The 56,557-nt window shown below is 65.3% G+C and carries 51 protein-coding genes and 1 tRNA gene; 34 read left to right on the forward strand and 18 right to left on the reverse strand.

The window, feature by feature from the left end; all coding sequences use genetic code 11:
• From E8F12_RS15320 to E8F12_RS15335, 4 genes are all read right to left on the reverse strand, one after another.
• A partial coding sequence (locus E8F12_RS15320) for a collagen-like protein (protein WP_280326101.1) occupies positions 1-583 on the reverse strand: 583 nt, incomplete at its 3' end.
• Complete coding sequence (locus E8F12_RS15325; protein WP_280326102.1) at positions 576-854, reverse strand: DUF1145 domain-containing protein; 279 nt, start codon at positions 852-854, stop codon at positions 576-578. The genes E8F12_RS15320 and E8F12_RS15325, both read right to left, overlap by 8 nt.
• Before the next feature lie 121 nt (positions 855-975).
• On the reverse strand, positions 976-1,704 hold the full coding sequence (locus E8F12_RS15330; RefSeq protein WP_280326103.1) for an OmpA family protein: 729 nt from the start codon (positions 1,702-1,704) through the stop codon (positions 976-978).
• A 93-nt stretch (positions 1,705-1,797) separates the two neighbouring features.
• Complete coding sequence (locus E8F12_RS15335) at positions 1,798-2,493, reverse strand: OmpA family protein (RefSeq protein ID WP_280326104.1); 696 nt, start codon at positions 2,491-2,493, stop codon at positions 1,798-1,800.
• Positions 2,494-2,623: 130 nt separating this feature from the next.
• On the opposite strand from E8F12_RS15335, the gene E8F12_RS15340 reads away from it, so the two are divergent.
• Both E8F12_RS15340 and E8F12_RS15345 read left to right on the forward strand, forming a co-directional pair.
• On the forward strand, positions 2,624-3,121 hold the full coding sequence (locus tag E8F12_RS15340; protein ID WP_280326105.1) for a DUF6231 family protein: 498 nt from the start codon (positions 2,624-2,626) through the stop codon (positions 3,119-3,121).
• 3 nt (positions 3,122-3,124) lie between these two features.
• Positions 3,125-3,595: a YchJ family protein gene (locus E8F12_RS15345; RefSeq protein ID WP_280326106.1), complete on the forward strand. Its 471-nt coding sequence runs from the start codon at positions 3,125-3,127 to the stop codon at positions 3,593-3,595.
• Positions 3,596-3,637: 42 nt separating this feature from the next.
• On the opposite strand, the gene E8F12_RS15350 is transcribed toward E8F12_RS15345, so the two are convergent.
• On the reverse strand, positions 3,638-4,201 hold the full coding sequence (locus E8F12_RS15350) for a hypothetical protein (protein ID WP_280326107.1): 564 nt from the start codon (positions 4,199-4,201) through the stop codon (positions 3,638-3,640).
• 114 nt (positions 4,202-4,315) lie between these two features.
• Here E8F12_RS15350 and E8F12_RS15355 point away from each other — a divergent pair, with 114 nt between their 5' ends.
• From E8F12_RS15355 to nadE, 6 genes are all read left to right on the forward strand, one after another.
• A complete protein-coding gene (locus tag E8F12_RS15355) occupies positions 4,316-4,816 on the forward strand; it encodes an LEA type 2 family protein (protein ID WP_280326108.1) in 501 nt (166 codons plus the stop codon).
• Between the two features lie 7 nt (positions 4,817-4,823).
• Positions 4,824-5,015: an SEC-C metal-binding domain-containing protein gene (locus E8F12_RS15360; protein ID WP_280326109.1), complete on the forward strand. Its 192-nt coding sequence runs from the start codon at positions 4,824-4,826 to the stop codon at positions 5,013-5,015.
• Positions 5,016-5,095: 80 nt separating this feature from the next.
• Positions 5,096-5,743, forward strand: a complete 648-nt coding sequence (locus E8F12_RS15365; RefSeq protein ID WP_280326110.1) for a glutathione binding-like protein — start codon at positions 5,096-5,098, stop codon at positions 5,741-5,743.
• A gap of 82 nt (positions 5,744-5,825) precedes the next feature.
• Entirely contained in the window at positions 5,826-8,366 is a 2,541-nt protein-coding gene (locus tag E8F12_RS15370) for a penicillin acylase family protein (protein WP_280326111.1), read from the forward strand.
• 320 nt (positions 8,367-8,686) lie between these two features.
• Complete coding sequence (gene pncB / locus E8F12_RS15375; RefSeq protein WP_280326112.1) at positions 8,687-9,892, forward strand: nicotinate phosphoribosyltransferase; 1,206 nt, start codon at positions 8,687-8,689, stop codon at positions 9,890-9,892.
• A 9-nt stretch (positions 9,893-9,901) separates the two neighbouring features.
• Positions 9,902-10,732: an ammonia-dependent NAD(+) synthetase gene (gene nadE, locus E8F12_RS15380; RefSeq protein ID WP_280326113.1), complete on the forward strand. Its 831-nt coding sequence runs from the start codon at positions 9,902-9,904 to the stop codon at positions 10,730-10,732.
• 186 nt (positions 10,733-10,918) lie between these two features.
• Here the strand turns inward: nadE and dcd are convergent, their stop codons facing one another.
• On the reverse strand, positions 10,919-11,485 hold the full coding sequence (gene dcd / locus E8F12_RS15385; protein ID WP_280326114.1) for a dCTP deaminase: 567 nt from the start codon (positions 11,483-11,485) through the stop codon (positions 10,919-10,921).
• 90 nt (positions 11,486-11,575) lie between these two features.
• Complete coding sequence (apbC, locus tag E8F12_RS15390) at positions 11,576-12,670, reverse strand: iron-sulfur cluster carrier protein ApbC (protein WP_280326115.1); 1,095 nt, start codon at positions 12,668-12,670, stop codon at positions 11,576-11,578.
• A 289-nt stretch (positions 12,671-12,959) separates the two neighbouring features.
• On the opposite strand from apbC, the gene metG reads away from it, so the two are divergent.
• From metG to E8F12_RS15430, 8 genes are all read left to right on the forward strand, one after another.
• A complete protein-coding gene (gene metG, locus E8F12_RS15395) occupies positions 12,960-14,993 on the forward strand; it encodes a methionine--tRNA ligase (RefSeq protein ID WP_280326116.1) in 2,034 nt (677 codons plus the stop codon).
• Positions 14,994-15,228: 235 nt separating this feature from the next.
• Positions 15,229-15,783 carry an Rnf-Nqr domain containing protein gene (locus E8F12_RS15400; protein WP_280326117.1) on the forward strand — a complete coding sequence of 185 codons (555 nt, stop codon included), beginning with the start codon at positions 15,229-15,231 and terminating at the stop codon, positions 15,781-15,783.
• The gene (gene rsxB, locus E8F12_RS15405; protein WP_280326118.1) at positions 15,780-17,138 is read left to right on the forward strand and encodes an electron transport complex subunit RsxB; all 1,359 of its coding nucleotides are present in this window, start codon (positions 15,780-15,782) and stop codon (positions 17,136-17,138) included. The genes E8F12_RS15400 and rsxB overlap by 4 nt, the downstream gene beginning before the upstream one ends.
• A gap of 33 nt (positions 17,139-17,171) precedes the next feature.
• Positions 17,172-18,179: an RnfABCDGE type electron transport complex subunit D gene (locus E8F12_RS15410; protein ID WP_280326119.1), complete on the forward strand. Its 1,008-nt coding sequence runs from the start codon at positions 17,172-17,174 to the stop codon at positions 18,177-18,179.
• Positions 18,176-18,793 carry an RnfABCDGE type electron transport complex subunit G gene (locus E8F12_RS15415; protein ID WP_280326120.1) on the forward strand — a complete coding sequence of 206 codons (618 nt, stop codon included), beginning with the start codon at positions 18,176-18,178 and terminating at the stop codon, positions 18,791-18,793. The genes E8F12_RS15410 and E8F12_RS15415 overlap by 4 nt, the downstream gene beginning before the upstream one ends.
• Entirely contained in the window at positions 18,790-19,362 is a 573-nt protein-coding gene (locus tag E8F12_RS15420; protein ID WP_280326121.1) for an Rnf-Nqr domain containing protein, read from the forward strand. Before E8F12_RS15415 ends, E8F12_RS15420 begins: the two co-directional genes overlap by 4 nt.
• Entirely contained in the window at positions 19,359-19,997 is a 639-nt protein-coding gene (nth, locus tag E8F12_RS15425; RefSeq protein WP_280326122.1) for an endonuclease III, read from the forward strand. Before E8F12_RS15420 ends, nth begins: the two co-directional genes overlap by 4 nt.
• Positions 19,998-20,105: 108 nt before the next feature.
• Positions 20,106-20,285, forward strand: coding sequence for a hypothetical protein (locus tag E8F12_RS15430; RefSeq protein ID WP_280326123.1), 180 nt, complete (start codon positions 20,106-20,108; stop codon positions 20,283-20,285).
• Positions 20,286-20,543: 258 nt separating this feature from the next.
• On the opposite strand, the gene E8F12_RS15435 is transcribed toward E8F12_RS15430, so the two are convergent.
• From E8F12_RS15435 to E8F12_RS15450, 4 genes are all read right to left on the reverse strand, one after another.
• A complete protein-coding gene (locus E8F12_RS15435) occupies positions 20,544-21,857 on the reverse strand; it encodes an FAD-binding oxidoreductase (protein ID WP_280326124.1) in 1,314 nt (437 codons plus the stop codon).
• A 110-nt stretch (positions 21,858-21,967) separates the two neighbouring features.
• Positions 21,968-23,347 (reverse strand): glutamine synthetase family protein, encoded by a 1,380-nt coding sequence (locus tag E8F12_RS15440; protein WP_280326125.1) that lies wholly within the window; start codon positions 23,345-23,347, stop codon positions 21,968-21,970.
• Between the two features lie 565 nt (positions 23,348-23,912).
• On the reverse strand, positions 23,913-24,545 hold the full coding sequence (locus E8F12_RS15445) for a response regulator transcription factor (RefSeq protein ID WP_280326126.1): 633 nt from the start codon (positions 24,543-24,545) through the stop codon (positions 23,913-23,915).
• Between the two features lie 24 nt (positions 24,546-24,569).
• On the reverse strand, positions 24,570-26,822 hold the full coding sequence (locus E8F12_RS15450; RefSeq protein ID WP_280326127.1) for a PAS domain S-box protein: 2,253 nt from the start codon (positions 26,820-26,822) through the stop codon (positions 24,570-24,572).
• A gap of 206 nt (positions 26,823-27,028) precedes the next feature.
• On the opposite strand from E8F12_RS15450, the gene E8F12_RS15455 reads away from it, so the two are divergent.
• From E8F12_RS15455 to E8F12_RS15470, 4 genes are all read left to right on the forward strand, one after another.
• On the forward strand, positions 27,029-28,651 hold the full coding sequence (locus E8F12_RS15455) for an acyl-CoA synthetase (protein WP_280326128.1): 1,623 nt from the start codon (positions 27,029-27,031) through the stop codon (positions 28,649-28,651).
• 118 nt (positions 28,652-28,769) lie between these two features.
• On the forward strand, positions 28,770-29,099 hold the full coding sequence (locus tag E8F12_RS15460; protein ID WP_280326129.1) for a DUF485 domain-containing protein: 330 nt from the start codon (positions 28,770-28,772) through the stop codon (positions 29,097-29,099).
• Complete coding sequence (locus E8F12_RS15465; RefSeq protein WP_280326130.1) at positions 29,096-30,754, forward strand: cation acetate symporter; 1,659 nt, start codon at positions 29,096-29,098, stop codon at positions 30,752-30,754. The genes E8F12_RS15460 and E8F12_RS15465 overlap by 4 nt, the downstream gene beginning before the upstream one ends.
• A 149-nt stretch (positions 30,755-30,903) precedes the next feature.
• Positions 30,904-32,166: an OprD family porin gene (locus E8F12_RS15470; RefSeq protein ID WP_280326131.1), complete on the forward strand. Its 1,263-nt coding sequence runs from the start codon at positions 30,904-30,906 to the stop codon at positions 32,164-32,166.
• Between the two features lie 138 nt (positions 32,167-32,304).
• Here E8F12_RS15470 and E8F12_RS15475 read toward each other — a convergent pair whose 3' ends face one another.
• From E8F12_RS15475 to pcsA, 3 genes are all read right to left on the reverse strand, one after another.
• Positions 32,305-32,724: a cupin domain-containing protein gene (locus tag E8F12_RS15475; RefSeq protein WP_280326132.1), complete on the reverse strand. Its 420-nt coding sequence runs from the start codon at positions 32,722-32,724 to the stop codon at positions 32,305-32,307.
• Positions 32,725-32,731: 7 nt separating this feature from the next.
• Positions 32,732-33,172 (reverse strand): carboxymuconolactone decarboxylase family protein, encoded by a 441-nt coding sequence (locus E8F12_RS15480; RefSeq protein WP_280326133.1) that lies wholly within the window; start codon positions 33,170-33,172, stop codon positions 32,732-32,734.
• Between the two features lie 150 nt (positions 33,173-33,322).
• Entirely contained in the window at positions 33,323-34,045 is a 723-nt protein-coding gene (gene pcsA / locus E8F12_RS15485; RefSeq protein WP_280326134.1) for a phosphatidylcholine synthase, read from the reverse strand.
• Between the two features lie 263 nt (positions 34,046-34,308).
• On the opposite strand from pcsA, the gene E8F12_RS15490 reads away from it, so the two are divergent.
• The 6 genes from E8F12_RS15490 (at position 34,309) to E8F12_RS15515 (ending at position 37,904) form a co-directional block, all read left to right on the forward strand.
• Positions 34,309-34,521, forward strand: coding sequence for a cysteine-rich CWC family protein (locus tag E8F12_RS15490; protein WP_280326135.1), 213 nt, complete (start codon positions 34,309-34,311; stop codon positions 34,519-34,521).
• Complete coding sequence (locus E8F12_RS15495; protein WP_280326136.1) at positions 34,521-35,213, forward strand: pseudouridine synthase; 693 nt, start codon at positions 34,521-34,523, stop codon at positions 35,211-35,213. Before E8F12_RS15490 ends, E8F12_RS15495 begins: the two co-directional genes overlap by 1 nt.
• Before the next feature lie 397 nt (positions 35,214-35,610).
• On the forward strand, positions 35,611-36,495 hold the full coding sequence (locus E8F12_RS15500) for an alpha/beta hydrolase (RefSeq protein ID WP_280326137.1): 885 nt from the start codon (positions 35,611-35,613) through the stop codon (positions 36,493-36,495).
• Positions 36,496-36,592: 97 nt separating this feature from the next.
• Positions 36,593-36,666 (forward strand) — tRNA-Gly (locus E8F12_RS15505).
• A gap of 110 nt (positions 36,667-36,776) precedes the next feature.
• Positions 36,777-37,064 (forward strand): hypothetical protein, encoded by a 288-nt coding sequence (locus E8F12_RS15510; protein WP_280326138.1) that lies wholly within the window; start codon positions 36,777-36,779, stop codon positions 37,062-37,064.
• Positions 37,065-37,322: 258 nt separating this feature from the next.
• The gene (locus E8F12_RS15515) at positions 37,323-37,904 is read left to right on the forward strand and encodes an HD domain-containing protein (RefSeq protein WP_280326139.1); all 582 of its coding nucleotides are present in this window, start codon (positions 37,323-37,325) and stop codon (positions 37,902-37,904) included.
• Positions 37,905-38,026: 122 nt separating this feature from the next.
• Here E8F12_RS15515 and E8F12_RS15520 read toward each other — a convergent pair whose 3' ends face one another.
• The gene (locus E8F12_RS15520) at positions 38,027-38,488 is read right to left on the reverse strand and encodes an Lrp/AsnC family transcriptional regulator (protein ID WP_280326140.1); all 462 of its coding nucleotides are present in this window, start codon (positions 38,486-38,488) and stop codon (positions 38,027-38,029) included.
• 305 nt (positions 38,489-38,793) lie between these two features.
• On the opposite strand from E8F12_RS15520, the gene E8F12_RS15525 reads away from it, so the two are divergent.
• From E8F12_RS15525 to lpdA, 4 genes are read left to right on the forward strand one after another with little or no spacing between them, the layout of a single operon-like run.
• Positions 38,794-40,026: a 3-methyl-2-oxobutanoate dehydrogenase (2-methylpropanoyl-transferring) subunit alpha gene (locus tag E8F12_RS15525; RefSeq protein ID WP_280326141.1), complete on the forward strand. Its 1,233-nt coding sequence runs from the start codon at positions 38,794-38,796 to the stop codon at positions 40,024-40,026.
• On the forward strand, positions 40,023-41,075 hold the full coding sequence (locus tag E8F12_RS15530; protein WP_280326142.1) for an alpha-ketoacid dehydrogenase subunit beta: 1,053 nt from the start codon (positions 40,023-40,025) through the stop codon (positions 41,073-41,075). The genes E8F12_RS15525 and E8F12_RS15530 overlap by 4 nt, the downstream gene beginning before the upstream one ends.
• On the forward strand, positions 41,076-42,377 hold the full coding sequence (locus E8F12_RS15535) for a dihydrolipoamide acetyltransferase family protein (protein WP_280326143.1): 1,302 nt from the start codon (positions 41,076-41,078) through the stop codon (positions 42,375-42,377).
• Between the two features lie 2 nt (positions 42,378-42,379).
• Complete coding sequence (gene lpdA, locus E8F12_RS15540; protein WP_280326144.1) at positions 42,380-43,777, forward strand: dihydrolipoyl dehydrogenase; 1,398 nt, start codon at positions 42,380-42,382, stop codon at positions 43,775-43,777.
• A gap of 751 nt (positions 43,778-44,528) precedes the next feature.
• Here the strand turns inward: lpdA and E8F12_RS15545 are convergent.
• Entirely contained in the window at positions 44,529-44,735 is a 207-nt protein-coding gene (locus tag E8F12_RS15545) for a hypothetical protein (protein ID WP_280326145.1), read from the reverse strand.
• A 462-nt stretch (positions 44,736-45,197) separates the two neighbouring features.
• Here E8F12_RS15545 and E8F12_RS15550 point away from each other — a divergent pair, with 462 nt between their 5' ends.
• The 4 genes from E8F12_RS15550 (at position 45,198) to E8F12_RS15565 (ending at position 55,137) form a co-directional block, all read left to right on the forward strand.
• On the forward strand, positions 45,198-45,494 hold the full coding sequence (locus tag E8F12_RS15550; RefSeq protein WP_280326146.1) for a hypothetical protein: 297 nt from the start codon (positions 45,198-45,200) through the stop codon (positions 45,492-45,494).
• Between the two features lie 150 nt (positions 45,495-45,644).
• Positions 45,645-45,860 carry a CsbD family protein gene (locus E8F12_RS15555; RefSeq protein ID WP_280326147.1) on the forward strand — a complete coding sequence of 72 codons (216 nt, stop codon included), beginning with the start codon at positions 45,645-45,647 and terminating at the stop codon, positions 45,858-45,860.
• Positions 45,861-45,905: 45 nt separating this feature from the next.
• Positions 45,906-46,142, forward strand: coding sequence for a hypothetical protein (locus E8F12_RS15560; protein WP_280326148.1), 237 nt, complete (start codon positions 45,906-45,908; stop codon positions 46,140-46,142).
• Positions 46,143-46,425: 283 nt separating this feature from the next.
• Positions 46,426-55,137 carry a glycoside hydrolase family 94 protein gene (locus E8F12_RS15565; protein WP_280326149.1) on the forward strand — a complete coding sequence of 2,904 codons (8,712 nt, stop codon included), beginning with the start codon at positions 46,426-46,428 and terminating at the stop codon, positions 55,135-55,137.
• Between the two features lie 186 nt (positions 55,138-55,323).
• Here E8F12_RS15565 and E8F12_RS15570 read toward each other — a convergent pair whose 3' ends face one another.
• Together E8F12_RS15570 and E8F12_RS15575 are read right to left on the reverse strand one after the other, a co-directional pair.
• A complete protein-coding gene (locus E8F12_RS15570; protein WP_280326150.1) occupies positions 55,324-55,476 on the reverse strand; it encodes a lmo0937 family membrane protein in 153 nt (50 codons plus the stop codon).
• Between the two features lie 202 nt (positions 55,477-55,678).
• Entirely contained in the window at positions 55,679-56,401 is a 723-nt protein-coding gene (locus tag E8F12_RS15575) for a Crp/Fnr family transcriptional regulator (RefSeq protein WP_280326151.1), read from the reverse strand.
• Positions 56,402-56,557: the final 156 nt, after the last annotated feature.

Consider the following 56,557-nt stretch of genomic DNA (forward strand, 5'->3'; position numbering starts at 1 on the left):
CGCGCAGCAATTCCACCGGGAAGGTTGCAGGCACCTCCAGGCGCACCTGGCCACCGGCGCCGCCGGTCTGGCCGTCGCCACCGGGCTGGCCGTCCCAACCGCGGCTGGCCTGCCCCCACAAGCAGCCGGCGGCATCGCCGTCGGCGCCGTCCAGCCCCGGGTGACCCGGTGCACCAATGCCGCCGCGCACGTCCAGGGTCATCTCGCTGACCTGGACATTCACCAGGCGCAGGCTGATATCGCGGCCAGGGGTGGCCGGCCTGGACGAGCTGCCGGACAAGCCGGACGCGGTGATATGGCTGCCGGTGCCGATCGCGCCGCTTTCCACTTCCAGGCGAAAGCCTTGCTCGGATGGTGCGATGCCGAGGCGCGCCTCGCGCCCCATGCGCAGCTCACCGATACGCAGTTCGGTGACGCCGGCCGGGATCAGCAGGGTCGCGTAGTCGGCGACCTCGACCTGGTCGAGGCTCAGGCTGCCGGACCTGGATGGCAGTTTGAGGAAGCTGTGGGCGTCCACCTTCACCTGGCCCCCGGCAAGAGCCATAGGCGCGATCAGGGCCGCCAGCAGGCAGAGCTTACGCATGGCCAGCCCCCTTGGCGCCGTGGCGCGGCAGGCTGAGCAGGTGGAGTACCCCGAATAGCAGCAGCTGCAGACGATCCCGCCAGGGATTGGCCCGCCCACGCAGCAGCGAGTTGAACAGCAGGATTTCGAACAGGTGCACCAGGATCAGCAGGATACCGGCACCGTTGAGCAGCATTTCGAATGGCCTGGCGAAAGGCGACAACAGATTGACGATCACCACCAGCCAGAACATCAGGGCAACCAGCTTGCCCAGCCCCATGAATAAGCGCATGCCTCCCCCTAGCATTTTTTAGTTTTGCGGAACATACGCCGAAGCCCGTCGGCGCACCAGAGCATGGCTGGGAAACGCGCGGGGTCGGGGGCAGTGCCTGCACATCGATCGGAACTTTCGGTCAGCGGTCGACCTGTATTTCCACCCTGCGGTTCTTTGCGCGACCTTCATCCGATTCGTTGTCCGCCACCGCCTGGCTTTCACCCATGCCCTGAGTGCTCAGCTTGTCGGCCGGAACACCCTGGCTCGCCAGGAAGTCCGCGACGCTTTGCGCCCGACGTTCCGACAGACCCTGGTTGTATTGGTCGGAGCCGACGTTGTCGGTATGGCCGATCACCTTGGCGCCCACCAGGCTGGCACTGACCAGGCGATTGGCGATGTCCGCCAACTGATCCTTGGCCGAAGAGGTGAGCTCCGCCGAATCGAAGGCGAAGAGTACATTGCCCATGTCGCTGAGCACTATCACCTCATCCTGGGAGGGCGGCGCTTCGGCGGCCAGCGCCTGGGGATAGGTGCGCTCCGGGCAGCCATTGACGTTGACCTGAGTGTTCCGCGGGGTATTGGGGCAGGTATCGCGGCGATCGAAAACACCGTCGTCGTCGGCATCGCCGTCCTGTGCGTAGCAGATCAGGCCACCGGCTATGGCACCTGCCGCAGCGCCACCCGCCGCCCAAGCCGAGCTTTCGATGGCACCCAGGCCTCCGCCGGCCAGGCCTCCGATCAGGCTGCAAACGGGCCAATTCCCCTGGTTGACCACTGCACCGCCATCGCTGGAAGTAGATGCGCAGCCAGAAAGGAAACTACTGACCAGAAGAAAGGAAATCGCAACCCGGGGAAGGTGGGTGCTCATAATGGGTTCTCCTGTGTCTCCGGCCAAGCCGGTAAGCAGGAGTAAAGACCCGGGCCCCACGGCGCACAAGACGTGCGCCGTGGGTGCCTGGGATCAACGGTCGATCTGGATTTCCACGCGGCGGTTCATCGCGCGGCCGTCTTTGGTGGAATTGTCGGCCACCGGTTGGCTTTCACCTGCACCACCGACACTGACGATGCTGGAAGCCGGGATACCGTTGCTAACCAGGTAGTCGGCTACCGCTTGCGCACGGCGTTCCGAGAGTTTCTGGTTGTAGGCGTCGGCGCCGACACTGTCGGTATGACCGGTGATGGTCAGCCTGGCGTCCGGAGCTTCGTTCTTCAGGCGGCTGACGACGGTATCCAGCTTGGTTTCGTCGGCCGGGTCGAGTTTGGCGGAGTCGAATGCGAACAGCAGGTCGCGGACGACGATGGTTTCCTGTTCGACCACTACCACTTCTTCTACCACAGGTTCTTCAGCCTTGAGCGGGCAGCCATCGGCATCGACCTGGGTGCCGGGCGGTGTGCCTGGGCACTTGTCGCGGCTATCGAATACGCCATCACCGTCCTCGTCGCCATCCCCGTGTACCCAGCAGTAGGCAGCCGCCGTGCCTGCGCCGATCAGGGCGCCCCAGCCGGCGTAGGTGCTGCTTTCGATCGCACCCAGTCCCGCACCTACGACACCCCCTACTGCCGCGCACTTGGGCCAGTCGGTCTTCTGCAGGCCGGAGCAACCGGTCAACAGGCTGGTCACCAATATCAGGGGTAAAGCTGTCCGTGTAATGCTCATAAGCGAGTCTCCTCTTAGAATCGGCCCATCCCGACAAATAGGGAGTAAAGACGCCAGCCCCGGAAACCGCCAGCACTAGGCCATGACCCGCCTTCAAGCTAGTCTTGAACAACTTGTTCGAGGATTTTCGATGACTGACAGCTTCTCAATGCGCACTCCCCAACAGGCCCTCGCCGCCCTGCTCGAGCGCTACACCCCGCAAAGCCTGCTCCTGGTCGGCAACAGCCCGCTCCCGGCGCTCGAAGCCTTCGCCGCCGCGCACCCGCAAAGCCAGGTGGTACAGGTGCCCGCCGGCCCCCTGCCCACGGAGCAGGCCGCGCGCCGCTTCGACCTGGCGCTGCTGGCGGACTGCCTGGAACACCTGCCCAAGCGCACCGGCCTGCAACTGCTGGGCGGCATCCGCAACCTCAACGCCAGCCGGGTGGCGGTATTGGCGGACCTCAACGCCTGTGGCTGGCAGGACACCGACTTCTTCGCCCTGGCCCTGCAGGCGAGTGAACGCTTCCGTCGCGACGAGCAGACCCTGACCCTATTCACCTACGACCTGCGCGAGTACAAGCAGGTCCCCGACTGGCTGAACGCGAAGTTCTGGGCCAACCCGGAAAACTTCGGCAAGTACTGGTGGTAAGCCATGAGCACTGCGATCTGTCCCTGCGGTAGCGGCAATCTCCTCGAGCTTTGCTGCGGTCGTCATCACGCCGGCCACGCCGCCGCCAGCGCCGAAGCACTGATGCGTTCGCGCTACAGCGCCTACGTACTTGGGTTGGTGGACTACCTGGTGGAAACCACCCTGCCCGCCCAGCGCACCGGCCTCGACATGGAGGCGATCCGCGCCTGGAGCCTGTCGAGCACCTGGCTCGGGCTCGAGGTGGAAGGCCATGAACTGCTCGGCGGCCAGCCCGAGCACGCCTTCGTCACCTTCACCGCGCGCTGGCATGACCAGGGCGGCGAGCACAGCCACCGTGAGCGTTCCGCCTTCGTCCAGGCGGATGGCCGCTGGTACTTTCTCGACCCGACCGTTCCGCTCGATGCCGGACGCAACGACGCCTGTCCCTGCGGCAGCGGATTGAAGTTCAAGAAATGCTGCGCCAGCTACTTCTGAAGCAGAGATGACAAGGCCCGCATGTTGCGGGCCTCTTTCTATCTACCTGCTCTCTTCCAGGCTCAGGTGGGAAATGTCCGGCGGCGGCCCCGCCGGTGGCGTCTTCGCCTGTCCCATGTCGCTGCCAGCGGGTGCCAGGCTGAGGCTGGAAAGGTCGAATCGCGGCGGCGGCGTTTCCGGCCTGGCGTCCTGCAGGTCGGCGCCGACCGGGGCGATGCCGAAGTCCGGTGCATCCACCCCGACGAATGCGGCCATGTATTCATCGCGAGGCACCACCTTCAACCTGCCTGGCGCGTCGACGCGTGCCGGCGCCTGGGCCGGCGCGGCCTGGGGTTCGGGCTCCGGCGGTGGCGCCAGCTCGACCTCTTCTATCACCGGCTCCATCGACACAACCTCGACCAGCGCGCCAGCGCGCTCCAGGGTCGAGCGGTATTTTTCCGCGGCGGCTTCATCCAGGTTGTTCTTGAGAATCACGCGCCGCCCGGAGAAGAGCATGGCGATGCGCTGGGCGTCGGCCTGGAACAGCTTCGCCAGATTGGCCTGCACCAGCTCCCGCTGCGCCCCGGGAACCAGCTTCCCGGAAAAGGCAATCTCGTAACGACCCATTGGTCACACTCCTGTCCGAATTGACGAGCAGTATGGCGCAGGTTTTTTTCGGCCCACAACAGGTTGCGGCCGAGCACTTGCTTGTTACACTGAAGCGTCACTTGGAGTATTGCAATGTTTTACCAGGCGCAAACGATAAGAATTCTCAGCCTACTGTTTTTCTTTGCCCTTCCCTTTTCGGGCCTCAGTGGATGCTCCACCTGGATCAGCGGCAGTTTCCAGGATCCCGATGTGCGCCTGCTGAAGGTGGATGTGGTACGCGCCAAATTGCTGGAGCAGCAGTTCGTGCTGCGTTTTCGCATCGACAATCCCAACGATGTCAGCCTGCCGGTGCGCGGACTGGTCTACACCGTCCACCTCAACGACGTGAAACTCGCCTCCGGCGAATCCAGCACCTGGTTCACCGTGCCCGCCCATGGCAGCGAGACGTTCGAGGTACCGGTGCGCACCAACCTCTGGCGGCACATGAAGTACATCGTCAAACTCCTGGAAAAACCCGACGAGCCCATCAAGTACCGCCTCCAGGGCGAGGTGAAAACCGGGTTGATGTTCGGCAAGAGCGTGCACCTCAGCCGCAATGGCGAGATAATCCCCGGCAGTTACATCCCGGAGTAGAACCTTCATGAGTCAAGAACCCCACGTACATGGTCCGGACTGCAATCACGACCATGACCACGATCACCACCACGTGCATGGCCCGCACTGCAACCACGGCCACCAGGAGCCGGTGCGCAACCCGCTGAAGGAAGTGGGCCGCAACGATCCCTGCCCCTGCGGCAGCCAGAAGAAATTCAAGAAGTGCCACGGCGCCTGACGCCCGTGCACTCCTCCAGGCCCGCCTAGTGCGGGCCTGTTCATTTCAGGACCGAGCAAAGCCCAGCTGGAGCCTTCCCGATGATCGACCTGTATTACTGGACCACGCCCAACGGCCACAAGATCAGCCTGTTCCTCGAAGAGGCCGGTCTGCCCTACCGCATCCACCCGATCAATATCGGCAAGGACGAGCAGTTCCAGCCGCACTTCCTGAAGATCTCGCCGAACAATCGCATCCCGGCCATAGTCGACCAGGAGCCGGTGGATGGCGGTGAGCCCATCTCGCTGTTCGAGTCCGGCGCCATCCTGCTCTACCTGGCCGAGAAGACTGGCCGTTTCATTCCCCAGGATCTGCGCGGCCGCCAGGAATGCCTGCAATGGCTGTTCTGGCAGATGGGCGGGCTCGGTCCCATGGCCGGGCAGAACCACCATTTCAACCGCTTCGCCCCGGAGAAACTGCCCTACGCCATCCAGCGCTACCGCAAGGAAACCGCGCGTCTCTACGGAGTGCTCGACAAGCGCCTGGCTGACCGCGGCTTTGTCGCCGGCGACGAGTACAGCATTGCCGACATGGCCATTTACCCCTGGATCGACCGCCACGTCTGGCAGGAACAGAACCTGGACGATTTCCCCAACCTCAAGCGCTGGTACCTGGCGATCCAGGCCCGCCCGGCAACGGTCCGTGCCTACGCACTGGTGGAGCAGGTCAATCCGGCTGCGAAAAAGTAAGCTTGGCGGCGCTTGCGCGGCGCGGGGCGGCTCACTAACGTAGCGCGCTTGATCCGATGCCCGTCTCAGGAGAGCCCGTTCCATGGCTTCGCCAGCCCCCAAGCGCTTCCTTCCCCGGTTCTGCGTTGCCGCCGCCGCTGGCGCCATGATCGGCCTCAGCGGCTGCCAGTCCTGGCTGGACAGTCGCTACTCCGACAGCCTGCCGCCCACGTCCGGCTTCCAGCCGATGAAGGGCCTGGCGCAGAGCGTCTCGATCCGACGCAACCCGCTGGGCATGCCGCTGATCGAAACCACCACTTTCCACGACGCCCTGTTCACGCTCGGCTACGTCCACGCCTCCGACCGCCTCAGCCAGATGGTGGGGATGCGCCTGATGGCCGAGGGCCGCCTGGCCGAGATGGCCGGCCCCGGTGTGCTGGAGATCGACCGCTTCATGCGCGCGGTGAACCTGCGCAAGAGCGCCGACATCCTCTACAAGAACGCCTCGCCGCGCCTGAAAGAGTTCTTCGAGGTCTATGCCCGCGGCGTCAACGCCTACCTCTATCGCTACCGCGACAAGCTGCCGATGGACCTGGCCGAGTCCGGCTACAAGCCGGCCTACTGGAAACCTGAAGACTCGGTACTGGTGTTCAGCCTGCTGAACTTCGGCCTGGCGGTGAACCTGCAGGAAGAAATCGCCTCCCTGGTCCTGGCGCAGAAGGTCGGCGCCGACAAGCTGGCCTGGCTGACGCCGGTCTATCCGGACGAACCGCTGCCCTTCGAAGAGGCCGAGAAACTCAAGGGCCTGCAACTGGGCGGGCAGATTCCCGGCCTTGCTGCACTGGACGATGCCGCCGGGCAGATCGCCGCGCTCAACATGCTCGGCGTCGCCGCCTCCAACAACTGGGCCATCGCCCCGCAGAAGAGCCGCAGCGGTCGCAGCATCCTCGCCAATGACACCCACTTGCCAATATCCATGCCCTCGGTGTGGAACTTCGTGCAGATCCGCTCGCCGAAATTCCAGGCCGCGGGCGTGTCCATCGCCGGCGTGCCGGCCGTGGTCGCCGGCTACAACGGCAAGCTGGCCTGGGGCATGACCATGGTCATGGGCGACAACCAGGACCTGTTCCTGGAAAAGCTCAAGCGCGAAGGCAACCGCCTCTACTACCAGGCGAACGGCAAATGGCTGCCCACCAGCGAACGGGTGGAAACCTTCCTCATCAAGGGTGAGCGGCCTGTGCGCGAGGTGATCCACGAGACTCGCCACGGCCCGCTGCTGAACTCGGTGCTGGGCCAGCGCAAGCACCCGCTGCAGCCGCTGGAGATCAAGAGCGGCCTGGGGCTGGCCCTGCAGACCAGCCAGTTCGAAGCCGACCAGTCCCTGGACGCCTTCTTCGCCCTGTCCCGAGCCCAGTCGGTGGAAGAAGCCCACGAGGCCACCCGTGCCATTCGCGCAATGGGCCTGAACATCCTCTATGCCGACGCGAAGCACATCGCCTGGCAGGTAACCGGCCGTTACCCGAACCGCCGCGAAGGCCGTGGCCTGCTGCCCTCCCCCGGCTGGGACGGCCGCTATGACTGGGACGGCTTCGCCGACCCCATGCTCCACCCCTACGACCAGGACCCGGCCCAGGGCTGGCTTGGCACCGCCAACCACCGCACCGTCCAGGGCGGCTATGGGGTGCAGCTGTCCAGCTCCTGGTACTACCCGGAGCGCGCCGAACGCATCGCTGAACTGGCCGGCAGCGGCAAGCACGACTGGCAGAGCATGATCGCCATGCAGTACGACCAGACCAGCCCCTTCGTCGCCAAACTCAAGGCCATGCTGCAGGACCCGGGCATGGCCCAGCCCCTCAAGCAGGCCATCGCTGCACTGCCGCCCGCCGACCGGGCCAAGGCCCAGGAGGCCCTCGGCCGCCTGCAGGCCTTCGACGGCCGACTCAGCCCGACGTCGGCGGACGCCGCCTACTACGGCGCCTTCCTCCACGAGAGCGCGCGGCAGATCTTCCTCGACGAACTGGGCCCGGAATCCAGCCCCGCCTGGCGCGCCCTGGTGCAGGCCGCGGACCTGTCCTACTCGGCCCAGGCCGACCATCTGCTGGGCCGCGTCGACAGCCCGTTCTGGGATGACGTCAACACCCCTCAAAAGGAAGACAAGCCGGCGATCCTCGCGCGCAGCCTGGCGGCCGCCGTCACCTACGCCGAAAGCCGTCTGGGTGCCGACCGCAAGGCCTGGCAGTGGGGCAAGCTGCACAGCTACAACTGGGTCACCGAGAGCACCCAGCTAGCGCCGTACATGAGCGCCAGCCAGCGCACGGGCCTCAACGCGCTGAAGGGCTACCTGGACCGTGGCCCCTACCCGGCCGGCGGCGACCACAGCACCCTGAACGTGTCGGCCTACCACTGGGGACAGGGCTTCGACACCTGGCTGATCCCGGCCATGCGCATCATCGTCGACTTCGGCCAGCCCGAACCCATGATGGGCATTAACAGTTCCGGCCAGTCCGGCAACCCGGCCAGCCCGCACTATGCCGACGGCATCGATGCCTGGCTCAAGGCGCGCTACATGAAATTCCCTTTCCAGCCGCAGAACCTCGACGCTGTCTACGGCACCAAGCGCCTGATGCTGACCCCGCAAAAATGATCCAGGGGCGGCGGAACTTCCCGCCGCCGCTCCGATCTGATCCGGTGGACTTACTCCATAGATCACATTTCAAGGCGCTCTCGAGCGCCTTTTCTTTTGCCTGCTCGCCGGCACAGAGCTGCCTTTCCTGTGGGGGCGAATTCATTCGCCAACCGGACCGCAGGTCCGGCCTGTGGGCTCGAACGGGGCCGCTGCGCGTCCCTTGGCGAATGAATTCGCCCCTACAAGGTTTCATGCCACCCCGAGCGTCTTCTTGCACCACACTGCCCCTTGCCGCATCCTGCGCCCTTCACCGCCCGACTGGAGCTTCGAGAACCGACATGCCCGACAGCGCCTTCTCCGGTCGCATTGTCCAGAACCTGCTGGACACCGATTTCTACAAGCTGACCATGATGCAGGCGGTGCTGCACAACTACCCCAACGCCGAAGTCGAATGGGAGTTCCGCTGCCGCAATGACGAGGACCTGACGCCCTACCTGGCCGAGATCCGCTACCAGATCGAGCAACTGGCGGACATCTCCATCACCGCCGACCAACTGGCCTTCCTCGAACGCATTCCCTTCATCAAGCCTGACTTCATCCGCTTCCTCAGCCTGTTCCGCTTCAACTTGCGCTACCTCCAGCTGGGCATCGAGGACGGGCAGCTCTGCGTGCGCCTGCGCGGCCCCTGGCTGCACGTGATCCTCTTCGAGATCCCCCTGCTGGCGATCATCAGCGAAGTACGCAACCGCTACCGTTACCGCGACATCAAGCTGGTCCAGGCGCGCGAGCAGCTCTACCGCAAGCTCGACTGGCTCAGGGCCAATGCCAGCGATGAAGAACTGGCCGGCTTCCAGCTGGCCGACTTCGGCACCCGCCGGCGCTTCTCCTACCGGGTCCAGGAAGAAGTGATGCACATCCTCAAGCGCGATTTCCCCGGCCGCCTGGTCGGCACCAGCAATGTGCACCTGGCCCGCGAGTACGACATCAAGCCCATCGGCACCATGGCCCACGAGTGGCTGATGGCGCACCAGCAGCTCGGCCCGCGGCTGATCGACAGCCAGATCGCCGCCCTCGACTGCTGGGTGCGCGAATACCGTGGCCTGCTCGGCATCGCCCTGACCGACTGCATCACCATGCGGGCCTTCCTCAACGACTTCGACCTCTACTTCGCCAAACTCTTCGATGGCCTGCGCCACGACTCGGGCGACCCCCTGGCCTGGGCCGAAAGCGCCATCAGCCATTACGAGAAGCTCGGCATAGACCCGCAGACCAAGACCCTCGTATTCTCCGACGGACTCGACCTGCCCCGCGCGCTCGCGCTCTACCGTGCCTTGCGCGGACGCATCCACGTCAGTTTCGGCATAGGCACCAACCTGACCTGCGATATCCCGGGCGTCGAACCCATGAACATCGTCATCAAGATGACCGGTTGCAACGGCCAGCCGGTGGCGAAGATCTCCGATACGCCGGGCAAGACCCAATGCCGCGACGAAAATTTCGTCGCCTACCTGAAACATGTTTTCCGCGTCGCCGATACCCAGTAAGGACTCCCCATGAGCAGCAACCGCCAGCAAGAAATCGCCCAAGCCCTGGACGTTGTCCCGCCCTTCGCCGACGAAGCCGCGATGCGGGCCGAGATCGAACGCCGCAAGACCTTCATCAAGGACTGCCTGCGCAAGTCCGGCCTGAAGGTCCTGGTGCTCGGCATCAGCGGCGGCGTCGACTCCACCACCGCCGGCCGCCTGGCCCAGCTCTCGGTCGAGGAACTGCGCGCCGAGACCGGCGATGCCGGCTACCGCTTCATCGCCGTGCGCCTGCCCTACAACGTCCAGCACGACGAGGCCGACGCCCAGGTGGCGATGAACTTCATCGACGCCGATGAAGAAGAAACCGTGAACATCGCCGACAGCGTGACCGGCCTGGCCGACCAGGTCGCCCACCTGAACCACCTCACCGATGCCCGCCGCGACTTCGTCACCGGCAATATCAAGGCGCGCATCCGCATGGTGGCCCAGTTCGCCATCGCTAACGCCAACAACGGCCTGGTGATCGGCACCGACCACGCCGCCGAGGCGGTGATGGGCTTCTTCACCAAGTTCGGCGACGGCGCCTGCGACCTGGCGCCCCTCTCAGGCCTGGTGAAGAACCAGGTGCGCAGCATCGCCCGTCACCTGGGCGCACCGGATTCCCTGGTGCACAAGGTACCCACTGCCGACCTGGAAGAACTGCGCCCGGGCAAGCCGGACGAGGAAGCCCACGGCGTGACCTACATGGAGATCGATGCCTTCCTCCACGGCCAGCAAGTCAGCCCCGAGGCCTACGCCACCATAGTGCGGACCTACGACAACTCCCAGCACAAGCGCATGCTGCCGCTGGTGCCCTGATCCCGGCAACACGCCCCCTGTAGGGTGGACCGCGCTTCTTGGTCCACCATCGGTGGTCCGGCATGGCTTCGATGGTGGGCAGAAAAGCGCTGCCCCACCCTACAGAAAGCCCCCCGCCCGATCTCATACATCTCACAGGCACAAAAAAGCCGGGCATCTGCCCGGCTTTTTCATTCCCGAATGGCCTCAGGTACGGGGCAGGGTCACCCCGGTCTGGCCCTGGTACTTGCCGCCACGGTCCTTGTACGACACTTCGCAGGCTTCGTCCGACTGCAGGAAAAGCATCTGCGCCACGCCTTCATTGGCGTAGATCTTCGCCGGCAGGTTCGTGGTGTTGGAGAACTCCAGGGTTACGTGGCCTTCCCACTCCGGCTCCAGCGGGGTCACGTTGACGATGATGCCGCAGCGCGCGTAGGTGCTCTTGCCCAGGCAGATGGTCAGCACATCGCGGGGAATGCGGAAATATTCGACCGTGCGGGCGAGGGCGAAGGAGTTCGGCGGGATGATGCAGACATCGCTCTTGATGTCGACGAAGCTCTTCTCGTCGAAGTTCTTCGGGTCCACCACCGCGGAGTAGATGTTGGTGAACACCTTGAACTCGTCGGCGCAGCGCACGTCGTAGCCGTAGCTGGACACTCCGTAGGAAATCACGCGGTTCGCGTCCGCGCCGCGCACCTGACGCTCGACGAAGGGCTCGATCATCCCGTGTTCCTGTGCCATGCGGCGAATCCACTTGTCCGATTTGATGCTCATGGCGGCTGTCCTGTCAGGGGCTGAAAAATGACGGCGAATCTTACAGTTCGGCGGAAGCCTCGGCAAAGGCCCCGCCGGATGGCCGGGCCGTCAGTCGTCGCTGACAGTGATGTTCGGCATGGCGACGGCGGCTTGCTCCGAGAGCGCGATGCGCGCGCCGACGCAGCGGGCCATCTGCTGGTAGATCATGGCGATCTGGCTTTCCGGATCGGCAATGGTGGTGGGCTTGCCGCCATCGGACTGCAGACGAATGGCCATGGACAGCGGCAGGGACGCCAGCAGCTCGACGCCATACTGGGCAGCCAACTTCTCGCCACCGCCTTCGCCGAACAGGTGCTCGACATGGCCGCAGTTGGAACAGATGTGCACGGCCATGTTCTCCACCACGCCCAGCACGGGGATATTGACCTTGCGGAACATCTCCACGCCCTTCTTGGCGTCCAGCAGGGCCAGATCCTGCGGCGTGGTGACGATCACCGCGCCAGCCACCGGCACCTTCTGCGCCAGGGTCAGCTGGATGTCGCCGGTGCCCGGCGGCATATCCACTACCAGGTAGTCGAGGTTGTCCCAGGCGGTCTGGGTGATCAGCTGGATCAGCGCACCGGACACCATCGGCCCGCGCCAGACCACCGGGGTGTTCTCGTCGGTGAGGAAGGCCATGGACATGACCTCGACGCCATGGGCCTCCAGGGGCACGAAGAACTTCTGGTCGCGCACCTTCGGCCGGGTACCGTCCGGGATGCCGAACATGATGCCCTGGCTGGGACCGTAGATATCGGCATCGAGGATGCCCACCCGCGCGCCCTCGCGGGCCAGCGCCAGCGCCAGGTTGGCAGCGGTGGTGGACTTGCCCACCCCGCCCTTACCGGAGGCCACAGCGATGATGTTCTTCACGTTGGCCAGGGCCGGCACCTGGTCCTGGGCCTTGTGCGCGCCGATCACGCAGTCCACCTGCACCTCGGCGCTGGCCACGCCATCCAGGTTCTCCAGCGCCATCTTCAACATCTGCGCCCAGCCGGCCTTGAACAGCCCGGCGGCATAACCGAGCTCCAGGCGCACGCGGACCTTGCCGCCCTGAATGTCGACCTCGCGCAGGCAGCCGGCGCTGACCGGGTCCTGGTCGAGATGGGGATCGGTAAACTGGCGCAGGGTGGCTTCGACCAGATCGCGGGACAGGGTGGTCATGACGGGACTCCAGATAAAGACCGAGCAAGCCAGACTGCATGAAACCTGCTGCGCTCGGCCATGCGGTGTTAAAAACAGCCTCGGAACGCTCATTTACAAACGTAAAATGCGCTTCCTCGGCTGTTTTTGCCTTGCCTGACCTTCGCTCGCGACGTTTTCAAACTGTCTGGAAACAGGCGGCTATCCTACCCGACCACCCGGCCGCTGGGTCCTCCGGGCGTGAAAAAATCGCGCTGGGCCTATATAGTTGCCGACTTCCCTTTTGTTTCGTATCCGGTAGCCGAGCACCATGACCGAGCCCCGCAAGATCCTTGTGACAAGCGCCCTCCCCTATGCCAACGGGTCCATCCACCTTGGGCATATGGTCGAGTACATCCAGACCGATATCTGGGTGCGCTTCCAGAAGATGCGCGGCAACGAGGCCATCTACGTCTGCGCCGACGACGCCCACGGCTCGGCCATCATGCTGCGCGCCGAGAAGGAGGGCATCACCTCCGAGCAGCTGATCGACAACGTGCGTACCGAGCACACCACCGACTTCGCCGACTTCCTGGTGGACTTCGACAACTACTACTCGACCCACTCGGACGAGAACCGCGTCCTCTCCAGCAGCATCTACACCAAGCTGCGCGACGCCGGCCACATCGGCACCCGCCCGGTGACCCAGTATTACGACCCGGAAAAGCAGATGTTCCTGGCCGACCGCTTCATCAAGGGCACCTGCCCGAAATGCGGCACCGATGACCAGTACGGCGACAACTGCGAATCCTGCGGCGCGACCTACTCGCCCACCGAGCTGAAAAATCCCAAGTCGGCCATCTCCGGCGCCACCCCGGTGCTCAAGGAGTCACTGCACTACTTCTTCAAGCTGCCGAACTTCGACGCCATGCTCAAGGAGTGGACCCGCGGCGGTGCGCTGCAGGAGTCGGTGGCCAACAAGATCGCCGAATGGCTGGATGCCGGCCTGCAGGAGTGGGACATCAGCCGTGACGCGCCCTACTTCGGCTTCGAGATCCCGGACGCCCCCGGCAAGTACTTCTACGTCTGGCTGGACGCCCCCATTGGCTACATGGCCAGCTTCCAGAACCTCTGCGCGCGCCGTCCGGAACTGGACTTCGACGCTTTCTGGAACAAGGACTCCAAGGCCGAGCTGTACCACTTCATCGGCAAGGACATCGTCAACTTCCACGCCCTGTTCTGGCCCGCCATGCTCGAAGGCGCCGGCTACCGCAAGCCGACCGCGCTCAACGTGCACGGCTACCTCACAGTGAACGGGCAGAAGATGTCCAAGTCGCGCGGCACCTTCATCAAGGCGCGCACCTACCTCGACCACCTGAGCCCGGAATACCTGCGCTACTACTACGCCTCCAAGCTCGGCCGCGGTGTCGACGACCTCGACCTGAACCTCGAAGACTTCGTGCAGAAGGTCAACTCCGACCTGGTGGGCAAGGTGGTCAACATCGCCAGCCGTTGCGCCGGCTTCATCCACAAGGGCAACGCCGGCAAGCTGGTAGCGGAGAACGCCGCGCCAGAGCTGTTCGACGAGTTCCGCGCAGCTGCCCCCGGCATCGTCGAAGCCTATGAAAACCGCGATTTCGCCCGCGCCATGCGCGAAATCATGGCTCTGGCCGACCGCGCCAACGCCTACATCGCCGACAAGGCGCCCTGGGCCCTGGCCAAGCAGGAAGGCAAGCAGGCCGAGGTCCAGGCCGTGTGCGCCGCCGGCGTCAACCTGTTCCGCCAGCTGGTGATCTTCCTCAAGCCGGTGCTGCCGAAACTGGCCGCCGACGCCGAGGCCTTCCTCAACATCGCCCCGCTGACCTGGGACGACCACAAGGTGCTGCTCGCCGACCATCAGCTGAACCCGTTCAACCCGCTGATGACACGCATCGAGCCGGCGAAGATCGACGCCATGGTCGCCGCCTCCAAGGAAGACCTGGCCGCCGCCTCCGCCCCCAAGGGCAACGGCGAACTGGCGAAGGACCCGCTGGCGGCGGAAATCGCCTTCGACACCTTCGCCGCCGTCGACCTGCGCATCGCGCTGATCGAGAAGGCCGAGTTCGTCGAAGGTGCCGACAAGCTGCTGCGCCTGACCCTGGATATCGGCGATGCCAAGCGCAACGTCTTCTCCGGTATCAAGAGCGCCTACCCGGACCCGAGCAAGCTGGAAGGCCGCCTCACCCTGTACGTTGCCAACCTGGCGGCGCGCAAGATGAAGTTCGGCGTCTCCGAAGGCATGGTCCTGGCCGCCGGCCCCGGTGGCGAAGAGATCTACCTGCTCAGCCCCGACAGCGGCGCCAAGCCGGGTCAGCGGGTCAAGTAAGGCCCCGAGCTACAGCACAACGCCCGCTTCTGCGGGCGTTTTGTTTCGCTCGGCATAAGCCCGCCGATGGGTTCCGCTAGAGCGAAGCGAAACCCATCGGTAAGGATCAGCCCCGACAAGGGCCTGAGCTAGCCTTGTAGCAGGGCACAGGCCGTCGCGGCCGCGCCCCTGTACCGCTCCGGTTGCATCCCGGATAATACGCGGCCCTTTTTCCAGCCTGGCGACGCCACGCCCTATGACCGATTTCATCTTCGCCCTGCTCGGTGCAGCGCTGGTCAACAACCTCGTTCTCGGCCTGCCGCTTGGCGCCGACAGCCTGCGCCAGCCACGCAGCCAGGCCCTGGCGCTGACCGGCGGCGCGCTGATCGCCCTGGCCACCCCGCTCGCCTGGCTGATCGACCAACTGCTGCTGGCTCCGCTGGAGCTGGCCGCATTGCGTCTGTTCGTGTTCCTGCCGCTGCTGGCGCCGCTCGCCTGGCTCTGCCTGCAAGGGCTCGCTCGCCTGCGCCCGCAACTGCCGCGCGACGGTCTCTGGCCGCTGCTGCTGGCCAACGGCGCGGCGCTCGGCGCCATGTTGATCGGCAGTGCCGGCAGCTTCGCCGTGGCCCTGGGCCTCGGTCTTGGCGGCGGCCTGGGTTTCTGGCTGGTGCTCAGGCTGTTCGACGACCTGCTACAGCAGGTGGAGGAAGCCGATGTGCCGGCTCCCTTCCGTGGCACGCCCATGCTGCTGATCTGCGCCGGCCTGATGGGTCTGGCCTTCCTCGGCTTCAACGGCATGGGGGCGCAATGAACCAGGCCCTGATCCAGCGCATCGACGCCCTGCTGCCGCAGACCCAATGCGGCAAGTGCGGCCACCCCGGCTGCAAGCCCTACGCCGAAGGCATCGCCCAGGGCGAAGCCATCAACAAGTGTCCGCCCGGCGGCACCGCCACCATCATTGCCCTGGCCGACCTGCTACACGTCCAGCCGCTGCCCCTGGATGCGCCCAACGGCCCGGTGCCGCCGCAGATCGCCTTTATCCGCGAAGCCGAATGCATCGGCTGCACCAAGTGCATCCAGGCCTGCCCGGTGGACGCCATAGTCGGCGCCGCCAAGCAGATGCACACCGTCATCACGGACGAGTGCACCGGCTGCGAGCTCTGCGTGGCGCCCTGCCCGGTGGACTGCATCGACATCCTGCCGCTGGCCGAGCCGGCTGCCGGTGCGCAGCGCCAGCGCGCCGACCAGTTCCGCGAGCGCTTCGAATTCCGCAACGCCCGCCTCGCCCGTGACGAAGCCCGTCGCCAGGCCGAGCGCGAAGCCCGCGCTGCCCGCGCGGCCCAGGCCCAGCAGGCCACTGCCGCACCGGCGGACCCTGTCCAGGCCGCCATCGAGCGGGTCAAGGCGCAGAAGGCTGCCGCTCCCAGCCTCAGCGACCAGCAGAAGCGCCTGAAGATCGAGGCCGCCATGGCCCAGGTGGCGCTGAAGAAGGCCGAAACTCAACTGGAGATCTACGGCACCTCGGACCTCCAGGCCCAGGTCGCCGAGCTGCGTGCTGCCAACGACAAGGCCCAGGCCGCACTCAAGACGGCCATGGAAGCGCCGGCCCCGCAGGTGGACGAAGCCGCCCTCAAGCAGGCGAAGATCGCCGCCGCCATGAGCCGCGCCCAGCTGAGCAAGGCCGAGAAGGCCTTCGGTGAAACACCGAGCGCCGAACAGCAGGCCCAACTGGCGGAATTGCGCGTCGCCGTCGAACAGGCCCAGCAACGCCTGGACGCCTGCCAGGGCACTCCGGCCACACCCAGCGACGGAATGGCCCGTCTCAAGCAAGCGAAGATCGCCCTCGCCAGCCGCCGCACCGAACTCAAGGGCGCCGAACAACGTGGCGCCAGCGAGGCGGAACTGGCGCCCCTGCGCCAGGCCCTGGCCGATGCGGAAAAGGCGCTGCACGCCGCCGAAGATGCATCCGGTAAACAGCCACCGGACCTGCAGCGCATCGACAAGCGCCCCGTGGATCCGGCGCTGCGCGCCATGAAGACCGAACTGGCCTACGCCCGCGCCGACCTCAGCAAGCTGGAGCGCCAGGCCGGCACCGACCCGGCCACCCTGGCGCAGGCCTGCGAGCGCCTGGCCAAGGCCGAGAAAGCGCTCGATGAACAGCCCTGACCCGTGCTGCATTGGTTTCGTGCGAGTCCGACCATGACCACCCGCCCGGCCTTTGACCCGCGCCCCAGCATGCAGCTGGTGCTGGTCGCCTGCCTGCCGGGCCTGCTGGCTTTGTTCTGGCAGTACGGCTGGGGCAGCCTGCTGCAACTGCTGGTGGCAATTCCCGTCGTCCTCGCCTGCGAGGCCCTGGTGCGCCGCCTACGCCACCAGCCCGCGGCGCCGGACACGGCGCTTTTCAACCAGCCGCTGCTGGGCGAAGGCAGCGCCCTGGTCAGCGCCACCCTGCTGGCCCTGGCTCTGCCGCCCTACTCGCCCTGGTGGCTGACGGCCTGCGCCTGCGCCTTCGCCATCCTCTTCGGCAAGGCCCTGTTCGGCGGCTTCGGCCAGAACCCGCTCAACCCCGCCATGCTCGGCTATGCCCTGGCGCTGGTGGCCTTTCCGGCCCAGCTCAACCAGTGGCCCGCGCCCGGCCAGCACCTCGGCCTGGTCGAGTCCGTGCAGCAGGTGCTGGGGTTCGGCAGCGGACTGGTGGACGGCTGGAGCCAGGCGACCGCCCTGGACAGCCTCAAGCACAACGACCGCCTGACCGTGGATGAACTCTTTGGCGGCCACCCTGCCTTCGGTGGTTTCGGCGGGCGCGGCGCGGAGTGGGTCAACCTGGGCTTCCTCCTCGGCGGCCTGTTGCTGCTGCAACGCAAGGTGATCCGCTGGCACACGCCTGTGGGGTTCCTGGCCAGCCTCTTCGTCATCAGCCTGCTCTGCTGGAACGGTTCGGGCTCGGACTCCAATGGCTCGCCGCTGTTCCATCTGTTCAGCGGCGCCACCATGCTCGGCGCCTTCTTCATCGCCACCGAGCCGGTCTCCGGCGCCGGCAACGACCGCGCCCGCCTGCTGTTCGGCGTTGGCACGGGCCTGCTGGTCTATCTGATCCGCACCTGGGGCGGCTATGCCGATGGCGTGGCCTTCGCCGTGCTGCTGATGAACCTGCTGGTGCCGACACTTGATCGCCTCGCCATACGCGGCCAGGAGGCGCAGCCATGAAGGGCCGCGCACTGGTGATCCTGGCCCTGCTCGCGGGCCTCGGCCTGGCGCTGCTGGTCGCCGCCAACCAGTTACTGGCCGGACGTATCGAGGCTGGGCGCCAGGCCGCCGATGAGCGCGCCCTGCTCGACCTGCTCCCCGCCGGCAGCTACGACAACCACCCGCTGACCAGGCCCATTGCCCTGCCGCCAAGCGAGCTGCTGGGCAGCCCGCCCCCGCCTTCCGCCTGGCTGGCCACGCGCGAAGGCGTTCCGGTGGCGGTGCTGCTGCCCGCCACCGCCAAGGGCTACGAAGGCCCGATCCGCCTGCTGCTGGCGATCCGCCCCGACGGCCGCTTGCTGGCCGTCAAGGTCCTCGGCCATCAGGAAACCGCCGGGATAGGTGATCGCATCGAACCGGCGCGCAGCCCCTGGCTGCAGACATTCACCGATGTCTCCCTGGCCAACCACCCGGAAGCGGAATGGCGGGTGAAGGCCGACAACGGCCAGTTCGACCAGATCGCCGGCGCCACCATCACCTCCCGCGCCGTGGTCAGCGCCACCCAGCACTCGCTGCAATTCTTCGACGGCCACCGCCAGCAGTTGCTGGGCAGCGCCGGGCAGGCTTCGCCATGAACACCCACCACTTCGGCCTGATGGGCCTGGCCCTGCTGATGGGCGCCACGGACCTGCTGGTGAAGGGCCTCGGCCTGGCCTTGGCCGGTTTGCCCCTACTGCTGCTCTTCGGCCTGGCCTTACCAGCCCTGCGGCGACACCTGGAAGGCGTCGGCTACTGGCTGGGCGCCCTGCTACTGGCGGCCCTGCTGGCGAGCCTGGCGAACCTGCTGATGCAAGCTGGTGCCTTCGAGCTGCAACGCGCCTTCGGCCCTTATCTCTACCTGCTGGTGCTGCCCTGCCTGCAACTGGCCAGCGAGATATCCACAGGCCCTCGCGACGGCCTGCGCGCAGGTCTCACCTTCGCCCTGCTCGCCCTGCTGCTGGGCGCCCTGCGCGAAGTCCTGGGCCATGCCAGCCTGTTCGCCCATTTCGACTGGCTGCTGGGGCAGGTCGCATTGCCCTGGACCCTCCAGTTCGGCGCCGATGGCATTCCCCTGTTCGTCCTGGCGCCCGGAGGCTTTATCCTGCTAGGTACGCTACTGGCGCTCGTGCGCCGCCTGACCACCCGGACACCCGACTCCAGATGAACGCTGCGAAACGCTACGAAATCTTCCGCCGCCTCCACGACGACGACCCCAACCCCACCACCGAACTGGCCTACAGCACGCCCTTCGAGCTGCTGATCGCCGTCATCCTCTCCGCCCAGGCCACCGACGTGGGGGTGAACAAGGCCACGGCCAAGCTGTACCCGGTAGCCAACACCCCGGAAGCCATTTACGCCCTAGGCGTGGAGGGGCTGTCGGAGTACATCAAGACCATCGGCCTGTTCAACAGCAAGGCGAAGAACGTCATCGAGACCTGCCGCATCCTCATCGAGAAGCACAGCAGCCAGGTGCCGGACAACCGCGAGGACCTCGAAGCCCTGCCCGGGGTCGGCCGCAAGACCGCCAACGTGGTGCTCAACACCGCCTTCCGCCAACCGGCCATGGCGGTGGACACGCACATCTTCAGGGTCAGCAACCGCACCGGCATCGCACCCGGCAAGAACGTGCTGGAGGTGGAGAAAAAGCTGCTGAAATTCGTACCAAAAGAATTCCTGCTGGACGCGCACCACTGGCTGATCCTGCACGGCCGCTACGTCTGCGTGGCACGAAAGCCACGTTGCGGCGCCTGCCGCATAGAGGACTTGTGTGAGTACAAGTCGAAGACTTCCGACGATTGATAACCTATTGATTCGCTCAAGTATCCGATTGAAAAAATCTTTTTTACGGGCTCCAGCTTTGCCGTTATAAGGTGCGCCAATAGCGCCCCGCTTTGTGGAGTGACCCTTATGAGCACCGCCAAAGACGACATCGAGCTCGAAGAAGAATTCGTTTCCGAGGATGCCGAGGATTCAGAAGCCCCCGCAGAAACCGCGAAAACCAACCTGACCAAGCGCCGCATCATCGACAACTACCTCGAAGAACGGCGTTTGCAGAAGCAGCTTAACGATTACGACTTCGACCTGTAGTCGGCCCCCGTTTGAAAGCCCCGCAGATGCGGGGCTTTTTGTTTGTGCAGCGGCTCGATCCGCTGTAGGGGCGAATTCATTCGCCAAGGGACGCGCAGTGGCCCCCAATGAACCGTAGGGCGGACCTTCGGCCCGCTTGGCGATTGAAATCGCCCTCACAACAGAAGCCCCATTGCCGGCCGACTGCCCTGCGCTCGAACAGCGGGCAAAAAGAAGCCGGCACGAGGCCGGCTATATAAGGACGCACAACAAAATCGGTCAGCGCAGCTTTTCCATCAACTGGTAGTACCACATGCCCACCGCCAGCATGTGATTGCCCAGGCGCTCGCTCAGGGGCACGCGGATGTGCTGGCAGCGGGCGAAGGTGTCGAACTTCTCCAGGCTGCCGCTCATGGCGTTGGCCATGACCTCGCCCATGATGTGGGTGGTGGCCACACCGTGGCCGGAGTAGCCCTGGCAATACCAGACGTTCTTCGACAGCTTGCCCAGCTGCGGGATGCGGTTCATCACGATGCCCATGGCGCAGCTCCACTTGAAGTCGATCTCCACGCCTTTGAGCCTGGGGAAGGTGCGCTCGATGCAGGGACGCAGCTCGGCTGCGATATCGCGGGAGTCACGCCCCGAGTAGTTGGCACCGCCGCCAAACAGCAAGCGGCCGTCGCCGGTCATGCGGTAGTAGTCGAGGACGAAGCGGCAGTCGTAGACGGCCAGGTCCTGGGGGTTGATCTCCTTGGCCAGGTCACCCAGCGGCTTGGTGGTGACGATGCCACCCATGGCCGGGAAGATCATGCCCTTGAGCTGCTTGCGTTCCAGCTTGTGGTAGACGTCGCCGGCCAGCAGCACCTGCTGGGCGTTGATCCGGCCCCGGGTGGTGATCACCGCCGGACGGTCGCCGTGGATGATGTCCTGCACTTCCGAATGCTCGAAGATGAGCGCCCCCAGGCTGGCGGCGGCCTTGGCTTCGCCGATGCACAGGTTGAGCGGGTGCAGGTGCATGTTGCGGGTGTTCTTGATGGCGCCGACATAGAGGTCGGAGTCCAGGTGGCTGCGCACGCCGGCGGCGTCCAGCAGGGTCACTTCGTCGCCCATGCCGCGGCGCACCGCTTCTTCATAAGAGGCCTTCAGTTCGTCCATGTGCGAGGGCTTCATCGCCGCGTGCAGGTGGCCGTGCTTGAGGTCGCACTGGATGCCGTACTTGGCCACGCGGTTCTTGATGATCTCGTGGCCGCGCCAGCGCAGGTACCAGATGAAGTCGTCGACCTCGGCACCCAGATGACGGCTCATCTGCTTGCGCATGGCGGCATCGCCGGAAAGGCTGCCGGTGACCTGACCGCCATTGCGGCCGGTGGCGCCCCAACCGATCTTGTGGGTTTCCACCAGCGCCACCTTGTAGCCGCGCTCGGCCATTTCCACGGCCGTGGCGACGCCGGTGAAGCCGCCGCCGATGATGGCGATATCGACGTTCACCTCGCCTTCCAGCGTGGGATAGGCGGTCTCCTCGTTGAGGCTCGCGGAGTAGTAGGACGGCGCGCGCTCGGGGGCGGGCAGCGGGTGTTTGAATGCAGCGGTCATGGGTGGATCCTTTGGAAAATGCCCGGCGCCGTCAGGGCAGGCCTTCGGCCTGCTTGGCGAATGAACTCGCCCCTACAAGAACAGCCCCGGATCGATATTTGATAGTCGATTCAGGCCTGGGTCAGGTACCAGTTCCAGTCCTGCTCGCCGACCTCGGCCATGAACTGGCGGTACTCGGCGCGCTTCACGGCCAGGTAGACGCCGAGAAAGGCGGTACCGAAGGCGTCGCGCGCCCAGCTGGACTGTTCCAGGGCACGGAGCGAAGTGAGCCAGTCGGTGGGCAACAGCTCCTTGGCTTGGGCGTAGCCGTTGCCTTCCACCGGGTTGCCCGGGTCGAGACCCTCGCGGATGCCGCGGTGGATACCGGCGAGGATGGCGGCGGCGGCCAGGTAGGGGTTGGCGTCAGCGCCGCAGATGCGGTGTTCGATGTGCCGGCTGTTGGCCGGGCCGCCGGGCACGCGCAGGCTCACGGTGCGGTTATCCACACCCCAGGTCGGCGCCAACGGCGCGTAGCTGTTGGCCTGGAAGCGGCGGTAGGAGTTGGCGTTGGGGCAGAACAGCAGAAGCGAATCCAGCAGGCTCGCGAGCATCCCGCCCACTGCCTGGCGCAGCAGCGGGGTGCCGGCCCCCCCTTGAATATCGGAAAGCTCGCTGGCGAACTGGTTGCGGCCTTCGGCGTCGGCCAGGCTAACGTGCATGTGCATACCGGTGCCGGCCAGGTCGCCGAAGGGCTTGGCCATGAAGCAGGCCTGCATGCCATGGGAATGGGCCACGCCCTTTACCAGGCGCTTGTAGCGCACGGCCTGGTCCATGGCTTCCAGCGCGTCGCCGTGCTCCAGGGTGATTTCCACCTGGCCCGGCGCGTATTCGGAGATGGCAGTGCGTGCCGGAATGCCCTGGGCCTTGCAGGCGGCGTAGAGGTCGGCAAGGAAGGGTTCGATCTGCTCCAGCTCGCGCAGGCCGTAGACCTGGGTACCGCGCGGGCGGTTGCCGTCGGCATCCAGCGCCGGTTGCGGGCGGCCCTGGGCATCGCGCTTCTGGTCGAGCAGGTAGAACTCCAGCTCGCAGGCCATCACCGGGTGATAGCCGTCGGCCTTGAGGCGTTCGATCACGTCGATCAGCACATGGCGCGGGTCGGCGATGGCGGCGGGCATGCCCTCTTGCGGGTGCATGCTGACCTGCACGGCGGCGGTGGCCATCTTGCGCCAGGGCAGGCGCACCAGGCTGCCTTCCAGCGGGTAGGCGCGGCAGTCGATATCGCCCACGTCCCAGACCAGTCCAGAGTTCTCCACGTCCTCGCCGTGCATGGTCAGGCCGAGGATGGTGCTGGGCAACGGACGGCCGGTTTCATAAACGGCCAGCAGCTCGTCACGATGCAACAGCTTGCCGCGGGGAACGCCGTTGGCGTCGAGGATGAAGAGTTCGAAGGCATCGATGTCCGGGTTCTGCTCGAGGAAATCCCGGGCTTCCTGCACGCTGGCAAATTTCATGGCGCTCTCTTTAGTGCCCACGGGCACGCAATCAGGCCCTCGCCGACTTCGGCAAGGGACAGCAATCTCGTTCTGGGTGAGGTTTGGCCGCTGCAATGGCGGCCGGAATCAGGCGAAAGCGCTATCCGGCGGACGAGCGTGGCGGCAATGCCAGAGCGCCCAGAAGGCAAGTTCGAGCGGCAGGGAAATCAGGAGATGGGAGGCCCACTTGTGGGAGAACTGGACCTTGGGCGCGACTCCGGGAGCACGACGCGCGGCACGCACCAGCCCGAGGGGCAAGGCGGCCAGCAGCGATTGGTGCGGAGTGGGACAACCCATGAGGGAAAGCCGTGTTATTGGTATGCCCGGCAGGCTCGCACGGCGCCAAGGGTGAATAAAATCCAGGTTTTTCTATCTTTGGGTTAGCCCTGACTAAACATTAGGTGGCGATCGAGACCGAAGCCCAATGGACCTTTGCATCGAATTTCGGCTCGTTGGGCTTCGCTTCGCTCGCGGAACGCCGCCCGGCCCAACCTACGGGCCGCTTCGCGGCCATTCGCTACAGGTTTCCCGCCGGCCAGGCCAATCAGCGCAGCTTCAACGGATCCACCAACCCCGCCGCGATGGCCATCCCCACCAGGTCGGGCAAGCGCTCGGCCTGCATACGCTTCATCACCCGCGCGCGGTAGAGGTCGATGGTCTTCACGCTGATATCCAGCTGCTCGGCGATTTCGCGGTTGGTGTAGCCCTGCACCAGCGGCAACAGCACGTCGCGTTCGCGCGGGGTGAGACTGTCGAGGCGTTCCTGCAACTGGCCCTGTCCGCCGTTGGCGGTGCGGCGCTGGTCGAAACTGCTGAGGGCCTGCTGCACGCTGTCCAGCAGCAACTGCTCGTTGTAGGGCTTTTCGATGAAGTCGCGCGCTCCTGCCTTGAAGGCGCGGACCACGATGGGTACGTCGGCGTGGCCGCTGACGAAGATCACCGGCAGGTCGACGCCACGATTGCGCATTTCTTCCTGGACGTTGAGGCCGCCCATGCCGGGCATGCGCACGTCCAGCAGGACACAGGCGTCGAGGCTGGCGTCGCAGGCGTCGAGGAAGGCGCGGCCGCTGGTGAAGGGCAGCGCCTTGAGGCCCACCGACTCCAGCAGCCAGACGGTGGAGTCGAGCATGCCCTGGTCGTCGTCCACCACATAGACCACCTGTTCGCCGTTGGACATCGTTCCCCTCCGTTTACGTTCTTGTTATTGCAGCGGCAGGCGGCACCGCATCAGCAACCCGCCCTCCTCGCCCGGCATCCCGTCGAGGGAGCCGCCGAAACCTTCGATGATGCTGCGGCTCATCGACAACCCCAGGCCCAGGCCATCCGGCTTGCTGGTGTAGAAAGGGGTGAAGATGCGCGCCAGTTCTTCTTCGCCAAGGCCCGGTCCCTGGTCACGGACCTCGATGGCCAGGTGGCCATCACCCACCCGCGCCGCCAGGCGGATCAGCGAACCCTGGCCGGGATGGGCCTCGCGGTTGGCATCGATGGCGTTGCGCAACAGGTTGAGCAGCACCTGCTCCAGCAGCACGCGGTCGGCGTAGACCGGCGGCAGATTGTCCGGGAATTGCTCCTCGATCGCCACTTGGCTGGCGCTGGCTTCCCAGGCGCAGAGGCGCACCGCTTCGCGGGCGACTTCGGCCAAGTTCAGCGCCTGCATCTTGCGCTGGCCCTTGCGCAGGAAGGCACGCAATCGCTTGATCACTTCCGAGGCGTGGTTGGCGTGTTCGGTGATGCGCTCCAGGCCCTGGGCGACGCGCTCGGCGGCCTTGGGATTGCTGGCGAGCGACTGCAGGTAGCGCTGGCTGGCGCTGGCGTAATTGACCACTGCCGCCAGCGGCTGGTTGATCTCGTGGGCGATGCCGGAAGCCAGCTCGCCCAGGGTGACCAGGCGCGCGGTATGGGCCAGCTCATCCTGGTGCCTGCGTTGCTGGGCCTCGCGCAGTTCGCGCTCGGTCATGTCGCGAGCGACCAGCGAGTAGTAGCGTTCGCCGCCGGCGGTGCTGTGGGCCAGCAGCACCATGGAAACCGGCACCGAGGCACCGCCGCCCGGCGGCAGCAGGCGCGAGTCGATGCTCCACACGCCCTTGCGTTCGGCGCAGCTCCAGCCCTCCCGGTGCAGGCGCGCCAGGTCGTCGGCGGCGATGACCTCGGCCAGCGCCGGCATCGGCTGCTTCGCCCTCAGGCCAAGGGCACGGCGCGCCGCCGGATTGAGGTAGGTGATGTGCCCGGCGGGGTCGACGAAGAGCACCGGGTCGGTATTGGCTTCCACCACCTCGGCGAGGCGACGCTTGTTCTCCTCGGCCTGCACCCGCGCGGTGATGTCGCGCGACACGCTGACCACCTCCACCACGGCCCCGGTATAGGTCTCGCGGATGGCGCGGCTGGCGGTCTCGAACCAGAGGTAATGCCCGCCGCGGTGGCGGATGCGGTAGGTCATGGTGAGGTAGCCGTCCTGCTCCAGGGCGTCGCGGGCGCGCTGCACCAGCTGGGCCACCTCCTGGGGATGGAACAGACACTGGGCGAGCTGGCCGCGCAATTCCTCCGGCCAATAGCCGAGCAGCGTCCAGGACGCGGGCGAGGCATCGAGGAAGCGACCGTTGGGGGTATGGCGGGAGATCAGGTCGGTGGTGTTCTCGGTGATCAGCCGGTACAGCCGCCGCGCCCGCGCCGCCTCGCGTTCGGTTTGGATCTGTTCCGTGGCCTCGCGGCAGCGCGCCAGCACCCGGCACTCCTGCGGATCAGGGATGTAGGTCCAGATCAGCATGCGTTCGCCGCACTGGGCCTCCACCCCTTCGATGGCGCGCTCCTGGGCCAGGCAGGCGCGCACCAGGGAGCCATGATTTACCGGCAGGAAGCGCAGCACCTCGGCCAAGGGCAGCTCGCCGAGCAGCGCCAGCAACGCGGCGTTCAGTTCCAGCGGGCGCGCCTCGGCATCCACCAGCAGGCTCGGCTGCGGGTCGTGGCCGAGCAGCGGCGATGCACGCAACAGACCGCTGACGCTGCCGAGCAGGGTGGTCAGCAATTCATAAACCCAGCCCAACCAGTCCAGGCTCACGCCCTCGCGCACCTCCACCAGCAGCAGGCCCTGCTGGCCGGCGTGCAGCGCCAGGTCGAAGGCCTGGCCGTGGCTGATGGCGGCGCGGCGCAGGCGGCCGGCCAGCCAGCAGTCGAGCTGGCGCAACTGGTCGAGGCTCAGCCGGCCCTCGGCGGCCAGGCGCGCGGCCAGGGCCTCGTCGCTGGCCTGCAGCGGGTCGCCCATGCCTGGCGGCAACTGCTGGCCGCTGCCCTCATGGCTGTAGATACGCGCCCCGGGCAGCCAGCTCAGGTAATAGGCCTGGCGCACCTCCGGGCAGCCGCGCAGCGACCGGCACAAGGCATCGGCACGGGCGGCCAGGGGCACGTCCTCGCGTTGCAGGCGCAGCCAGGTGTGGAGTCGAACCGGAGTCTGGGTCATGGCGGGTCCAGCATCTGGGGGTGGGCAAGGATATACCGCCCGGCCCACCCTACGATATCGCTCGAAAATATATAGTAGTTTTACTATACGACTCTAGATGTACTTCCATATCAATTCAGTATTGGTATATAAATCGCCCCAGAGATCTGCCGGCCCCCAGAGGCGCCGGTGAACAAGAGCTAATAATCAGCCGCCGGGTATCCAGCATGTCGATCTACGATCAGGGCCTCGCCCCAGCCGCCGTCAACCATATCGCCCTCTCCCCCCTCAGCTTCATCGAGCGCACTGCCGCCGTCTATCCGCACTACCCGGCCGTCATCCACGGTTCCATCCGCCGCAATTGGGCCGAGACCTATGCCCGCTGCCGGCGGTTGGCCTCGGCCCTGGCCGGACGCGGCATCGGCAAGGGCGACACGGTGGCGGTGATGCTGCCGAACATCCCGCAGATGCTGGAGGCGCACTTCGGCGTGCCAATGATCGGCGCGGTGCTCAACACCCTGAACGTGCGCCTGGACGCCGAAGCCATCGCCTTCATGCTGCAGCACGGCGAAGCCAAGGTGCTGATCACCGACCGCGAATTCCATGAGGTGATCCACGCCGCCATCGGCATGCTCGACCACCCGCCGCTGGTGATCGACGTTGACGACCCCGAGTACGGTGAAGGCCAGCCGGTGAGCGAGCTGGACTACGAAGCGCTGCTGGCCGAAGGCGACCCGAAATTCGCCTGGCGCTGGCCGGATGACGAGTGGCAAGCCATTTCCCTGAACTACACCTCCGGCACCACCGGCAATCCCAAGGGCGTGGTCTACCACCATCGCGGTGCCTACCTGAACGCCCTGGGCAACCAGATGACCTGGGCCATGGGCAACCACCCGGTCTACCTCTGGACCCTGCCGATGTTCCACTGCAACGGCTGGTGCTACCCCTGGACGGTGACCGCCCTGGCCGGCGTGCATGTGTTCCTGCGCCGGGTGGACCCGCAGAAGATCCTCACCCTGATCCGCGAGCACCAGGTGACCCACCTGTGCGGCGCGCCCATCGTGCTCAACGCCCTGGTGAACATGCCGGAATCGGCCAAGGCCGCCATCGACCATCCCGTGAACGCCATGGTCGCTGGCGCCGCACCGCCGGCCAAGGTGATAGGCGCGGTGGAAGCCATGGGTATCCGCGTGACCCACGTCTACGGCCTGACCGAGGTCTACGGCCCGGTGACCGTCTGCGCCTGGCACGAGGAATGGGACGCGCTGCCCCTTGAGGAACGCGCCCGCATCAAGTCACGACAGGGCGTGCGCTACCCGACCCTGGAGGGCGTGATGGTGGCCGACCCGAAGACCCTGGAACCGCTGCCCATGGACGGCCAGACCATCGGCGAGATATTCCTGCGCGGCAACACCGTGATGAAGGGCTACCTGAAGAACCCCAGCGCCACCAGCGAGGCCTTCGAGGGCGGCTGGTTCCATACCGGCGACCTGGGCGTCTGGCACCCGGACGGCTACGTGGAGATCCGCGACCGACTGAAGGACATCATCATTTCCGGCGGCGAGAACATTTCCACCATCGAGCTGGAAGGCGTGCTCTACCGCCATCCGGCGGTGCTGGAAGCAGCCGTGGTAGCACGCCCCGACGAGAAGTGGGGTGAAACGCCCTGTGCCTTCATCACCCTCAAGGCCGACCAGCAGGACACCCGCGAGGCGGAGATCATCGCCTTCTGCCGTGAACACCTGGCCAGCTTCAAGGTGCCGAAGACCGTGATCTTCACCCAGCTGCCGAAGACTTCCACCGGCAAGATCCAGAAGTACGTCCTGCGCGACAGGGCGAAGAACCTCTAACAGCAAGCCCCAGGAACAAGGCGACGGCTCCAGGGCCGCCGCCACGGGCCGTCGCATGCCCGAAAAAGCTGCGGCGGCAGGCAACAGGCATCGACAACAAAAACAAGCGGAGCCCGTCATGAGTACCCAGCAAACCCCGAATGCCCAAAGCTGCGACCGTATCCGGTCCAACCCCAAGTTCCAGGACCTGGCACGCCAGCGAGCCGTACTCGCCTGGTCCCTCAGCGCCGTGGTGCTGGGGGTCTACTACCTGTTCATCATGCTGGTGGCCTTCGTCCCGGGCTGGCTGCACCTGCCGTTGTACGAGGGCAGCAACCTCACCCGAGGCATTCCTCTGGGCGCCGCCATCATCATCCTTTCCTGGCTGCTGACCGCCTGGTACGTGCGCAGCGCCAACACCCGTTTCGACCGCCTCAGCGCACAGATCCTCGAGGAGGCCCAGGCATGAAAGCGCGTCTCGTCCCAGCCGCCCTCCTCGCCCTGTCCCCGCTGACCAGTTTCGCCGCTCCCATCGTGGCGGAGAAACAGCCGCTCAACCTCAACGCCATCGGCATGTTCTTCGTCTTCGTCCTCGCCACGCTGGCGATCACCTGGTGGGCCGCCCGGCGCACCCGCTCCACCGCCGACTTCTACACCGCCGGCGGCGGCATCTCCGGCTTCCAGAACGGCCTGGCGATCGCCGGCGACTACATGTCGGCGGCCACCCTGCTGGGCCTCACCAGCCTAGTGTTCACCAAGGGCTATGACGGCTTCGTCTACATCATCGGCTTCTTCGTCGGCTGGCCGGTGATCACCTTCCTGATGGCCGAGCGCCTGCGCAACCTCGGCAAGTACACCTTCGCCGACATCGTCTCTTACCGCCTGGACCAGACTCGCGTACGCAGTTTCGCCGCCATCGGTTCGCTGACCGTGGTGTGCTGCTACCTGATCGTGCAGATGGTCGGCGCCGGCCAGTTGATCAAGCTGCTGTTCGGCCTGGACTACCAGATGGCGGTGGTGGTGGTCGGCGTGCTGATGCTGGTCTACGTGATCTTCGGCGGCATGATCGCCACCACCTGGGTGCAGATCGTCAAGGCCGTCCTGCTGCTGGCCGGCGGTACCAGCCTGGTGTTGATGGCCATGAGCGAGTTCGGCTTCAGCTTCGAGAATCTCGCAGGCCGCGCCATCGAGGCCCACGCCATCGGCCACGGCATCATGGGCCCCGGCTCCATGCTGGCCGACCCGATCAACGCCGTGTCGCTGTCCCTCGGCCTGGTCTTCGGCATCGCCGGGCTGCCGCATATCCTGATGCGCTTCTTCACCGTGCCCAACGCCAGGGAAGCCCGTCGCTCGGTGCTGTTCGCCACCGGCTTCATCGGCTTCTTCTTCCTGGTGGTCTGCGTGCTCGGCTACACCGCCATCGTCATAGTCGGTACCGACCCTCAGTACTTCGTCGACGGCAAGCTGGGCGGGGCACTGGTGGGCGGCGGCAACATGGTCGCCATGCACCTGGCCAAGGCGGTGGGCGGCAACCTGTTCCTCGGCTTCCTCTCCGCCGTGGCCTTCGCCACCATCCTCGCGGTGGTCGCCGGTCTCGCCCTGGCGGGCGCCTCGGCCATCTCCCACGACCTCTACGCCACCGTGCTGAAGAAAGGTCGTGCCAGCGAGAAGGACGAGATGCGCGTCAGCCGCATTGCCACCGTGTGCCTGGGCCTGGTGGCCATCGGCCTGGGACTGCTGTTCGAGCAGATGAACATCGCCTTCCTGGTTGGCCTGACCTTCGGCGTGGCCGCCTCGGCCAACTTCCCGGTGCTGATCATGGCCATGTACTGGCGGGGCCTGACCACCCGCGGCGCCCTCTGGGGCGGCTTCACCGGCCTGGTCTCCGCGCTCGTGCTGGTGATCCTCTCGCCTGCGGTGTGGGTGACAGTGCTGGGCCATGCCAAGGCCATAGTCCCCTACGACCACCCGGCGCTGTTCTCCATGCCGCTGGCCTTCCTGGTGATAGTCGTGGTTTCCAACCTCGACCGCAGCGCCCGCGCGGAGCGCGAACGCGCCGCCTACGACGACCAGTTCGTCCGTGCCCAGACCGGCCTTGGGGCGGCGGCCGCCAGCAGCCATTGACCGATAGGGCACGGCCTTGCCGCCGTGCCCTCCCCGCGTCGGGCTGGCTGAACGAACACGACTGTTGAGCGTGGCGCGGCCTCGGCTCCTTTGGGCCGCGCCCTTTTTCTTCTCGCTGTGCCCTCACAACAAGAACAAGAGGACCCACCATGTACCGTACGACCCTCACCACCGGCCTGCTCCTGGCCGGAGGCGCCCTCGGCTTGTCCACTCCCGCCCTGGCGGACTTCGTCAAGGACGGCAAGGCCAGCCTGGAGCTGCGCAACTTCTACTTCAATCGCGACTTCCGTCAGGACAACGCCGCTCAGTCCAAGGCAGAGGAATGGGCCCAGGGCTTCCTCCTGCGCTATGAGTCAGGTTTTACCGAGGGGCAGATCGGCGTCGGCCTGGACGCCATCGGCCTGCTCGGCGTCAAGCTCGACTCCAGCCCGGACCGTGCCGGTTCCGGCCTGCTCAAGCGTGACCGCGAGGCGCCCAAGCGCGCCCAGGACGAATACGGCGAGCTGGGCCTGACCGCCAAGCTGCGCGCGTCGAAGAGCACCCTCAAGCTCGGTACCCTGATGCCCAAGCTGCCGGTGCTGCTGGCCAACGATTCGCGCCTGCTGCCGCAGACCTTCGAGGGCGGCCAGCTCAATTCCCTGGAGCTCGACGGCCTGACCTTCGATGCCGGACGCCTGCGCCAGGTCAACCAGCGCGACTCTTCCGACTACGAGGACATGAGCATCACCACGGTCGGTGTGAAGAACATCCGCGCTCGCCAGACCACCAGCGACGCCTTCGACTTCGCCAACCTCAGCTACAAGTGGAACGACAGCCTCAGCACCGGCTACGGCTTCGGCCGCCTCGACGACTTCTATCGCCAGCACATGCTGACCTTGAACCACCTGCTGGCGCTCGGCGACGGCCAGAGCCTGAAGAGCGACCTGCGCTTCGCCCACTCCAGCGACGAAGGCGGCAGCAATGTCGACAACAAAGCCTTCGGCGCCATGTTCACCTACGCCCTCGGCGGCCACGCCTTCGGCCTCGGCTATCAGCGCATGAGCGGCGACACCGGCTTCGCCTACGTCAACGGCAGCGACGCCTACCTGGTGAACTTCGTGCAGATCAGCGACTTCGCCAACCGCGAGGAGCGCTCCTGGCAGGCGCGCTACGACTACAACTTCGCCACCGTGGGGATTCCCGGGCTGACCTTCATGACCCGCTACCTCTCGGGCGACGGCATCGAGCTCGGCGCGGGCCAGGCGGACGGCAAGGAATGGGAACGCGACACCGACATCGCCTACGTGGTGCAAAGCGGCCCGCTGAAGAACCTCGGGCTGAAGTGGCGCAACGCGACGCTGCGCTCGACCAACTTCGGCAATGATCTCGACGAGAACCGCCTGATCCTGAGCTACAACCTTCCGCTCTGGTGACGGGGCCGACGCGGTATTGCATCGTGGCTGCGAACCTTGTGTAGGAGCGAGCTTGCTCGCGATAGATCGTGCTCGGAAACATTCGCGAGCGAGCTCGCTCCTACACGAGTGCGAACGCGCTGGAGGAGGGGCTGACGATCACTGCTCGTAAGGCTCCGAGATCGCGTCCTTCGCATCGTTCAATATCCACGCCACCAGCTTCGCCGGCTTGCTCTCACTGGCATTGCGCGATTGCAGGTGCACGCTGCCGGCCGGCTCGTACCAGCTCTCGCCGGCCTTGTAGAGCTTGGGCTCCTCGCCCTTGAGCTGGGAGATCACCTCCCCTTCGGCCACATAGGCGAGCACCGAGCCCGGATGGCTGTGGGGCAGGGAACGCTGCCCCGGCGCGTAGCTCACGGTCAGCATGATCGCCTTCTTGCCCGGCGCGTTGAGCAGCTCGTGTTCCTGCAGCACGGCGCGTTGCTCCTTGCCATCGCCGCTGTCGTGGGCGAATGCCAGGGGGGCGGTCAGCAACGCCAGGCCGGCGGCCAGGGCGCTCAGGGTTTTCAGGTTGCGCATGGTGGTCTCACTCGCTCGGGACTTTGCGGAAGCCGACGGCCAGCCGGTTCCAACTGTTGATGGTGTTGATGGCCAGGGTCAGGTCCACCCGCTCGCGCTCGCTGAACTCGGCGCTGAGCTGGGCGTAGTCTTCGTCCGGGGCATGGGTTTCGCAGAGTCGGGTCAGGGCTTCGGTCCAGGCCAGCGCCGCGCGCTCGCGGGGCGTGAAGAAGTTGCTCTCGCGCCAGACGGCGACCGCATACAGGCGGCGCTCGGTTTCTCCGCGCTTGCGCGCATCCAAGCTGTGCAGGTCGACGCAGAAGGCGCAACCATTGATCTGCGACGCTCGCAGCTTGACCAGCTCCAGCAGCGGCTTTTCCAGCGGCAGTTTGCTCACGGCCGCGTCGAGGGCGAGCATCGCCTTGAGGGCATCGGGGGACGCGGCGTAGAAATCCAGGCGCGGGGTCATCGAGACATCCTCGTGGGGGAAGGAATGTCCCAAGCTACTACCGGCGGGGTCTGCGGCCTACGGCCAATTGGCTCGAATACCGGGTGGCCAATCAGCCGCAGAACGACCGGGGGAATGACGCCACAGGTTATACGACAGGCCTTCAGGCCTTCAGGCCTTCAGCTTGTGGGTCCAGTCCAGCAGGCTGCGCCACAGGCAGATGCCGACGAAGTAGGCCGAGGCCAGCCACCAGATGCCCAGCACCAGGGATTTGTAGAAGGGGTGCTGAAGGATGAGGAACATGCTGCTGATCATCCAGACGAAGGTCACCACAATGTTCAGCGGCATCAGTTTGCGCACCCGGAAGGGGTGGAGGAATTTCAGCCTGGTCAGGGTAAGGGCGGCGAGGAAACAGATCAGCAGCAGGCTGACCACAGGCAGCGGCTCGATGATCCAGATGTACAGAGCCACCACGTTCCAGGCCGCGGGGAAGCCGACGAAGTAGTTGTCGCTGCTCTTCATGTTCAGGTTGCAGAAGCAGAACAGCGACGACACCAGGATCAGGCTCACGGTGACCAGCGCCGTGTGCTCGGGCAGGTCGATATAGCGATAGATGAAGATGGCGGGGATGAAGACATAGGTGAGGTAGTCGATCACCAGGTCCAGGGTGGAGCCGTCGAAGTTCGGCAGCATGGTGCTGGTCTGCACTCTCCTGGCGAAGGTGCCGTCGAGACCGTCCACCAGCAGTGCCGCGCCCAACCAGAGCAGGCAGTCACGGGGCTGATTGTCGAACAGGGCGAGGGTGGCCATCAGTGCCAGCACGACGCCGGTGGCGGTGACACCGTGAGCGGACCAGGCCTTGGCTTTATTGACTACGTTGATGTTGGTGGACACGAGGCAGCTCTGCTCTGAATGTGGGTGACAGAATCGATAGACCGCGATTATGCGTCAGCTTCTTCAGGCCTTCAGACTTTTGTGAATCCGGCCATGTCGTTTTCAGACATCTTCCCCTTGCATATTCGAGCCTAGGCGATACGCGCCAGACGGCAATGGCCGCTGGTGCCCTCAACATCGGAAAAACCGCGCCTATCGGCGCGGACTTGCGCGCACGGACAGGGCATTGCACCCTTGCGCCCTTTCTTTCGCGAACCGCCGTCATGAGCGCCCCGTCCGATCCCACCCGCTGCCCACTCTGCGGCCAGAGCAACCAGTGCATCCAGGCCGACCCGACGAGCGCCGGCCAGGACTGCTGGTGCTTTGCGGTGCCGATCGACCCGGCCGCCCTGGCGCGCATCCCGCCCCAGGAAATTGACCGATCCTGTCTCTGCCCCCGATGCGCCCAGGCGCTGCCGCCCGATGCACCAAGCTGATGCGCCTTGATCGATTTTTGAGCAATTTCCCGGAATTCAGCCGCCTCGACGCACGCATGCTGCTGGCCGCCGGTCGGGTGCGGGTGGATGGCCGACGCATCACCGATGGTCGCTGCGAGGTCCGCGAGTTCAGCCGGGTGGAACTGGACGAACGCCTGCTCCAGGCCGGCAAGCCGGCGCGCTACTTCATGCTCTACAAACCTTCCGGCCACGTCAGCGCCACCGAGCACCCGGAACACCCCACGGTGCTCGACCTGCTGGACGAGCCGGACAAGCACGAGCTGCACCTGGGCGGGCGCCTGGACCTCACCACCACCGGCCTGTTGCTGATCACCAACGACGGGCTCTGGTCGCGCCGGCTGACCCAGCCCGAGCGCAAGCAGCCCAAGGTCTATCTGGTGGAAACCGAACAGCCCATCGGTGCCGAGTACGCCGAAACCTTCGCCCAAGGGCTCTATTTCGCCTACGAAGACCTGACCACCCTCCCCGCCCAGCTGGACATCCTCGACACCCGCAAGGCCCGGCTGACCCTGCACGAAGGCCGCTATCACCAGGTCAAGCGCATGTTCGGGCACTTCCGCAACCGGGTCGTGGGCCTGCACCGCGAGAGCGTCGGGCCGCTCAAACTGGACCCGCAGATGACGCCAGGCGACTACCGGTCGCTCACTGCGGAAGAAGTGGCCTACTTTTAGCTAGCTCATAGTCGAGTCACATCGGAATCGAATAACCCGACGAACTGCAAGAATTTTTCCTTTCAATGAGCTTGCAGCGGTAAGGAGGCCCTGCTTAAATCGGACACAAGGTCTGAGTGTGACCAAAGAGTCACACCAACCTTCTAAGCGTTCCCTGCGGTTCCCTGTGCTTTGCACTCGTAGGTTCCCTGCCTGGTTTGAAGACTCCGTCCGGCGCCCCAAAAGCGCTGGAACCCGCCGTCTTTTCTCGACCTATCCGCTTGAAAAATAAAGAATTTTAAAATTTCTCGCCTGACATTGGATTGTCATCGAAAGGCGTTTTCCTACTGCCAAGACTTAGCGCGAGCCAAGCCGTTGAGAGGGCTCGCATGACCCATCTGCGCCAGGAGGAAACGACATGAGGCCGGAAACCGCCATCGTCGAGATTCACAGCCAGTACAAGGTTTACACGGAGTTTTACGGCAACCCTGAAGCCAAACGGACCATCATCCTGGTCAATGGCTCCTTGTCGACGACCGCCTCGTTCGCGCAGACAGTGAAATACCTGCAACCGCACTTCAACGTGGTGCTGTTCGATGAGCCCTATGCCGGCCAGTCCAAGGCGCATAACGACAACACCCGATTCATCGGCAAGGAGACCGAGGCCGACATCCTCCTCCACCTGATCGAGCATTTCCGGGTCGACTACCTGATGTCCTTCTCCTGGGGCAGCGTCTCCGCCCTGCTCGCCTTGGCCCAGTGCCCGGCGCGGATCAAGAAGGCCGTCATCACCTCCTTCTCGCCCATCCTCAACGAACCGATGATGGACTACCTCAGCCGCGGCCTGGACTACCTGTCGGCCATCGACCGCGACAACGTCGGCCACCTGGTGAACAACACCATCGGCAAGTACCTGCCGTCGCTGTACCAGCGCTTCAACCACAAGCACTGCAGCAACCTGGACGATCACGAGTACCTGCAGATGCACTACCACGTCCGCCAAGTGCTGAACATGGATTCGCGCTGCTACGTGGACTGCCTGGCCAACGTCGACATCCCGCTGCTGTTCGTCAACGGCGAGCGCGACGAGTACACCTCCGCCGAGGATGCCCGCCATTTCGCCAAGCACGCTCGCGACTGCCAGTTCGCGGTCATCGACAACGCCGGCCACTTCGTGGATGTGGAAACCAAGGCCGCCTGGCTGCAGACCCAGCAGGCCCTGCTGAGCTTCCTCAAGGCGCCGGTGGGCAAGGGCCTGGCCCGTCCGCAGCAGGCCGCCGACTACCAGGCTGTAGCGGTTTGAGCGCGTGGCCGCCCGGGCAGATGCAAGTATTTTCAGTAACTTGTGACTGCCCCGGGCTTCACCTTGCGGCTCGCTTCTGGTAAAAATGGCACCCTTCGCGGGCGTCGTATAATGGCATTACCTGAGCTTCCCAAGCTCATGACGAGGGTTCGATTCCCTTCGCCCGCTCCAAAATCCCCTGACTAAGCCCCTGACTTATGGGGTTTTTTCGTTTCTGGGACACCATCCGTACCACCCGCCGCAGACACCGTACTGCACCAGGGGCTTCCCCGATCCCCTCCTTGCCACTGGAAGGCCTCGCGGATTCAAAGATCATCGCCTCTGGCGAGATCGAGCCGATAAGCTGCCCCATCAATGGGAATCAGGACTGCCTCAACCGGCAGGACGACCATTACAAGATGTCGGCCAAGGGCATTTGCTTCTCTGCCGATGCGAGTTGCGACTACAGCTGCGAAGGTTTCATCGCTGAAAGGAACGTCGACAGATCGCTCTACCTGGTCGACGTCACTTTTGAGCCACGGATCGTCAAGTCCAAGATTGAAATGCTCCAGTGCCCTAGCGAATCCTGATCTGCGCATGATCGAAGCAGGTTGTCGCAGCACCTTGGCAATCTGCAGTTCAAGCGCCTGAACGCGGCACGGCCGACGGTAGAAGGCCGAACCCGAACCTCGCGTTCGGCTGCCCGCTGACTCCGAAGGATACAAAGCTGGCACTCCACGCCACTGCCCACGCGTGGCGTCACTCCTACACTGGTCCGCAGCCGTTCACTCCCCTTGCCGGAAGTGACGTACTCCGCTGCGCCATATAACAAGACAGGAGAAGACCTGATGAGTGCCCACGCCACATTCACCCACATGGAAGACGGTACCGCCGACGACTGGCGCATCATTGCCCAGGACTTCGTCCAGTTCGCCGCGCGGCTGCCCGACCGCATCCTCACCCACCTCAAACTGCTGGATGGCGACTTCGGTGGCTTTCCAATCGATCGCCTGACCCATTCCCTGCAGACCGCCACCCTCGCCTACCACGACGGCAAGGACGAGGAATATGTGATCTGCGCCCTGCTGCATGACATCGGCGACACGCTTGGCTCCTACAACCACCCCGATATCGCCGCCGCCATGCTCAAGCCCTTCGTCAGCGCGGAGAACCACTGGATGGTCGAGAAACACGGCATATTCCAGGGCTACTACTTCTTCCATCACCTGGGCATGGATCGCCACCTGCGCGAGCAGTTCAAGGACCATCCGCAGTACCAGGCGACCATCGAGTTCTGCGCGCGCTACGATGCCGCGGCGTTCGACCCGGAAGGCGAGGCCCTGCCGCTGGAGTTCTTCGAGCCCATGCTGCGCCGGGTCTTTGCCAGGCCGAAGCAGTCGATCTACATGGAAGCCACCCAGGCGAAATAGGCCGGCCACTCCATCAGCGCAATTCGGCAGTGCACCCGGCTGCCGAACTGCGATCTGGCCAAGTCCGATCCACCGCCCCTCATGCTGAAGCCTGTCGGCCCGAGTCGTCCTCCCGGTGGACGTCAGATCGGCGGCGCCGAGCGCAGCATCACCGACTTCAGGGCGAATGCCGACTTGATCCCCGCGACGCCGGGGATGCAAGTCAGGGTGTTGGTCAGGAAGGCCTGGTAGGCCGCGAGATCCTTGACCACCACGCGCAGCATGTAGTCGGCGTCACCGGTCATCTGGAAGCAGCTCATCACCTGCGGCGCCTGGACGATGTGCTCCTCGAACCGGGCGAGGTAGTCGACGGTCTGCTTTTCTAAGGAGACCGAGACGAACACGCTCATCGCCCCGGACAGGCGCTGCTCGTCGAGCCGCGCGAAATAGCCCTGGATGTAATGCTCCTCCTCCAGGCGGCGTACCCGACGCAGGGTCGGGGTCAACGACAGGCCAATTTTCTGGGACAGGTCGCGCCAGCTCAGGCGGCCATCTTCGGCCAGTGCGCGGAGGATTTTCAGGTCGATCCGGTCGAGTTCGGACATGGCGGTATGACTCTACGATTCTTGATTTTATTGGTTCAAACATACCAATACTGCCTCACAGCACTAGTCACTTTGGAGCAAAAAACTAGCGAGTGAAGCATATACTGATTTCACAAGAACAAGCGACGAGGGCCTCACCATGAGTGATGTCACGCACGAAAACCTCCCCTGCCGCACCCGCGCGCTCTGCCGTTTCACCTCTCCCCTGCCAGGACTGCTGCATCCCCCCAGTCCGCCTCCCGCCACGCGTGTTCTTTCCTGATCCGTACCCGCTCGCTCCCTGAGCCATTGCCGCCGGAGGCAACATGACCGATTACGCGCCCTTGCGCCTTCACGTACCGGAGCCCACCGGGCGACCGGGCTGCCAGACCGATTTCTCCTACCTGCACCTGTCGGATGCCGGCACGGTGCGCAAGCCGCCCATAGACGTCGAACCTGCCGAAACCAGTGACCTGGCCTACAGCCTGGTCCGGGTGCTCGACGACGACGGCCAGGCCGTCGGCCCCTGGAACCCGCAGCTGAGCAACGAGCTGGTACTGCGCGGCATGCGCGCCATGCTCAAGACGCGCATCTTCGACGCACGGATGATCACCGCGCAGCGGCAGAAGAAACTGTCCTTCTATATGCAGTGCCTGGGCGAGGAGGCCATCGCCACCGCCCATACCCTGGCCTTGCGCGACGGCGACATGTGTTTCCCCACCTACCGCCAGCAAGGCATCCTGGTCGCCCGCGAATACCCGCTGGTGGACATGATCTGCCAGTTGCTCTCCAACGAGGCCGACCCGCTCAAGGGCCGCCAGCTGCCGATCATGTACTCGAGCAAGGCCGCCGGCTTCTTCTCGATTTCCGGCAACCTCGCCACCCAGTTCATCCAGGCGGTAGGCTGGGGCATGGCCTCGGCGATCAAGGGCGACACCCGGATCGCCTCGGCCTGGATCGGCGACGGCGCCACCGCCGAATCGGACTTCCATACCGCCCTGACCTTCGCCCACGTCTACCGCGCGCCGGTCATCCTCAACGTGGTCAACAACCAATGGGCGATCTCCACCTTCCAGGCCATCGCCGGTGGAGAGGGCACCACCTTCGCCAACCGTGGCGTGGGTTGCGGCATCGCTTCCCTGCGGGTCGACGGCAACGACTTCCTCGCCGTCTATGCCGCCTCGCAATGGGCCGCCGAGCGCGCCCGGCGCAATCTCGGGCCGAGCCTGATCGAGTGGGTCACCTACCGCGCCGGCCCGCACTCCACCTCGGACGACCCGTCGAAATACCGCCCCGCCGACGACTACAGCCACTTCCCCCTCGGCGACCCCATCGCCCGCCTGAAGCAGCACATGATCGGCCTGGGTATCTGGTCGGACGCGCAGCACGAGGCGCTGCACAAGGAGCTGGAAGGCGAAGTCATCGCCGCGCAGAAAGAGGCCGAAAGCCACGGCAGCCTGCTCGACGGCCACCTGCCCACCGCCGCCAGCATGTTCGAGGACGTCTACAAGGACCTGCCGGAGCACCTACGCCGGCAGCGCCAGGAGCTCGGGGTATGAACAGCATGAATCCGCAAGCAGAAACGGCCCAGGCCGTGACCAGCATGACCATGATCCAGGCGCTGCGCTCGGCCATGGACATCATGCTCGAGCGCGATGACAACGTGATCGTATTCGGCCAGGACGTCGGCTACTTCGGCGGCGTGTTCCGCTGCACCGAGGGCCTGCAGAAGAAGTACGGCACCTCGCGGGTGTTCGACGCGCCGATCTCCGAGAGCGGCATCATCGGTGCCGCCGTCGGCATGGGCGCCTACGGCCTGCGTCCGGTGGTGGAAATCCAGTTCGCCGACTACGTCTACCCGGCCTCCGACCAGCTGATCTCGGAAGCCGCGCGCCTGCGCTACCGCTCGGCCGGCGACTTCATCGCCCCGATGACCGTGCGCATGCCTTGCGGCGGTGGCATCTATGGCGGCCAGACCCACAGCCAGAGCCCGGAGGCGATGTTCACCCAGGTCTGCGGCCTGCGCACGGTGATGCCGTCCAATCCCTACGACGCCAAGGGCCTGCTGATCGCCTGCATCGAGAACGACGACCCGGTGATCTTCCTCGAACCCAAGCGCCTGTATAACGGCCCGTTCGATGGTCACCACGACCGTCCGGTGACGCCCTGGTCGAAGCACCCGGCCAGCCAGGTACCCGAAGGCTACTACAAGGTTCCGCTGGACAAGGCCGCGATCGTCCGCCCCGGCGCGGCGGTCACCGTGCTGACCTACGGCACCATGGTGTACGTGGCCCAGACGGCCGCCGAAGAGACCGGCGTCGATGCCGAAGTCATCGACCTGCGCAGTCTCTGGCCGCTGGACCTGGAGACCATAGTCGCTTCGGTGAAGAAGACCGGTCGCTGCGTAATCGCCCACGAGGCGACCCGCACCTGCGGTTTCGGCGCCGAGCTGATGTCGCTGGTCCAGGAGCATTGTTTCCACCACCTGGAGGCGCCCATCGAGCGCGTCACCGGTTGGGACACGCCCTACCCGCACGCCCAGGAATGGGCCTATTTCCCCGGGCCGGCGCGAGTCGGCGCGGCATTCAAGCGCGTCATGGAGGTCTGAATGGGCATTCACGTCATCAAGATGCCGGACATCGGTGAAGGCATCGCCGAGGTCGAACTCGTTGAGTGGCACGTGCAGGTCGGCGATATCGTCACCGAAGACCAACTGCTCGCCGATGTCATGACCGACAAGGCCACGGTGGAAATCCCCTCGCCGGTGTCCGGGAAGATCCTGGCCCTGGGTGGCACTCCGGGCCAGGTCATGGCCGTCGGCGACGAACTGGTCCGCCTGGAAGTGGAAGGCACAGGCAACGTCAAGGCCGGCGGGCAGGCGCAAGCACGCACTGAAGTGCCGCACGCGGACAAGCCGGCAGTAGTCGCCGAGGCCAGCGCCACGGCCGCGGCCTGCAGCCGTGCGCCGGAACAACGCCCCGCGCCCCGTGCGGACGCCACGCCTCCGCGAGTCACCCCTGCGCCGCGCCGTGAGCCGGGCGAAAAACCCCTGGCCTCGCCGGCCGTGCGCCACCGCGCCCACGACCTGGGCGTAGAGCTGCAGTATGTGCAGGGCAGCGGTCCGGCCGGGCGCATCCTCCACGAAGACCTGGATGCCTGGCTGACCCATGGCGGCAGCGTCGCGCCGGCAAGCAGTGGCTACGCCGCGCGCAATGACGAGCAGCAGGTCCCGGTGATCGGCCTGCGCCGCAAGATTGCGCAGAAGATGGCCGAAGCCAAGCGGCGCATCCCGCACTTCAGCTATGTCGAGGAAATCGACGTCACCGACCTCGAAGCCCTGCGCGTCCACCTCAACGCCAAGCATGGCGCCACGCGCGGCAAGCTGACCCTGCTGCCGTTCCTGGTCCGTGCGCTGGTGGTCGCCCTGCGCGACTTCCCGCAACTCAATGCACGCTACGACGACGAAGCCGAGGTGATCACCCGCTACGGCGCCGCGCACGTCGGCATCGCCACCCAGAGCGACAACGGCCTGATGGTGCCGGTGCTGCGCCACGCCGAATCCCGCGACCTGTGGGGCAATGCCGGGGAGATCGCACGGATCGCCGAAGCCGCCCGCAGCGGCAAGGCGCAGCGCGATGAGCTGTCCGGCTCGACCATCACCATCAGCAGTCTCGGCGCCCTCGGCGGCATCGTCAGCACGCCGGTGATCAACCATCCCGAGGTGGCCATAGTCGGCGTCAACCGCATGGTCGAACGGCCGGTGGTGATCAATGGCCAGATCGTGGTGCGCAAGATGATGAACCTGTCCTCGTCCTTCGATCACCGGGTGGTCGACGGCATGGATGCGGCGGCCTTCATCCAGGCCGTGCGCGGCCTGCTCGAACATCCCGCCACGCTGTTCCTGGAGTGAGCATGAACCCGACCCTGGAAACCACCCTGCTGATCATCGGCGGCGGCCCCGGCGGCTACGTCGCCGCCATCCGCGCCGGCCAATTGGGCATCCCCACCGTATTGGTGGAAGGCGCCGCCCTCGGCGGCACCTGCCTGAACATCGGCTGCATCCCCTCGAAGGCACTGATCCACGCCGCCGAGGAGTTCCTCAAGGCCCGCGAGTACGCCGCGCATTCGCCCCTGGGCATCCAGGTGCAGGCGCCGCAGATTGACATCGCGCGCACTGTCGAATGGAAGGACGGCATAGTCGACAAGCTCACCAGCGGCGTCGCCGCCCTGCTGAAGAAGCACGGGGTGAAGGTCGTACAGGGCTGGGCGCGCATCGCCGACGGCAAGACGGTGGACGTCGAGCTGATCGGTGGTGGCAGCCAGCGCATCCATGGCGAACACCTGCTGCTGGCGGCCGGTTCGCAGTCGGTGGAACTGCCCAGCCTGCCGCTGGGCGGCAAGGTGATCTCCTCCACCGAAGCCCTGGCGCCGAGCAGCCTGCCCGGCCGCCTGCTGGTGGTCGGTGGCGGTTACATCGGCCTGGAACTGGGCATCGCCTACCGCAAGCTTGGCGTCGAGATCGCGGTGGTCGAGGCTCAATCACGCATCCTGCCGACCTATGACGAAGAACTGACCCGCCCGGTGGCCAACGCCCTGCGCAAGCTCGGCATCGAACTGCACCTGGGCCACAGCGTGCTCGGCCTCGACGACGACGGTGCGGTGCGCGTACGCAACGCCGAAGGCGCCGAATCCAGCCTCGTTGCCGACCAGGTGCTGGTCGCCGTCGGCCGCCATCCGCGCACCGCCGGCTGGAACCTGGAAAGTCTGCAATTGGAAATGAACGGCCGCGCGGTGAAGATCGACGACCAGTGCCGTACTTCGATGCGCAACGTCTACGCCATCGGCGACCTGGCCGGCGAGCCGATGCTCGCCCACCGCGCCATGGCCCAGGGCGAGATGGTCGCCGAACTGGTCGCCGGCAAGCGCCGCGAATTCGCCCCCACGGCGATCCCGGCGGTGTGCTTCACCGACCCGGAAGTGGTGGTGGCCGGACTCTCGCCGGAGCAGGCCAAGGCCGCCGGCTTCGACTGCCTGGTGGCGAACTTCCCCTTCGCCGCCAACGGCCGCGCCATGACCCTGGAGTCCAGCGACGGTTTCGTGCGCGTGGTGGCACGCCGCGACAACCACCTGATCCTCGGCTGGCAGGCGGTGGGCAAGGCGGTGTCCGAGCTGTCCACGGCCTTTGTCCAATCCCTGGAAATGGGCGCGCGCCTGGAAGACATCGCCGGCACCATCCACGCCCATCCGACCCTCGGCGAAGCGGTGCAGGAAGCGGCGCTACGCGCACTGGGGCATGCGTTGCATATCTGAAGCCGGAGCCGGTGAGGCACCGGCCGTTCTTGGTGGGGATGCCGTTGGGGAGCCCATTCACCTCCCCACTCGGCCTGCTCGTCAGGCCGGCAAGTTGATCAGCTCGAAACCCTAGTTGTCAGTTGCCTGGGGCCGCTCTGCCAGAGGGTCTTCCGCCAAGGACTTCGACTTCTCGGCAAGCACCTCGCGGTAGAGTTTTGCCCAGCGCCGTCCCATCTCTTCGGTGGTGAACCTTTCCCCATTTTTCGCGTGCACGATGTGCATGGCCGGGAATACCCGCTCCAACCGATAAGGCCAATCAGGCAACTGGCAAATACACTAAGCCGGCGACACCCAGATCACGTTCTCGCTATTGATCACGGGGAGACGTGCAGGATTGATGTCGAGCGGGTTATGGAGAAATACCCTGGTCTTCTCGGCCTCAAAGGGCCGGCCAGGCCTTTGCCTGAGAACGCTCGCAGAAACACCGAAATGTCCGCAAATGGGACACTTGATCTCAACCCCATCGAATTTCGAGTCAATCTGCTGCGCCTCGCCTGAGCAGTTCACGCATTTCGTGTCACGCCTCCTCGGCACTCGATGACTCCCGCACACGAGCCCGGAAGTCTCACCGCCAGCACATCGGAACAGACGCGCCAACTTCTGCGCAGATCTGCAACGACAGCGGTCAGCTCATGCACGGACACAGGTAACCCCCCCTCCAGATCGAGGCCCCGGCATGGCGCGACAAACCTGGCGCACGAGTACGCAATCACAGCATCGCCGCTTTTGCCGGTGGCGTCTTCGGGCAGTTGGGCGCGACGGTCGGGACGTTATCGGCGTCATCCTCCGGGTCCGGGAACGAATAGAGTTCGGCCCGGGAGAAGGTCGGCACGAGCGGTGTGCGCTCGTGAGGCTTTCCCGGCTCGGGGGGCGTCTGGGTGGCGGTCGGTTTGTCGCTACTGCTTGAGATGCTCATGGCGTTCTCGATAAGGCTCGAAATGCTGTGGGCCGGCTCAATCAGCATGGCAGAACGCGGGGCAGCCATCGGTGCCCTATAGCACTTATGCCTGGCAGCGCGCGTGGCTCAGTGTGCAGGCCCCTGGTGCGGTAGTAGGTCGTCGCGCTGCGGCACGCGTGCCGCCTCGTTGGCTTCCGCGGCACGTTGGAACAGCAGCTGGCCGGACGTCTTCAAGGGTGGCGGCCGTCTCGAAAGAAACATGACAGGTTGGCGACGCAGACTCGGATCGATGTAAGTGAGCATGGCTCCCTCGGGGGTGAAGGCACTGCAGGATGCAGTGGCTTCTGTCGAGCATTGCAGACCAGGCGAGCCATCTCGGTGCGCCATCCCACAGACGGCTAAGTGCCCCAACGCACTGACCGCGGGCGGCGAGCCTGACACCATGCTCGTAGAATCCATTCTCGCCTGTAAGGAGCCGATATGACTGACGAAGCCGATAGCCACACTCCCGATACCGTCGATACCGCCGTGCAGAAGCCGGACAGCTCTGCGCGCAGGCAACGAACACACGCCCTCTACCACTTCCTCGACAAGGTCGACGCGATCATCCAGAAGAGAAGTGAGCTGCAGCCGCCACGACAAGCCGGGGCAAAAGCCCCGGGCGAAGAGCCCCTGCCGCTGGAAATGCAGACTCCCCCGTCCTTCGACCGCTCCATCACCCCACGTGGCGATGACGAACTCACCGACCTTGGCCCCGTCGCGGCCCCCAGGCGCTGATCCCCGGAAAGGTGATGGGCCTTGCACCGACCAGGCGCAGCAGCACTATGCGCGGTGGCGCACCGACCGATCGATTCGCTGCTGCCATGATGTCCTCGATGAGCACTCGCCAATTCGCGACTACCGCCATCCAATGACTGAGGCCGGACAATGAGCAGGATTCTTGCAGACATCATCAAGAGCAAATGGCGAGAGCTGGTGGGTACCGCCAGAGTTCTCTGGGATGAACTGACCGTGGCCGAACTGATTGACTCCGAAGGCGACCCCCAGAAGCTGGCCAACCTTATTGAGCAACGCTACGAGATGACCCATGAGGAAGCCGAGAAGCAAGTGATCAGCTTTTTCGAGAGAAGCCGTACCGTCTGACTGCATGCGCCGCCTGAAGCGCCATGCCCGGCAAGGGAGATGACCATGATTTCCGCATACTTCGTCGTTTCGAAAGGCTCCGGCAACATCATCCGGATCACCCGGCGCGAAAGCCCGCCAGACGATACGCCAACCGTCTTCAATGTACCCGTTTCGAGCTCCAGCCAGATGCGCTATGACAGCATCTACGCTGACGGCGAGGACCTGATCAGCCTGCAACGCGTCACCCGGCTGGCCAAGGCCGGCAGCATGCCCCCCCAGAACTCCTGCCGGATTATCTGAGCCGCGAATCACCGCCCTCCCCTCTGCCAAACCTGTGTCCGCCATGCCCACCTATGTGCGCTAGCAGACAGACGCCCCCTTCCGCCGCACCCAGACTCGAAAAGGCAACTCCGCATAGCAATCGTGCCGGGGTAAGTCTGCGGCATTGCCCACTCGGCCCACGCCCGTGGGACGTGCGCGCCGCCACCTTCGCTACCGGGCTGTTCTGCAGCTTCCTGCTCGATCGTAGCGGCATCCGCCGGACCGTTCGCTGACGCGGCGACAACTACCTCAAGGCCCCGGGATGGACATCTTTCGTACCCTGGCAACCCTCCGACCAACCTACCTCGACGCCCTGTTCGCGCGCTGGCGGGCGACCTTCCGCCAGTTCGAGTACGAGCCCGACTTGCGCTCGGACCTGTTCAGCGCGGAGCAGATGGAGCAGCACGGCCCGCTCCTGGCCGGGCTGCACTGCCTGAGCCCGCACAGGACTTCGGATGGGCTGCTGCAGCGATTGGCCGACAACGAGGCGACCCTGGCCAGCAGCTGCAGGATCCTCACGGCCGCCTCGCTGTCGAGCCGACGCATCACGCCCGCCGGGGAATGGTTGCTGGACAACCACTACCTGATCGAAGAGCAGATCCGCACCGCACGCAAACACCTGCCCAAGGGTTACTGCCGTGAGCTGCCGCACCTGGCCTCCGGCAATTCCGAGGGATTGCCGCGGGTCTACGACATCGCCCTGGAAACCATCTCCCACGGCGATGGACGGGTGGACTGCGACAGCCTCGGCCGCTTCGTCGCCGCCTACCAGGCCGCGACGCCGCTCAAGCTCGGCGAACTCTGGGCCATTCCCATCATGCTGCGCCTGGCGTTGATCGAGAACCTGCGCCGCGTGGCCTCACGCGTCATGGCCAACTGGGATGACCGCAACCTGGCCGATGATTGGGCCGACCGACTGGCCGAAATCGCCGAGCAGGACCCGAAAAGCGTCGTGCTGACAGTGGCGGACATGGCGCGCGCCGCGCCACCGATGACCAGTTCCTTCGTCGCCGAACTGGCCCGGCGGCTGCAGGGCCAGAGCGCGGCGCTGGCCTTGCCGCTTAGCTGGATCGAACAGCACCTGGCCGAATCGGGGCTGAGCATCGAGCGCCTGGTATCGGCAGACGCCCAGCAGCAGGCTGCCGACCAGGTGGCGATCAGCAACAGCATCGCCAGCCTGCGCCTGCTGTCGGCAACCGACTGGCGCGATTTCGTCGAGGGCATGAGCCACGTCGAGCAGACCCTGCACAAGGACCCGGCCGGCGTGTATGGCGCCATGGAATTCGCCACCCGCGACCTCTACCGGCACGTGGTGGAGCACCTGGCAAAACACTGTGAACACTCGGAAACGACAGTGGCCCGCACCGCCCTCGAACTGGCCGACAGCGCACCGTCAGAGGATATCGCGAGCCACGTCGGCTACTACCTGATCGACAAGGGGCGGCCAGAGCTCGAACAACGCCTGGCTGTAAGCCTGCCACTCTGGGAGCGCTGGGAGCGCCTGTTGCAGCGCGCGCCCCTGCTCTTCTTCCTGGGCCCGGTGGTGGCGCTGTCCCTCGGCCTGACCTGGCCCTTCATGCGCTGGGCGCTAGCCAGTGGCCTGCCGCCCTATGCAGTGGCCCTGCTGGCGCTGCCAGCCGCCCTGATGGCGAGCCGGCTGGCGGTCAGCCTGGTGAACTGGCTGGTCACCCTGACCGTGCCCCCCCACCAGCTCCCGCGCCTGGATTACAGCAAGGGCATCCCCACCGAGGCACGCGCCCTGGTGGTGATACCCACTTTGATCGGCAGTGCCAAGGACATCGACGAGCTTTGCGAGGGCCTCGAGGTACGCTACCTGGCCAACCGCGACAACAACCTGCATTTCGCCCTGCTGACCGACTTTCTCGACGCCAGCACCGAAGTCCAGGAGCAGGACGCCGAGTTGCAGGCACTGGCGCGGGAACACATCGAGGCGCTGAATCGCAAGTACCCCGACGCCGCCGTGGACAGGTTCTTCCTGTTCCATCGGGCACGTCGCTGGAATCCCGCCGAGGGAACCTGGATGGGCTTCGAGCGCAAGCGCGGCAAGATCTCCGAACTCAACGCACTGTTGCGCGGCACTGGCCTGGAACGCTTCGCCCTGATCGTCGGCAGGCTCGACGTCCTCTGGCAGGTGAACTACGTCATCACCCTCGACACCGATACCCAACTGCCGCGCGATGCGGCGCGGCAGTTCGTCGGCACCCTGGCCCACCCACTCAACCGCGCCCGGTTCGATCCGCCGGGGCGTTGCATCACCGGTGGTTACGCCATCCTGCAGCCACGGGTAGGCATCAGCCTACCGAGCACCGCTCGCTCCGCCTATGCCCAACTGCTCGGCAGCGACGCCGGGGTCGACCCCTATACCCGAGCCGTGTCGGACGTCTACCAGGACCTGTTCCAGCAGGGCTCGTTCATTGGCAAGGGCTTCTATGCCGTGGATGCCTTCGAGCAGTCCCTCGACGGCCACTTCCCGGACAACAGCATTCTCAGCCATGACCTGATCGAAGGCTGCTACGCACGCTCCGGATTGCTCAGTGATGTGCAGCTCTACGAAGAATTCCCGTCGCGCTACAGCAGCGATGTGAAACGCCGCCACCGCTGGATTCGCGGCGACTGGCAACTGCTGCCCTGGACCCTGCCCTGGGCACCGAACGCCCACGGCCGCCTTGAGCGCAACCGCCTTTCCGCCCTGTCGCGCTGGAAGATTGCCGACAACCTGCGACGCAGCCTCGAACCCGCAGCATTCCTGGCCATGTTCCTGGCGGGCTGGCTACTGGTGGACCAGCCCCTGGCCTGGACCCTGGCGGTACTGGCCATTGGCATGCTCACGCCGCTGCTCGCCTCGCTGCTCGATGTCCTGCGAAAGCCCCACGACATGTCTCTGGGGCAGCATCTCAAGGCCACCCTGCGCAGCTCTTCCCAGCACTTTGCCCGCGCCCTGCTGACCCTGGCCTGGCTGCCCCATGAGGCCCACTACAGCCTCGACGCCATCCTCCGCACCCTGTGGCGCATGTACTTCAGCAAATCCCGGTTGTTGCAGTGGAGCCCGTCACGGGAGGTGGAGCGCACCAGCACCAACCACCTGAACGGCCTGTACCGGATGATGTGGATAGGCCCGGCGCTGGCCTTGCTGCTCGCGTCGCTGCTGGTGATGAATCCGCTGGCCCTGGTGGCTGCCGCTCCCCTGCTGTTGCTGTGGCTGGCGAGCCCGGCGATCGCCTGGTGGATGAGCAGGCCCTCGACTCCCAGGCGCTTCGCTCCGGCTCCAGGGGACCTGCGTTTTTTGCGCAACCTGACGCGCCAGACCTGGGCCTTCTTCGACCAGTACGTCGGCCCCGAGGACAACTGGCTGCCTCCGGACAACCTCCAGGAACACCCCACCACCACGCTCGCCCACCGCACTTCGCCGACCAACATCGGCATGGCGGTCCTGGCCAACCTGGCCGCCTACGACTTCGGCTACCTGAGTGCGGCGCGCCTGCTGCACCGCTGCGACCGGACCCTGGCCAGCATGGCGAGCCTCGACCGATACCGCCGGCACTTCTACAACTGGTATGACACCCAGACCATGCAGCCCCTGGCGCCGCACTATGTATCGACAGTGGACAGCGGCAACCTGGCGGGCATGCTGCTGACCCTGAGTCCCGGCCTCCTTGCGCTGGCCGACGACTGCCCCTTCCAGCCGAACCAGCTGCGCGGCCTCGACGACACCCTCGATGTGCTGGAGAACGCGTTCGCCGGCAACGAACACGCAGGGCACAACCTGCGCAGGCTTCGCGGCACGCTGGATGCGGCGCTGGCCGCACCACCGGCATCGCTGATGGACGCCTTCGACTGCCTGCAGGCGCTGAGCGGCGAGGCGGAAGAGCTGGCGGCCGACAGCGACGCCACACCCGACAGCGACGCTGCATTCTGGCTGCTGTCCCTGCGTGCCCAATGCGCGGACCTGCACGACCAATTGCGCCTCTGCCTGTTGCCCAGCGCCGGCGACGGGGTAGCCGCCACGAACATCACGCCCCTGCCCTCCTGGCGCCAGCTCGCCCAGCTCGACGTCGAGCGATGGCCGGAACCGATGCGCGACAGGGTCTCCGCCGTTCGCGGCCATGCGGCCGCACGGATCAGCGATGCCGAGCGCCTGGCTGAAACTGCTGCAAGCCTGGCGGATATGGATTTCGGTTTCCTCTACGACCGCCAGCGCAACCTGTTCACCATCGGCTACAACGTCGACGAGCGCCGCCTGGATGCCAGCTTCTACGACCTGCTCGCGTCCGAGGCGAGGCTGAGCACCTTCGTGGCGGTCGCCCAGGGCCAACTGCCCCAGGCGAGCTGGTTCAGCCTCGGCCGGTTGCTCACCAGCACCCGTGGCGTGCCAGTGCTGCTGTCCTGGTCGGGCTCGATGTTCGAGTACCTGATGCCGCTGCTGGTGATGCCGCGGTACGAAGGCACCCTGCTCGACCAGACCTGCTGCGCCGCCGTCGCCAGGCAGGTCGAGTACGGCCAGCAGCTGGGGCTTCCCTGGGGCGTCTCGGAGTCCGGCTACAACACGCTGGATGCACACTTCAACTACCAGTACCGGGCCTTCGGCGTGCCCGGCCTGGGGCTCAAGCGCGGCCTGGGCGATGACCGGGTGGTGGCGCCCTACGCCTCGGCGCTCGCCCTGCTGGTGGCCCCCGAGCTGGCTTGCCGGAACCTGCAGGCCCTGGCGGCCCAAGGCCTGGCCGGACGCTATGGCCTGTACGAAGCCATCGACTTCACCCCGGCGCGCCTGCCTCGCGGGCAAAGCTTCGCCGTGGTTCGCTCGTTCATGGTTCACCACCAGGGCATGAGCTTGCTGGCATTGGCCAGCCTGCTGCTGGATCGCCCTATGCAGAAGCGCTTCGAGTCCGATCCGCAGTTCCAGGCGAGCGCACTGCTGCTGCAGGAACGCGTGCCCAAGAGCGCCCGGGAATACCAGTACACCTCCGACCTCCAGACCGGCAGCGCCGACACGCGGCCCGTCGAAAACAGGCTGCGGATATATGCCGACCCTGGGCGCCGCCAGCCCGCCGTACAGTTGCTGTCCAATGGCCGCTACCACGTGATGGTCAGCAGCGCCGGCGGCGGCTACAGCCGCTGCCGAGACCTGGCGGTGACCCGCTGGCACGAAGACGCCACCTGCGACGACTGGGGCATGTTCTGCTACCTGCGCGACGTTGCAAGCGGCGATTTCTGGTCCGCCGCGCACCAGCCGACGCTGAAGCGGCCGGACCAGTACGAAGCCATCTTCTCCGATGCCCGCGCGGAGTTCCGCGTTCGCCAGCGGGACTTCGACGCCCACAGCGAAATCGTCGTCTCCCCGGAAGATGACATCGAGCTGCGCAGGATCACCCTGACCAACCGCGCCCGCACCCGGCGCAGCATCGAGTTCACCAGCTACGCCGAAGTGGTGCTGGCGCCGGCCGTCAGCGATGCGCTGCACCGGGCATTCAGCAATCTCTTCGTGCAGACCGAACTGCTCAAGCCCCTGCAGGCGATCCTCTGCACGCGCCGGCCTCGATCGAGCACGGAGCAGGCGCCCTGGTTCTGCCACCTGTTGGCGGTCCACGGAGCGGACGTCGACGCCATCTCCTACGAAACCGACCGGGCGCGCTTCATCGGCCGTGGCCGCAGCCTGACCAACCCGGCGGCCATGGATACCGGCGGTGAAATGCTTGGCGGCACCTCCGGCTCGGTCCTCGACCCTATTGTCGCAATCCGCTGCCGCATCACCCTCGATGCGGGCCAGGCGGCCACCCTCGACCTAGTCAGCGGTGTCAGCGACAGCCGCGACGGCTGCTTGCAACTGATCGACAAGTACCGCGACCGCCACCTCGCCGACCGGGTTTTCGACCTCGCCTGGACCCACAGCCAGGTGCAGCTGCGTCAGCTCAATGCATCCCTGGCCGATGCCTGGCTCTACGAGCAGATGGCCGCCTCCATCCTCTACGCCAATGCCGCGCTGAGGGCGAAGAATGGCGCCCTGACCGGCAACCTGCGCAACCAGTCCGGCCTCTGGGGCCAGGGGATTTCCGGCGACCTGCCGATCGTGCTGGTGCAGATCACCGATGCGGCCAACATCGAGCTGGTGCGCCAGCTGGTGCAGGCCCATGCCTACTGGCGACAGAAGGGCCTGGCGGTCGACCTGGTGATCTGGAACGAGGACAGCGCCGGTTACCGGCAGCAGCTCCAGGACATGATCATGGGCCTGATCACCTCCGGCGCCGAAGCCAACCTGATCGACCGACCGGGCGGGATTTTCGTACGGCCGGCGCAACAGCTCTCGCAGGAAGACCGCACCCTGATCAAGGCCGTAGCGCGGATCATCGTCAATGACGCCGCCGGCACCCTGCATGACCAGATCCTCCGCCGTCAGCCCAAGGGACCCTGGCCGCGCTTCGACCCTGGCCTTCTTCCCCCGCAGGCACAGGCGCCGGAGCCTGCGACCGGCACTGCCGACCCTGCCCTGTGCCTGGCCAACGCCTATGGCGGCTTCAGCCGCGACGGTAGCGAGTACGTGCTGAAGCTGGAGCCTGGTGTCGCCACCCCAGCCCCCTGGGTCAATGTGCTGGCGAATCCGGCATTCGGCACCGTCATCTCGGAAAGTGGCGGCGCCTACACCTGGAACCTGAACGCCCACGAGTTCCGCCTGACGCCCTGGCAGAACGATGCGGTTCGTGATGCCAGCGGCGAGGCCTTCTACCTACGTGACGACGAGACCGGGCACTACTGGTCACCCACGCCCTTGCCCAGGCGCGGCAGCGGCCCGTACGTGACGCGCCACGGCTTTGGCTACAGCTGCTTCGAGCACCGCGAAGAGGGTATCGAAAGCGAACTCTGGGTCTACGTGGCGCTCGACGCACCCATCAAGTACTCGCTGCTGAAAGTCCGCAACCTGTCCGGGCGCCCCCGCAAACTGTCCGTCACCGGCTATGTCGAATGGGTGCTGGGCGATCTGCGGAACAAGACCGCGATGCACCTGGTCACCGAATTCGACAGGGGCGCCGGCGCGCTCCTCGCACGCAATGCCTACTCGATGGAGTTTCCGGGGCGAGTGGCCTTCTTTGCGGTAGACCCGCCGAGCCGCAGCCACACCGCGGACCGCAGCGAGTTCATCGGCCGCAACGGCAACCTCCAGGCACCGGCCGCGATGGCGCAGAGGCAGCTCCTCGGGCACTGCGGCGGCGGCCTAGACCCCTGCGCAGCCCTCCAGGCAGGTATCGAACTTGCACCCGGCGCCTCACGGGAGCTGGTGTTCTGTCTGGGTGCCGAGCAGAACGCCGGGGCCGCCGTGGGCCTGCTGCGCAATGCCCTCAGCCTTGGCGCAGCCCATACGGCCTTGCAGTCCGTACGCGAACACTGGCGCGAAACCCTGGGGCAGGTGCGAGTAGAAACGGCAGAGCCCGCGGTGGATTTCATGCTCAATGGCTGGCTGATGTACCAGGTCATCGCCTCGCGCTTCCTGGCCCGCAGCGGCTATTACCAGTCCGGCGGCGCCTACGGATTCCGCGACCAGTTGCAGGACAGCATGGCCATGCTGCATACCGCCCCGGCCAGCGCACGCCAGCACCTGCTGCTGTGCGCCGCCCATCAGTTCCTGGAAGGCGATGTGCAGCACTGGTGGCACCCACCCATGGACCGCGGCGTACGCACACGCTGCTCGGACGACTACCTGTGGCTGCCACTGGCCGTCAGCCGTTTTGTCCGGCAAACCGGCGACCAGAGCGTACTCGACGAGCAGGTTAGCTACCTCGAAGGGCGCGAACTGAATGCGGGCGAGGAATCCTATTACGACCTGCCGGAGCGCTCGATGCTGCAGGAAAGCCTCTATCAGCATTGCCTGCGTGCGCTGGAACTCGGAATGCCACGAGGCGCCCACGGCCTTCCGCTGATGGGTGGCGGCGACTGGAACGACGGCATGAACCGGGTCGGAGAACTGGGCCAGGGTGAAAGCGTGTGGCTGGGCTTCTTCCAGCATGAGGTGATGGAGCGGTTCGCAGTCACCGCACTCGAACATGGCGATGCCGCCTTCGCCGTGCGCTGCAACGAGCAGGCCGCGAAACTGCGCGCCAGCCTGGAGCAGCACGGCTGGGATGGCGCCTGGTATCGACGGGCCTACTTCGATGACGGCTCGCCGCTCGGCTCGGCCAGCAATGACGAATGCCGCATCGACTCCATTGCCCAGAGCTGGTCGGTGCTTTCGGGTGTAGCCCCGCTCGAGCGGCGGCGCCAGGCAATGGACTCGCTCTATGAGCATCTGGTGCAGCGCGACGCCGGCCTGATCCTGCTGCTTACGCCGCCCTTCGACCGCTCGCTGCCCGATCCAGGCTACATCAAGGGCTATGTCCCCGGCGTGCGCGAGAACGGCGGCCAATACACCCATGCCGCGGTTTGGGCGAGCATGGCCTTCGCCGAGATGGGCGACAGCGCGCGGGCCTGGAAGCTGCTCGACATGATCAATCCGGTGAGCCATGGCCTCGCCGGCGCCATCGAGACTTACAAGGTCGAGCCTTACGTGCTGGCGGCCGATGTCTACGCCATGCCCCCGCACGAAGGCCGTGGGGGGTGGAGCTGGTACACCGGCGCCGCCGGCTGGATGTTCCGTCTCATCCTCGAGTCACTGCTCGGCGTGCAACGCGAGGGCGCAAGCTTGCGCTTCGAACCCGTGCTGCCAGCAGGCTGGCGGGGCTACAAGCTGCGCTACCGCTTCGGCTCGACGCTGTACCACATCAACCTGGTTCAGACCGAAAGCGTACCGGGCGGCCAGCAAGTCAGCCTCGATGGAGAAAGGCTCGAAGATCGCCGTGTGCCCCTGGTGGACGATGGCCAGGATCACCATGTCGAAGTCCACTGCCAACCCTGTGGGCCAGCGCAACCGCGAGACTGGCCCGAGGACAGGATGGTGCACACGTCGGGCCGCGGGGACGGCACCGTGTAAAGCTCCACTGGCTAGCGCCCGCTGCCCTTGGCGAATTGATTCGACTTATGGAAATGCAAGAAAGTGGAACGACCAGGTAATCCAGGTGAAATCCGGGCTACCAGGAGGGTTAGCCTCTGTGCGAGGCACTGGTAGCCGGACTGCACACTCAGTTGCAAGAGGCTCGCTGAGCGTCTTGCTTCGCGGTCAAAAATGCTGCCGCTGCCCCTGAATAACCCGGTACAGGTACAGCGCGATCGCCAAGATCAGGAGGATATGGATGAACCCACCCATGGAGTAGGACGTGATCAGTCCCAGCGCCCACAGAACCAACAACACGACCACAAGTGTTTCGAGCATTTCAGGTCTCCTTCGCAACACGGCAATGTCCTGCCTGTTCACAGGTTGCATCCGGAGTAAGGGGCCAGTCTGTATGGCAACGCACGCAAGGCAGATTGTTCGCGACCAGCAACGATCGGACACTCGCCAGTTCCCTGCTGCGCCCGACCTTGCCTGTCTTGGCGAACAGACCTACGACAGCAGGATGCTTGGCTGAAGCCGTTTACTGACGCCTGGTTGTATAGGGCAGTAGACGGTCCGTCTCTTTCTTGACCACCGCATAGCACTCGCAACTCAGCGCCTCGAGTTTGGGACGGTCGAGCACCGTGATGTGCCCGCGGCTGTACTCGATCACGCCAAGCTTCTGTAGCTTGCCGGCGGCGTCCGTGACGCCTTCGCGGCGAACACCGAGCATGTTGGCGATCAGCTCCTGGGTCATTGTCAGATGGTTGGTCGGCAGGCGATCCAGCGACAACAGCAACCAGCGGCACAGCTGCTGGTCGATCGAATGGTGCCGGTTGCAGACCGCCGTTTGTGCCATCTGGGTGATCAGCGCCTGGGTGTAGCGCAGCATCAGAAGCAGCAGCTCGCCGTGGCGATTGAATTCGGTCTTCAACCGCTGCCCCTGCAGCCGGTAGGCGTGGCCGGCGCTCTGTACGATGGCCCGGCTCGGGGTGCTTTCGCCGCCCATGAACACCGCCAGGCCTATCAGCCCCTCATTGCCGACTACCGAGATTTCCGCCGAGGCGCCGTTTTCCATCACATAGAGCAGGGAAACGATCGAGTCGGTGGGAAAATAGACATGGCGCAAGGTGTCCCCCGATTCGTACAGGACCTTGCCAAGGGGCAGCGGAACCAGTTCGAGCTGCGGGACCAGGCGTTGCTGAACCTCCTCCGGCAAGGCGGAAAGCAGGTGGTTCTGCAAGGGTGAAGGCTTGTCGGACATAGGGTTCACCATTGACCTGGGTGCCTGGAAAAGGCGCCCATTTCATTACCATACGCCAACGGAGCCGCTCCGGACGGGATGTTGGATGGAAAGCACGCTTGCTTTGCGCAGACTGGCTGGTCGCCCTGAGTATCGAGATAACTGCATAGCGAGCCT

Source organism: Pseudomonas sp. BN102, assembly GCF_029871245.1.
In the GTDB taxonomy this organism is placed as follows: domain Bacteria; phylum Pseudomonadota; class Gammaproteobacteria; order Pseudomonadales; family Pseudomonadaceae; genus Metapseudomonas.

Bases quoted from the DNA above. Each gene is read 5' to 3' on its own strand.
- rsxB (WP_280326118.1), top strand. From the start codon at position 15,780: ATGAACCAGGCCCTGATCCAGCGCATCGACGCCCTGCTGCCGCAGACC.
- E8F12_RS15455 (WP_280326128.1), top strand. From the start codon at position 27,029: ATGTCGATCTACGATCAGGGCCTCGCCCCAGCCGCCGTCAACCATATC.
- E8F12_RS15560 (WP_280326148.1), top strand. From the start codon at position 45,906: ATGATTTCCGCATACTTCGTCGTTTCGAAAGGCTCCGGCAACATCATC.
- E8F12_RS15500 (WP_280326137.1), top strand. From the start codon at position 35,611: ATGAGGCCGGAAACCGCCATCGTCGAGATTCACAGCCAGTACAAGGTT.
- E8F12_RS15345 (WP_280326106.1), top strand. From the start codon at position 3,125: ATGAGCACTGCGATCTGTCCCTGCGGTAGCGGCAATCTCCTCGAGCTT.
- pncB (WP_280326112.1), top strand. From the start codon at position 8,687: ATGCCCGACAGCGCCTTCTCCGGTCGCATTGTCCAGAACCTGCTGGAC.
- E8F12_RS15330 (WP_280326103.1), bottom strand. From the start codon at position 1,704: ATGAGCACCCACCTTCCCCGGGTTGCGATTTCCTTTCTTCTGGTCAGT.
- E8F12_RS15525 (WP_280326141.1), top strand. From the start codon at position 38,794: ATGACCGATTACGCGCCCTTGCGCCTTCACGTACCGGAGCCCACCGGG.
- apbC (WP_280326115.1), bottom strand. From the start codon at position 12,670: ATGACCACCCTGTCCCGCGATCTGGTCGAAGCCACCCTGCGCCAGTTT.
- E8F12_RS15565 (WP_280326149.1), top strand. From the start codon at position 46,426: ATGGACATCTTTCGTACCCTGGCAACCCTCCGACCAACCTACCTCGAC.
- E8F12_RS15430 (WP_280326123.1), top strand. From the start codon at position 20,106: ATGAGCACCGCCAAAGACGACATCGAGCTCGAAGAAGAATTCGTTTCC.
- E8F12_RS15355 (WP_280326108.1), top strand. From the start codon at position 4,316: ATGTTTTACCAGGCGCAAACGATAAGAATTCTCAGCCTACTGTTTTTC.
- nadE (WP_280326113.1), top strand. From the start codon at position 9,902: ATGAGCAGCAACCGCCAGCAAGAAATCGCCCAAGCCCTGGACGTTGTC.
- E8F12_RS15450 (WP_280326127.1), bottom strand. From the start codon at position 26,822: ATGACCCAGACTCCGGTTCGACTCCACACCTGGCTGCGCCTGCAACGC.
- E8F12_RS15470 (WP_280326131.1), top strand. From the start codon at position 30,904: ATGTACCGTACGACCCTCACCACCGGCCTGCTCCTGGCCGGAGGCGCC.
- E8F12_RS15400 (WP_280326117.1), top strand. From the start codon at position 15,229: ATGACCGATTTCATCTTCGCCCTGCTCGGTGCAGCGCTGGTCAACAAC.
- E8F12_RS15570 (WP_280326150.1), bottom strand. From the start codon at position 55,476: ATGCTCGAAACACTTGTGGTCGTGTTGTTGGTTCTGTGGGCGCTGGGA.
- E8F12_RS15335 (WP_280326104.1), bottom strand. From the start codon at position 2,493: ATGAGCATTACACGGACAGCTTTACCCCTGATATTGGTGACCAGCCTG.
- E8F12_RS15520 (WP_280326140.1), bottom strand. From the start codon at position 38,488: ATGTCCGAACTCGACCGGATCGACCTGAAAATCCTCCGCGCACTGGCC.
- E8F12_RS15350 (WP_280326107.1), bottom strand. From the start codon at position 4,201: ATGGGTCGTTACGAGATTGCCTTTTCCGGGAAGCTGGTTCCCGGGGCG.
- E8F12_RS15360 (WP_280326109.1), top strand. From the start codon at position 4,824: ATGAGTCAAGAACCCCACGTACATGGTCCGGACTGCAATCACGACCAT.
- E8F12_RS15545 (WP_280326145.1), bottom strand. From the start codon at position 44,735: ATGAGCATCTCAAGCAGTAGCGACAAACCGACCGCCACCCAGACGCCC.
- E8F12_RS15420 (WP_280326121.1), top strand. From the start codon at position 18,790: ATGAACACCCACCACTTCGGCCTGATGGGCCTGGCCCTGCTGATGGGC.
- E8F12_RS15465 (WP_280326130.1), top strand. From the start codon at position 29,096: ATGAAAGCGCGTCTCGTCCCAGCCGCCCTCCTCGCCCTGTCCCCGCTG.
- E8F12_RS15530 (WP_280326142.1), top strand. From the start codon at position 40,023: ATGAACAGCATGAATCCGCAAGCAGAAACGGCCCAGGCCGTGACCAGC.
- E8F12_RS15490 (WP_280326135.1), top strand. From the start codon at position 34,309: ATGAGCGCCCCGTCCGATCCCACCCGCTGCCCACTCTGCGGCCAGAGC.
- E8F12_RS15515 (WP_280326139.1), top strand. From the start codon at position 37,323: ATGAGTGCCCACGCCACATTCACCCACATGGAAGACGGTACCGCCGAC.
- dcd (WP_280326114.1), bottom strand. From the start codon at position 11,485: ATGAGCATCAAATCGGACAAGTGGATTCGCCGCATGGCACAGGAACAC.
- E8F12_RS15365 (WP_280326110.1), top strand. From the start codon at position 5,096: ATGATCGACCTGTATTACTGGACCACGCCCAACGGCCACAAGATCAGC.
- E8F12_RS15495 (WP_280326136.1), top strand. From the start codon at position 34,521: ATGCGCCTTGATCGATTTTTGAGCAATTTCCCGGAATTCAGCCGCCTC.
- E8F12_RS15480 (WP_280326133.1), bottom strand. From the start codon at position 33,172: ATGACCCCGCGCCTGGATTTCTACGCCGCGTCCCCCGATGCCCTCAAG.
- E8F12_RS15475 (WP_280326132.1), bottom strand. From the start codon at position 32,724: ATGCGCAACCTGAAAACCCTGAGCGCCCTGGCCGCCGGCCTGGCGTTG.
- E8F12_RS15370 (WP_280326111.1), top strand. From the start codon at position 5,826: ATGGCTTCGCCAGCCCCCAAGCGCTTCCTTCCCCGGTTCTGCGTTGCC.
- E8F12_RS15440 (WP_280326125.1), bottom strand. From the start codon at position 23,347: ATGAAATTTGCCAGCGTGCAGGAAGCCCGGGATTTCCTCGAGCAGAAC.
- E8F12_RS15555 (WP_280326147.1), top strand. From the start codon at position 45,645: ATGAGCAGGATTCTTGCAGACATCATCAAGAGCAAATGGCGAGAGCTG.
- E8F12_RS15535 (WP_280326143.1), top strand. From the start codon at position 41,076: ATGGGCATTCACGTCATCAAGATGCCGGACATCGGTGAAGGCATCGCC.
- E8F12_RS15340 (WP_280326105.1), top strand. From the start codon at position 2,624: ATGACTGACAGCTTCTCAATGCGCACTCCCCAACAGGCCCTCGCCGCC.
- lpdA (WP_280326144.1), top strand. From the start codon at position 42,380: ATGAACCCGACCCTGGAAACCACCCTGCTGATCATCGGCGGCGGCCCC.
- E8F12_RS15435 (WP_280326124.1), bottom strand. From the start codon at position 21,857: ATGACCGCTGCATTCAAACACCCGCTGCCCGCCCCCGAGCGCGCGCCG.
- E8F12_RS15575 (WP_280326151.1), bottom strand. From the start codon at position 56,401: ATGTCCGACAAGCCTTCACCCTTGCAGAACCACCTGCTTTCCGCCTTG.
- E8F12_RS15415 (WP_280326120.1), top strand. From the start codon at position 18,176: ATGAAGGGCCGCGCACTGGTGATCCTGGCCCTGCTCGCGGGCCTCGGC.
- metG (WP_280326116.1), top strand. From the start codon at position 12,960: ATGACCGAGCCCCGCAAGATCCTTGTGACAAGCGCCCTCCCCTATGCC.
- E8F12_RS15460 (WP_280326129.1), top strand. From the start codon at position 28,770: ATGAGTACCCAGCAAACCCCGAATGCCCAAAGCTGCGACCGTATCCGG.
- nth (WP_280326122.1), top strand. From the start codon at position 19,359: ATGAACGCTGCGAAACGCTACGAAATCTTCCGCCGCCTCCACGACGAC.
- E8F12_RS15550 (WP_280326146.1), top strand. From the start codon at position 45,198: ATGACTGACGAAGCCGATAGCCACACTCCCGATACCGTCGATACCGCC.
- E8F12_RS15410 (WP_280326119.1), top strand. From the start codon at position 17,172: ATGACCACCCGCCCGGCCTTTGACCCGCGCCCCAGCATGCAGCTGGTG.
- E8F12_RS15445 (WP_280326126.1), bottom strand. From the start codon at position 24,545: ATGTCCAACGGCGAACAGGTGGTCTATGTGGTGGACGACGACCAGGGC.
- E8F12_RS15325 (WP_280326102.1), bottom strand. From the start codon at position 854: ATGCGCTTATTCATGGGGCTGGGCAAGCTGGTTGCCCTGATGTTCTGG.